The organism is Kitasatospora sp. NPDC087271 (assembly GCF_044744605.1).
GTDB lineage: Bacteria > Actinomycetota > Actinomycetes > Streptomycetales > Streptomycetaceae > Kitasatospora.
Window position 1 is genome coordinate 33,205 of the sequence record NZ_JBIUYQ010000016.1, and the last position, 55,006, is coordinate 88,210.

A 55,006-nucleotide genomic window follows, 5' to 3' on the forward strand; every position below is an offset into this window, starting at 1 on the left:
CGCGGGGGTCCTGCCCTGGGGCGTAAGGCCCCGGGCCCTCTGTTCCCCCTCGTCGGGGCGCGGGGGGCGCCCCGCCCGGCGGGTGTTGGCCCCCCCCCCCCCCGCGGCGGGGGGGGGGCCCCCCCCCGCCCCCCCCCGACGGCCTTCGTGCTGTTCGCAGTGGAAGAATGGGGCCATGAGCGAGTTCCAGATCCCAGGGCGCCACGCGCGGCTGCTGGCCTACGCGCAGAGCCTGACGCCTCCGGCCGGGTGGAAGATCGAGATCTCCGGCGACGAGATCATCATGATGGCCGGCCCATCGGTGATCCACCAGCGCAACCTGCTGCTCGTCCGCGAGCAGTTCGACGCGCGCCGCCCGTCCGACCTGATGCCGAGCGAGAACACCGATCTGGCGTCGCCGAACGTGGGCAAGCTGCGCAACCCCGACCTGACCTACATCCCGATCTCGGTCGTCGAACTGGGCGGCAACGAGGTGCCGGCCGAGGAGGCGGCGATCGCGGTGGAGATCGTCTCGCCGTCGAACCCGGAGAACGACCTGGTCGGCAAGGTGCGCGACTACCCGCAGATGCGGATCCCGCTGTACCTGCTGATCGATCCGCGCGAGGGCGACATCACCCTCTACTCCGAGCCCTCCGACGGCGCCTACCGCCAACGCTGGACCGGCAGCTTCGGCGACCGGGTGCCGGTCCCCGCCCCCTTCGGCTTCGAGCTCGCCACCGACGGTCTCATCCGTTACCCGGCCTGACCGATCAGGTCGCCCGGCGGCTGCCGCCGGGCGACCCGCACCGCCCGAGGCGGCACCGTCAGAACAGAAACACCCGGAACAGAAACGCCCGGAACGGCACCGCTCAGAACGGGAAGGCGGTGCGCCCGTGCTGGACGGAGATCCACTTCACGGTGGTGAACGCGTCCACCGTGGACTCCCCGTTGAGCCGCCCGATGCCGGAGTTCTTCTCCCCGCCGAACGGCACCGCCGGCTCGTCGGCGATGGTCCCGCCGTTGACGTGGATCATGCCGGTCTCGATCCGGTGCGCGACCCGGACGCCGCGCTCGACGTCGCCGGTGTGCACCGCGCCGCTGAGCCCGAAGGGGCTGTCGTTGGCGAGCCGGACGGCCTCGTCCTCGCCGTCGAAGGGCACCACGAGGACGACCGGGCCGAAGAGTTCGCGCTGGAGGATCGGCGCGTCCTCGGCCAGGCCGGTGAGGACGACGGGCTCCATCAGGCTGCCGACCGTGGTGCCGCGCAGCAGTGCGGTGGCGCCGGCGGCGATGGCCTGGTCGACCTGGGCGGTGATGGTGTCGGCCTGGACGGGGTTGATCAGCGGGCCGATCTGGGTGGCCGGGTCCTTGGGGTCGCCGACGGTGAGCGAGGAGACCTTCGCGACGAACTTGGCGGTGAACTCGGCCTCGACGGAGCGGTCGACGAGGATGCGGTTGGCGGCCATGCAGACCTGGCCCTGGTGGGCGAAGCGGCTGAACACGGCGGCGTCCACGGCGTAGTCGAGGTCGGCGTCGTCGAGCACGATCAGCGCGCTGTTGCCGCCGAGTTCGAGCACGGTGCGCTTGAAGTTGGCGGCGGCGACGGTGGCGACGTGCCGGCCGATCCGGTCGGAGCCGGTGAAGGCGATGACCTTGGGCACCGGGTGCTCGATGAAGGCGTCGCCGATCTCGGCGATGTCGGTGACCACGACGTTGAACAGCCCGGCCGGCAGGCCCGCCTCCTCGAAGAGCCGGGCGATCAGGGTGCCGCCGACGATCGGGGTCTCCTGGTGCGGCTTGAGCACCACGCCGTTGCCGAGTGCGAGGGCGGGGGCGACGGCCTTGATCGAGAGGTACAGCGGGAAGTTGAACGGGCTGATCACGCCGACGACGCCGACCGGCAGCCGGTAGAGGCGGTTCTCCTGGCCCTGCGTGATCGAGGGCAGCAGCCGGCCCTCCAGACCCAGGGACACCCGCAGGCAGTCCCGCAGCATGTCCTTGACCAGGGAGAGCTCGAAGGCGGCCTTGAGCGCGGTGCCGCCGAGCTCGGCCATGATGGCGCGGGTGATCTCCTCCTCGCGCTCCTCGACCAGGCGCAGCACGCGTTCGAAGACGAGCCGGCGGGCGTAGGGGGTGGTGGCGGCCCACTGCTTCTGGGCCCGTTCGGCGGCCCGGTAGGCCCGGTCGACCTCGGCGACGGTGGCGACGGTGATGGTGGCGAGCTTGTCGCCGGTGTAGGGGTCGACGTCGACGATGTCCCAGGAGCCGCTGCCGCTGCACCATTCGCCGTCGATGTACTGCAGCGCCAACTCGGAGAAGTACGACATCTGATCCCTCTCGTGCCGGTTCGGGGAACGTCGGCGGGCGAGCCGCTACGGCCCGGTCTGATTGGGCATCATCGTACTGACGTCTCAGAGCTCTTGGCGTACGGAGTACAGGAGCTGCCGGGTCTGTTCGGGGTCGAGGCTGTCGGCGAGCAGCCCTTCCATGGCGTGGCGGTACTCGGCGACCTCGGCCGGCTTGTCGAGGTAGAGCGCGGTGGTGAACTGTTCGACGTAGACGACGTCGGCGAGTTCGGGTTCGGCGAAGCCGAGCACGGTGAAGGCGCCGCTCTCGGCGCTCAGCCCGGTGCAGCCCAGCGGCAGCACCCGGAGCCGGACGTTGGGCAGTTCGCCGAGTTCGAGCAGCCGGTCGATCTGGTTGCGCATCAGCTCGGGGCCGCCCCAGGGGCGGCGCAGCGCGGCCTCGTCGAGGATCGCGAGCAAGCGGGGGCCGCTCTCGGCGGTGAGCAGGGCCTGGCGTTTGAGCCGGACCTCGACGCGGCGTTCGATCTCGCCGGGGTCGGTGACGTGGCCGCCGGCGGCGATGACGGCGCGGGCGTAGTCGGCGGTCTGGAGCAGCCCGTGGACGAACTGGACCTCGTAGCTGCGGATCTCGGCGACGGCTTCTTCCAGGCCGACGTAGTTCTGGAACCAGGCGGGCAGCACGTCGCCGTACTCGTGCCACCAGGAGGTGGCGTTGGCGTCCCGGACGAGTCCGAGGACGGTGGCGCGCTCCTGCTCGGCCTCGACGCCGTACAGGGTGAGCAGGTCGGCGACGTCGCGTTCCTTGAAGCCGACCCGGCCGAGTTCCATCCGGCTGATCTTGGACTCGGAGGCGCGGATCGAGTAGCCGGCCTCCTCGCGACTGACGCCCCTGGCCTCGCGGAGCTTGCGCAGCTGGGTGCCGAGCAGCAGTCGCCGTACCGTGGCGCCTCCGCTTGTCTGAGTCGTGCTCATCGCGTCAACCTCCGCACTCGCGCAGCAGCCCCCCGGCCGTCGGCGGCAGTCTGCCACCTGGTACCGACGAACAACAGTCCGTCCGGTCAGGCCCTCCCGCGCGGCGTCCGGAACGGGCCTACGGTAGACCCAAGTCCTGGGAAATGTCTGAGAGTTGACACGACCCTTGACTGGCCTGCCATCTTCGGGGTAAGGCGGCGGACCGCCCGGGGGAACGCGACGGCGCCCGCCCTCCAACTGGTCGGGGAAGAGGGCAGGCGCCAGGAGACCGCGTTGGCCCGGCGACGCTGGCGGGGGCAGCGGGTTGAGCTCCCGGCGATGCGGCACCGGGGGTTCAGGGGGCCGGTCGGCCCGTCAGACGACCAGCGGGCGGTCGGTGGGACGGATCGGGGCCGGCAGTGGGGTCTTGCCGCCGAGGTACTTGTCCACCGCGGCTGCGGCCGAGCGGCCTTCCGCGATGGCCCAGACGATCAGCGACTGACCGCGGCCGGCGTCTCCGCAGACGTACACGCCATCGACATTGGTGGCGAACCGGCCGTCGCGGCCAATGTTACCGCGCGCGTCCAGGTCCACGCCGAGCTGCTCGACCAGGCCGTTGCGGACGTCGGTGCCGGTGAAGCCCATGGCCAGGGTGACGAGCTGCGCCGGGATGGCCCGCTCGGTGCCGGGGACGGGCTCGAAGCGGCCGTCCTTGAACTCGACCTCGACGAGGTGCAGCTCCTGGACGTTGCCGACCGTCTGTCCCTCTTCGGGGGCGGAGCCGGTGAAGTGGGTGGTGTTCACGGAGTAGATCCGCTCGCCGCCCTCCTCGTGCGCGGAGGTGACCTTGTAGGTCATCGGCATGGTCGGCCAGGGCTGGTGGCCGGGGCGTTCCTCGGAGGGCCGCGGCATGATCTCCAGCTGGGTGACGGAGGCCGCGCCCTGGCGGTGGGCGGTGCCGACGCAGTCGGCGCCGGTGTCGCCGCCGCCGATGACGACGACGTGCTTGCCCTTGGCGCTGATCGGCGACTCGACGAAGTCGCCCTCCTGCACCTTGTTGGCCAGCGGCAGGTACTCCATGGCCTGGTGGACGCCCTTGAGCTCGCGCCCGGGCACCGCCAGGTCGCGCGCGGTGGTGGCGCCGGCGGCGACGACGACGGCGTCGAAGCGCTCGCGCAGCTGCTGGCCGGTGATGTCCTCGCCGACGTGCACGCCGGTGCGGAAGCGGGTGCCCTCCGCGCGCATCTGCTCGACGCGGCGGTTGATGTGGCGCTTCTCCATCTTGAACTCGGGGATGCCGTAGCGCAGCAGGCCGCCGACGCGGTCGGCGCGCTCGTACACGACGACGGTGTGCCCGGCCCGGGTGAGCTGCTGGGCGACGGCCAGGCCGGCCGGGCCGGAGCCGACGACGGCGACGGTCTTGCCGGACAGCCGCTCCGGGACCTGCGGCGTGACGCCGCCGCGGTCCCAGGCCTTGTCGATGATGGTGACCTCGACGTTCTTGATGGTCACCGCGTCCTGGTTGATGCCGAGCACGCAGGCCGACTCGCAGGGCGCCGGGCAGAGGCGGCCGGTGAACTCCGGGAAGTTGTTGGTCGCGTGCAGCCGCTCGATCGCGCCGACGAAGTCGTCCCGGTAGGCGAGGTCGTTCCACTCGGGGATGAGGTTCCCGAGCGGGCAGCCGTTGTGGCAGAACGGGATGCCGCAGTCCATGCAGCGGCCGGCCTGCTCGGTGATGATCGGCAGGAGGCTGCGCTCGACGTAGACCTCGTTCCAGTCCCGCAGGCGCACGTCGACGGGGCGCCGCTCGGCCAGCTGCTTGGGCGTGGTCAGGAAGCCCTTGGGGTCAGCCATTAGCCGCCTCCATCATCTTGCGAGTGGTCTCGGCCTCGGAGAGGCCATCGCGCTCAGCGGCGTCCTTGGCGGCGAGCACGGCCTTGTAGTCGGTCGGCATGATCGTGGAGAAGCGGGAGACCCCGCTGCCCCAGTCGGCCAGGAGTTCGGCGGCGACGGTGGAGCCGGTCTCCTCGTAGTGCTGCTGCACGGTCTCGCGCAGCCAGTCGCGGTCGGCGGCGGAGGGGGCCTCGATGCCCACCAGGCCGTCGTTGACGTTCGCGGGGCGCAGGTCCAGGACGTAGGCGATGCCGCCGGACATGCCGGCCGCCAGGTTGCGCCCGGTCTCGCCGAGGATGACGACCCGGCCGCCGGTCATGTACTCCAGGCCGTGGTCGCCCACGCCCTCGACGACCAGGGTGGCGCCGGAGTTGCGGACCGCGAAGCGCTCGCCGGCCTTGCCGCGCAGGTGGATCCGGCCGGAGGTGGCGCCGTAGCCGATGGTGTTGCCGGCGATGACGTGGTTCTGCGCGTCGTTGCCGATGGCCGCGGCGTCGCGGGCCGGGCGGACGATCACGACACCGCCGGAGAGGCCCTTGCCGACGTAGTCGTTGGCGTCGCCCTCCAGCCGCAGGATCACGCCGCGCGGCACGAAGGCGCCGAAGGACTGCCCGGCGGAGCCGGTGAAGGTGACGTCGATAGTGCCCTCGGGCAGGCCCTCGCCGCGGTAGCGCTTGGTCACCTCGTGGCCGAGCATGGTGCCGACGGTGCGGTTGACGTTGCGGATCGGCAGCTGGATGCGGACGGTCTCGCCGCGCTCCAGGGCGTCCTCGGCGAGCGTGATCAGCTGGTTGTCCAGGGCCTTGTCGAGCGCGTGGTCCTGGGAGGTGGTGCGGTGGCGGGCCGCGCCCTCGGGCAGCTGCGGGACGTGGAAGAGCGGGGCCAGGTCGAGCCCGGCGGCCTTCCAGTGGTCGACGGCGGCGGCCGCGTTAATGTGCTCGGCGTGGCCGACGGCCTCCTCGATCGTGCGGAAGCCCAGCTCGGCGAGGATCTCCCGGACCTCCTCGGCGATGAACTCGAAGAAGTTGACCACGAACTCGGGCTTGCCGGAGAAGCGCTCGCGCAGCACCGGGTTCTGGGTGGCGACGCCGACCGGGCAGGTGTCCAGGTGGCAGACGCGCATCATGATGCAACCGGAGACGACCAGCGGCGCGGTGGCGAAGCCGAACTCCTCGGCGCCGAGCAGCGCGGCGATGACGACGTCACGGCCGGTCTTGAGCTGGCCGTCGGTCTGCACGACGATGCGGTCGCGCAGGCCGTTGAGCAGCAGGGTCTGCTGGGTCTCGGCGAGGCCGAGCTCCCAGGGGCCGCCCGCGTGCTTCAGCGAGGTCAGCGGGGAGGCGCCGGTGCCGCCGTCGTGCCCGGAGACCAGCACCACGTCGGCGTGCGCCTTGGAGACGCCCGCGGCGACCGTGCCGACGCCGACCTCGGACACCAGCTTCACGTGGATGCGGGCGGCCGGGTTGGCGTTCTTGAGGTCGTGGATGAGCTGCGCCAGGTCCTCGATCGAGTAGATGTCGTGGTGCGGCGGCGGCGAGATCAGGCCGACACCCGGGGTGGAGTGCCGGGTCTTGGCGACCCACGGGTAGACCTTGTGGCCGGGCAGCTGGCCGCCCTCGCCGGGCTTGGCGCCCTGGGCCATCTTGATCTGGATGTCGTCGGCGTTGACCAGGTACTCGGAGGTGACGCCGAAGCGGCCGGAGGCGACCTGCTTGATGGCCGAGCGGCGCTGCGGGTCGTACAGGCGGTCCGGGTCCTCGCCGCCCTCGCCGGTGTTGGACTTGCCGCCGAGGCGGTTCATCGCGATGGCGAGGGTCTCGTGCGCCTCCAGGGAGATGGAGCCGTACGACATGGCGCCGGTGGAGAAGCGCTTGACGATCTCGGAGACCGGCTCGACCTCCTCGACCGGGATCGGGGTCCGGCCGAGGGCGTCCAGCTGGAACAGGCCGCGCAGCGTCATCAGGCGGGTGGACTGCTCGTTCACCCGGTCCGTGTACTGCTTGAAGATGTCGTACCGGCGGTTGCGGGTGGAGTGCTGGAGCCGGAAGACGGTGTCCGGGTCGAACAGGTGCGGCTCGCCCTCGCGGCGCCACTGGTACTCGCCGCCGATCTCCAGCGCGCGGTGCGCGGCCGGGATGCCGGAGGCCGGGTAGGCCTTGGCGTGGCGGGCGGCGGTCTCCTTGGCGATCTCCTCCAGGCCGATGCCGCCGAGCTTGGTGGTGGTGCCGGCGAAGTAGCCGTCGACCAGCTCCTGGGAGAGGCCGATGGCCTCGAAGACCTGGGCGCCGCGGTAGGAGGCGACGGTCGAGATGCCCATCTTGGACATGACCTTGAGCACGCCCTTGCCGAGCGCCTTGATCAGGTTCTTGATGGCCTTCTCGGGCTCGACGCCCTGGATGAACACCTTCTGGGCGACGAGGTCCTCGACGGACTCCATGGCCAGGTACGGGTTGACGGCGCCGGCGCCGTAGCCGATCAGCAGCGCGACGTGGTGCACCTCGCGGACGTCGCCGGCCTCGACCAGCAGCGACACCTGGGTGCGCTGCTTGGTGCGGATGAGGTGGTGGTGGATCGCGGAGGTGAGCAGCAGCGAGGGGATCGGGGCGTGCTCGGCGTCGGAGTGCCGGTCGGAGAGCACGACGATCCGGGCGCCGTCGGCGATCGCGGCGTCGGCCTCGGCGGCGATCTCGGCCAGCCGGGCGGCCAGGCCCTGGCCGCCGGCGGCGACCTTGTAGAGGCCGGAGAGCGTGACGGCCTTGAGGCCGGGCTGGTCGCCGTCGTGGTTGATGTGGACGAGCTTGGCCAGCTCGTCGTTGTCGATCACCGGGAAGGTGATGCCGACCGAGCGGCAGGCGGCGGCCTCGGCGGCCAGCAGGTTGCCCTCGGGGCCGAGGTTGCTGAGCAGCGAGGTGACGAGCTCCTCGCGGATGGCGTCCAGCGGCGGGTTGGTGACCTGCGCGAAGAGCTGGACGAAGTAGTCGAAGAGCAGGCGCGGCTTCTCGCTGAGCGCGGCGATCGGCGAGTCGGTGCCCATCGAGCCGAGCGCCTCGCCGCCGGTCTTGGCCATCGGCGCGAGGATGACCCGCAGCTCCTCCTCGGTGTAGCCGAAGGTCTGCTGGCGGCGGGTGACCGAGGCGTGGGTGTGGAAGATGTGCTCGCGCTCGGGCAGCTTGGCGAGCTGGATCTGCCCGGCGGCGACCCACTCCGCGTAGGGGTGCTCGGCGGCGAGGGAGGACTTGATCTCCTCGTCCCCGACGATGCGGCCCTCGGCGGTGTCGACGAGGAACATCCGGCCGGGCTGGAGGCGGCCCTTCTTGGCGACCTTCTCCTGGTCGATGTCGAGCACGCCGACCTCGGAGGAGAGGACGACGAGGCCGTCCTCGGTGATCCAGTAGCGGGCCGGGCGCAGGCCGTTGCGGTCGAGCACGGCGCCGATCTGGGTGCCGTCGGTGAAGGTGACGCAGGCCGGGCCGTCCCAGGGCTCCATCAGGTTGGAGTGGTACTGGTAGAAGGCCCGGCGGGCCGGGTCCATGGTGGCGTGGTTCTCCCACGCCTCCGGGATCATCATCAGCACCGAGTGCGGCAGCGAGCGGCCGCCGAGGTGGAGCAGCTCCAGGACCTCGTCGAAGGACGCGGAGTCGGAGTGCTCCGGGGTGCAGACCGGGAAGATCCGCTCCAGGCCCCGGCCGTTGCGGTCGGCGGGGATGAGGTCGGTGGCGAGCTGGGACTCGCGGGCGCTCATCCAGTTGCGGTTGCCCTTGACCGTGTTGATCTCGCCGTTGTGGGCGACGAACCGGTACGGGTGGGCGAGCGGCCAGCTCGGGAAGGTGTTGGTGGAGAAGCGCGAGTGCACCAGGCCGACGGCGGAGGCGTAGGAGCGGTCCGACAGGTCGGGGAAGAAGGGCTCCAGCTGGCCGGTGGTCAGCATGCCCTTGTAGACGATGGTGCGCGCGGACAGCGACGGGAAGTAGACCCCGACCTCGCGCTCGGAGCGCTTGCGGACGACGAAGGCGGTCCGGTCGAGCTCGATCCCGGCCAGGCCCTCCTTGGCGAGGAAGAGCTGCCGGAAGCGCGGCATGACGCCGCGGGCGGTGGCGCCGAGCAAGTCCGGGGTGACGGGGACGTCGCGCCAGCCGAGGACGGTGAGGTCCTCCTCGGCCGCGATGGCCTCGATCCGGGCGACGGCGTCCGCGTCGGCGGCGTCCGCGTCGGGCAGGAAGGCGATGCCGACCGCGTAGGAGCCGGCGGCGGGGAGCTCGAAGTCGACCTTGCCGCGCAGGAAGGCGTCCGGGATCTGGGTGAGGATGCCGGCGCCGTCACCGGAGTCCGGCTCGGCGCCGGTGGCGCCGCGGTGCTCCAGGTTGCGCAGGACGGTCAGCGCCTGTTCGACGATGGTGTGGTCGGCGATGCCGGTCAGCGTGGCGACGAAACCGACGCCGCAGGCGTCGTGCTCGTTTCGCGGGTCGTACAGGCCCTGAGCGGTAGGTCGCGCATCCGGAACGAGCGCGTACGGCTGGCGGGCTGCGCCGGCCTGGGGCTCGTTGGCGGAGTGCATGGATGCAGGCAGCATCGGCTCTCCCGTCGTCGTCTTTCGGCTGTGTGGTGCAAGGAGGGACGACGTTGGCCCTGATGCGATTTCGTGCAAGTTACATGATGCCCAAGATCCCGGGAAGTGGAATATCTCGTCCACATGGCGGACTGATCCGCAGGTCAAGGGGGGAATGAGAGGACGCGCCACAATGCGCGTCCCCTCGATTGTGCCCGGCGGTCGGCCGCCTGAAACAGGGGCGAAACCCGATCGCCACACGGGACGATCAAGGACGCCTGTGAATCGATCCCGAGGGGTCACCCACGGATGCGAATCCTCGGCCCCGAGGCCCGAATGGTGAGACTAGGCCAGGCGCCACCCGGCAGCCGTGTGCGGAACGTCACGCACTGCCCGGCATAGTCATGCACTCCTCCGGGTCGTCACACACGCCGGCCGACGGCCCAGGCGCCCCGGTGCCTAGCCGACGTGCCCGCCGATCAGCCACCCCAGCAGGTACGTCACCCCGGCCGCCGCCCCGCCCAGCACCAGCTGCCGCAGCCCGCTGAACCACCAGCTGCGCGCCGTCACCCGCGCCACCACCGCGCCGCACAGGAACAGCCCCACCACCGACAGCAGCAGCGCCGGCACCAGCGAGGTCGCCCCCAGCAGGTACGGCAGCAGCGGCAGCAGCGCGCCCACCGCGAAGCAGACGAAGGACGACCCGGCGGCCACCCACGGTGACGGCAGGTCGTTCGGGTCGATGCCCAGCTCCTCCCGGGCGTGGATCTCCAGGGCCTGGTCCGGATTGGCGGACAGCTGCCGGGCCACCTCGTGGGCGAGGTCCGGCTCCACCCCGCGGGCGATGTACAGCTGCGCCAGCTCGGCCAGCTCGCCGTGCGGGTTGCGGCTCAGCTCCAGCCGCTCGGCCTCGATCTCGGCCTGCACCAGCTCGGCCTGCGAGGCCACCGAGGTGTACTCCCCCGCCGCCATCGAGCAGGCGCCGGCCGCCAGCCCGGCGAGCCCGGTCAGCACCACCGTGCCGCTGGACACCGAGCCGCCGACCACGCCGGTCATCAGCGCGAAGTTGGAGACCAGGCCGTCCATCGCCCCGAACACGGCGGGCCGCAGCCAGCCTCCGTTCACGTCCCGGTGGTGCCCGGCAGCGGGTATGCGGGGGTGGTGCCCGGCCTCGGGCTCCAGGGTGGTCGCGCTCACGGCAGTTCCCCTCCGTTCGATTCGTCTGCCCCGACCGTAGACCGTCTGACCTGCGCATTTCCAGCAAAGTAAGGCTGTCCGAACAGCGCTTCGGCCGCCCTGCGCGAGCATCGCGCGGGCGGCCGAAGCGGGGGGAACTCCCAGGTCAGGTCAGGTTCTTGGCATTCGTGTCGGCGCTCTCGACGGCTTCGGAGGCTGCCTCCGCGTCCGCCTTCTCGTCCGTGGACTGAGACAGTTCGGCGGTCTCGCCGGCCCCGGCGACCTTCTCGGACGGCGCGGGCTTCCCGGCGGCCTTCTCCGCCGAAGCCGCCTTGCCGGCCTTCTCGGCCTTCTCGGCCCTGCCCGACTTCTCGGACACCGCGGCCTTGCCGGACACCGCGGCCTTCTCGGACGCCGCCGCCTTGTCGGACGGGCCCCGCGCCTCGCCCTCCTCGTCGGCCAGCGGGTCGATGCTCGCCGGGTCCTCCCGGCCGGGCCGCTTCTTGCCGACGACCACCAGGTAGACCACGGCGCCGATGAACACCACGATCGACGTCCAGTCGTTCAGCCGCAGGCCGAAGTAGACGTGCGCCTCGTCGATCCGCAGCCACTCGGTCCAGAACCGGCCCACCGTGTACGCGGCCACGTACAGCGCGAAGGCCCGGCCGTGCCCCAGCTTGAAGCGGCGGTCGGCCCAGATGACCAGCAGCGCGACCCCGACGCACCAGATCGACTCGTACAGGAAGGTCGGGTGGTAGACGCCCTTGACGACCTCGCCGCCCGGCAGCGTCTTGTCGATCTCCAGGCCCCACGGCAGCGTGGTCGGCCGGCCGTACAGCTCCTGGTTGAAGTAGTTGCCCCAGCGGCCCATCGCCTGCGCGAGCGCGATGCCCGGCGCGATGGCGTCCGCGTACGCGGGCAGCGGCACGCCCCGGCGGCGGCAGCCGATCCAGGCCCCGACCGCGCCGAGCGCGACGGCGCCCCAGATGCCGAGGCCGCCCTCCCAGATCTTGAAGGCGTTCCAGGGGTTCTTGCCGGCCCCGAAGTACAGCTGGTGGTCGGTGATCACGTGGTACAGCCGGCCGCCGACCAGGCCGAAGGGCACGGCCCAGACGGCGATGTCGCCGACCGTGTGCTTGGCACCGCCCCGGGCGACCCAGCGCTTGCTGCCGAGCCAGACGGCCACGACGACACCGAGGATGATGCAGAAGGCGTAGGCGCGCAGCGGGACCGGTCCGAGGTGCAGGACGCCCCGCGACGGGCTGGGAATGTAGGCGATATCCATGGCGGTTCCGACGCTACAGGGTCTGCGGCCCCTGCTGGGCACCCCCGGGGTCACAGATACCGAACAACGGGCACCGGGAACGACGCCGCCGCCCCCTCCGGACGGGGAGGAGGCGGCGGCGGTCACCCGGCGGTGTGCGGGGCTCAGCCCGCGGTCGGCGACGGGTTGTTGGCCTCCGAGGCGGTGCTGGTGGGCGCCGGGGTCTGCCCGTTGGAGCCCGCGGTGCCCAGCTGCTTGCCCTGGTTGGCGGCGTCGACCCACTTCACCAGGTTCGCCGGGGTGATCTCCTCGGCGCCGTTCTTGGGGTAGATCGGCTGGCCGTTGAGCAGCACGGTCGGGGTGGACTTGTAGCTGGACTTGTCGAAGTCCTGCTGCACGGACGACACCCATCCGCCGTACTTGTTGTCGTTGACGCAGGCCTGGAAGGCGGGCGTGTCGAGACCGTTGACCTGCTTGGCGAGGTTGATCAGGACGGCCTTGTCGCCGAAGGCGTCGCTGGTCTCGTCCGGCTGGTTGCGGTACAGCACGTCGTGGAAGTCCCGGAAGTGCCCGGCGTCCTGGGCGCAGGCCAGCGCGTTGGCGCCGGCCTTGGAGCCCTTGCCCGGGACGGCCCGGTCGATGAACGACACGATGTGGTAGTTGGTGTAGATCTTGCCGGCGTCTTCCAGCTGGTCGACGGTCGAGGAGAACTCGCGCTCGAAGATCCCGCAGGCCGGGCAGCGCGGGTCCTCGTAGACGGTGAGGACGGCCGGGGCGTTGGCCGAGCCGGCCGGGATGACCAGGTTCTTGTCGCCGATCGTCCCGGCGGGGGCGGCGACCGGGGTCTCCGGCTTGGAGCGCTGGTTCTGCACCACGACGCCGGTGACCACGGCGGCGGCGATCACCACGAGCACCGCGCCGCCCACCAACAGCTTCTTCCTGCGCCTGGACGTGGCCTCGTCGGCCGCCCGCTGCTCCAGCATCCGCTCGCGGGCGGTGCGCTTGCCTTCTCGGTTCTTCTCGCTCATTGCCTTGACATCCACAATCGGGGAGGGCCTTCGTGGGGTGGGGTGGGGGTGCGGCGGGGCCGGCCGGTCAGCTCGCCAGCCAGCCGTCCGCCGAGAACCTGGTGCGGGGCCGCCACAGCAGCCACCCGGCCAGCAGGAGGAACCCGGTGTCGCGCAGGATCTCCTGGAGGTACTCGGTCTGCGAGGCGTCGACGTGCCCGCCGCCGCCGAAGCAGCCGCAGTCGATCGAGATGCCGCGCGCCCAGGCGGCGGCGATCCCGGCGATGAAGGTGAGCAGCAGCAGCGCGGAGACGCCGGCGACGATCCGGACGCCGAGGCCGATCACCAGCAGCAGGGCGAGCGCCAGCTCCAGGAAGGGCAGGGCGTAGCCGACCGGCTTGACCAGGCCCTCGGGCAGGATCTCGTAGGCGCGGACCGCCTGGGCGGCCTCCGCCGGGTCGGCGATCTTGGCCAGGCCGGCCCAGCCCCAGACCACCGCGAGGCCGAGCCGGACGACGGTGCCCAGCCACGGACTCCAGGCCGGCACCGGCCTCCGGGCGGGCGGCGCGGGCGCCGTGTCACCGGGCTGCGCTGCCGGGCCGGCCATCAGGGAACCCCCCTCGGGAAACTCGTTCACTTCCTGATGAACCGTAAGGGATGAAGGGCGGTTCCTCCATATTCAGGAATTAAGCCGGATGGGTGACGTCTGGTGATGGTGTGTCCGAATCCGGCGAACGTCCGTTCAGGAGCCGGTGACCGGGCGGGAGGCCGGGCGGGCGCCCCGGGCCGAACAGGTCGGCGCGGCCCTCAGGAGCGGCAGCCGGGCGGGCGACCGGGGTCGAACAGGTCGGCGCGGCCCTCGTGGTGCGGGTGGGCTGCCCGTTCGGCGGCGTCCCAGCGGGCCGCCTCGGCGCAGGCGTACGCGTCCCGCACGGCCCGCTCGGCACCGCGCTTGGCCAGCGCCTGCCCCACCTCGGTGTGCGCTCCGACGGCGGCGCCGAGCGCCAGCGCGGCGGCGGCCGCCCGCAGCAGAACGGCCCGATGGAGACCCGGCACCGGCTCACTCCTTCGCTCGCTCGGCAACCCCCGTACACCTCGTTCGTGCACTCGTCCCTCCACTCAACGCCGGTCAACCCCGCCTGATGCGTGTGCCCGTAGCTGTTCACCCGTTCGGGGCCGCGCGAGCGCCGCCGCCCGGCGAGCCGGGCGCACGCAAGCGCGACGGCCCGCCGCCCCCGGAAGGAGCGACGGGCCGTCAGGTGGTACGAGGGTCAGCGCCGGCGGACGCCCGCCGCCAGCTCGCCGGCCAGGGCGCGCACCGCGTCCAGCGCGGCCGCCTCGTCGTCGCCGGCCTCCAGGATCCGCTTCACGAACGCGGAGCCCACGATCACGCCGTCGGCGAAGCCCGCCACCTCGGCGGCCTGCTCGGGGGTGGAGACGCCGAGGCCGACGCAGACCGGCAGGTCGGTGGTGGCCCGGGTGCGGGCGACCAGGTCCTCGGCGAGCGAGCCGACCTGGGCGCGGGTCCCGGTCACGCCCATCACGGCGGCCGCGTAGACGAAGCCGCTGCCGGCCGCGGTGACCTCGGCCAGGCGCGGGTCCTTGCTGCTGGGGGCGACCACGAACACGGTGTCCAGCCCGTGCTCGTCCGCCGCCTTGCGCCACTCCTCGGACTCCTCCACCGGCAGGTCCGGCAGGATGCAGCCGGCGCCGCCCGCGGCCGCGAGGTCGGCGGCGAAGCGCGCGGTGCCGTAGCGGTCGACCGGGTTCCAGTACGTCATCACCAGCACCGCCGCCTCGGGGTGGGCGGTGGCGACCTCCTGGACGGTGCGCAGCACGTCCTTGATCCGCACGCCGCCGCGCAGCGCGATGTCGTCGGCGGTCTGGATGACGGCGCCGTCCAGCACCGGGTCGGAGTGCGGCAGGCCGACCTCGACGATGTCGCAGCCGCCCTCGATCAGCGCGTTGATCGCCCGGATGCCGCCGTCGACGGTCGGGAAGCCGCCCGGCAGGTAGCCGATCAGCGCGGCGCGGTCCTCGGCCTTGGCGGCCGCCAGGATGCCACTGAGCTTCGATGCCATGGTCACTTACCCCCGTGGGCCGCGTCGTGGGCCGAACCGCCGGCCGGCTCGTCGTACAGGCCGAAGTACTCGGCCGCGGTGTGCATGTCCTTGTCGCCGCGCCCGGAGAGCGAGACCAGGATGGTGGCCTCGGGCCCGAGCTCGCGGCCCAGCTCCAGGGCGCCGGCCAGCGCGTGGGCGCTCTCGATGGCCGGGATGATGCCCTCGGTGCGGGACAGCAGCCGCAGCGCCTGCATGGCGGCGTCGTCGGTGACGGGGCGGTACTCGGCCCGTCCGGTGTCCTTCAGCCAGGCGTGCTCCGGGCCGACGCCCGGGTAGTCGAGGCCGGCGGAGATGGAGTGCGACTCGATGGTCTGGCCGTCCTCGTCCTGGAGGACGTAGGTGCGCGAGCCGTGCAGCACGCCGGGGTCGCCCTTGGTGAGGGTGGCGGCGTGCTTGGGGGTGTCGGCGCCCTCGCCGGCGGCCTCGCAGCCGATCAGGCGCACGCCGGCGTCGGGGATGAACTCGTGGAAGATGCCCATCGCGTTGGAGCCGCCGCCGACGCAGGCGACGACGGCGTCGGGCAGCCGCCCGGTGCGGTCGAGCACCTGCTGGCGGGCCTCGACGCCGATGACCCGGTGGAAGTCGCGGACCATCATCGGGAAGGGGTGCGGGCCGGCCACGGTGCCGAACAGGTAGTGGGTGGAGTCCACGTTGGCGACCCAGTCGCGGAACGCCTCGTTGATGGCGTCCTTGAGGGTGCGGCTGCCGGAGGTGACGGACACCACCTCGGCGCCGAGCATCCGCATCCGGGCCACGTTCAGCGCCTGGCGCTGGGTGTCGACCTCGCCCATGTAGATGGTGCAGTCGAAGCCGAACAGGGCGCAGGCGGTGGCGGTGGCCACGCCGTGCTGGCCGGCACCGGTCTCGGCGATGATCCGGGTCTTGCCCATCCGCCGGGTGAGCAGGGCCTGGCCCAGCACGTTGTTGATCTTGTGCGAGCCGGTGTGGTTGAGGTCCTCGCGCTTGAGCAGGACGCGCGCGCCGCCCGCCTCGGCGGAGAAGCGGTGCACGTCGGTCAGCGGGCTCGGGCGGCCGGTGTAGTCCTTGAGCAGGCCGTCGAGTTCGGCGGCGAAGGCCGGGTCGGCCTTGGCCTTCTCGTACTCCTCGGCGACCTGCTCGACGGCGGCGACCAGCGCCTCGGGGATGAAGCGGCCGCCGTAGGCACCGAAGTAGCCTCGGGCGTCCGGCACCTGGGCGCCGGGCAGGTAGTCCTTCGCGGACTTGTCGGACATGGTGGAGTCCTTTGGGAGATGACGACAGGGACGTCTCGTGGCTGGGCTCAGCCGGATGTCCGTCGCCATCGGCGGCCCGGCACCTGCCCGGGCTCGCAGCCGATCACGTAGCGCACCCGCCGCCCCAGCACCCGGCGTGCGGGCGCGCGGCAGCCGCGCGGGCGGCAACCGGGGGCGAGGCGGCTGGCGATCTTCATGTCGGCGGGTCAGTCCTTGTGCCGGACGGCGGGGTGGGCGCCGGCCGCGACCAGGTCGGCGACCGCGGCGCGCGGGTCCTTGCCGGTCACCAGGGACTCGCCGACCAGGACGGCGTCGGCGCCCAGGTTGGCGTAGGAGATCACGTCCAGCGGGCCGCGCACGCCGGACTCGGCGATCTTGACGACGCTGTCCGGGATGGCGTGGACGACGTTGCCGAAGGTGTTGCGGTCCACCTCAAGGGTCTTGAGGTTGCGGGCGTTGACGCCGATGATCCGCGCCCCGGCGTCCACCGCGCGCTTGATCTCCTCCTCGTCGTGCACCTCGACCAGCGGGGTGAGGCCGATCGACTCGGCCCGCTCGATCAGCGACACCAGGGCCGACTGGTCGAGGGCGGCGACGATCAGCAGCGCGAGGTCGGCGCCGTGCGCGCGGGCCTCCCACAGCTGGTAGGCGGTGACGATGAAGTCCTTGCGCAGCAGCGGGGTGTCCACCGCCGCGCGGACGGCGTCCAGGTCGGCCAGCGAGCCGCCGAAGCGGCGCTGCTCGGTGAGCACGCTGATCGCGGCGGCGCCGCCGGCCGCGTAGTCGCCCGCCAGGGCGGCCGGGTCGGCGATCGCGGCCAGCGCGCCCTTGGACGGGCTGGAGCGCTTCACCTCGCAGATCACCCGGACCCCGTCGCCCTTGAGCGCGGCGACGCCGTCCTTGGCCTCGGGGGCCTTGGCGGCGAGTTCCTTCAGCTGGTCCAGGGAGACCCGGGCCTGCCGTTCGGCGAGGTCCTCACGGACCCCCTCGATGATCGTGTCGAGCACACTCATGCGCACACCTCGCTTCGCTCAGCAGGCGCTGCGCGCAACACGCACCTGTCAATGGTTCGCTCGCTCACGCGAAGTGCCCCCCAACATTTCTGTTCGTTCGCCGGCGACGAGCCGTCCGGGCGGTGGCCCGGCGGCACTTCGATGGTATCGGCACCCGGGGGCGCGGGGCGCATCCGCCCGGTGTGCGTCTCGCGTGCCGGACGCCCCCCTGGGCGGCTCCCAACTGCGGTTTCACCGGTTCTCCGGCACCGCCCGGACGTGCGGTGCGGACCAAGTGGACCGATGTACGGGCCCCGCTGTGGACCGGTGCGCCAGCCCGCGCGGGTCGCTACCCGTCGGCGCGGGCGATCAAACCAGCAGGGGCGCCAGCCCCGCCCCGACGGGCAGGTTGCGCACCACCGTGAACACCAGCAACAGCAGGAGGACCAGCACCCAGCGCCGGGCCCCGAGCGGGGCCCTGGGCCGCGGCCCGCCGCCGGTCAGCGCGGCCCAGGCCCAGCGCAGCCACAGCAGCGCCAGGACGCCGAACAGCAGGACGGCCGCGGCGTTGTCGTGCAGCGCGCCGGTGAAGTCCCCGTGGGCCAGCCCGTGGACGCAGCGCAGCCCCCCACAGCCGGGGCACCACCAGCCGGTGGCGGCCAGGAAGGGGCAGTCGGGGTAGTGCCCGGGGGTGTTCGGGTCCACCGCGGCGACGTAGACGGCGGGGACGGCCACCGCCGCCAGCGCGGCCAGCGGCGGACCCAGCCGGCGCAGGACGGGCGGCAGGGCGGAGGTGGTGGAGGCGGAGGTCACGCCCCGATTCTGCCCGGGCCGGGCCCGGACAGAACGAAACGGCGGGCGTGGCGCGCCCGCCGTTCGGTACTGCTACGAAGTCGGTACTGCCGCGAGTCGTACTCCTGCGAGTCGTACTGCTGCGAGGAGTCCGTCGTCAGGCGGCGACGGCGGCCCGGGCCGCGCGCTGCTCCTCGTGCGAGGTGTACACGTTGGCGCTCGGCTGCTTGCCCATGCCCGCCATCGACATGGCCTTGCCGACCACACCGCCGGCCAGGATGACCGCGATGCCGGCCCAGACCAGCATCACCGACGGGAGGATCATCGCGACCCCCGCGATCCCGAAACCGATGAACGTGATGGTCACGCCGGTCCAGGCGGCGGTGGTGTGACCGTGTGCTGCTGCTGCCATCTGAGTGGTGCTCCTAGCCTCTCGGGGCCCGGCCGGGCCTGCGGGGCCGCCGGCGGGTTGACGGGTTCCATTGTGCCGGGCCACACACCGGCGGCCCAAAGCGGGTGGCGGGTCTATCGCGTCACACCGGCGCCGGGGCCCGTTGAGGGCTGCTGAGGCCCGCTGGGGCCCGAAGCCCGGGCCCGCCCGGGCCCGGCGCTCAAGGCCGGCGCTCAGACTCCGCGCTCAGACCGTGGTCGGGTCCTCGCCCCGGTCCAGCGCCTTCCACAGGTCGGCCGGGGTGTCGCTCTTCGCCGGGGCCTTGCGGGTGGGCGCCTCGTAGCGGCTGCCCATGGCCGGCCAGCTCCGGCCGTAGCGGAGGGTGAGCAGCCCGGCGACGGCCAGCAGCAGCCCGCCGGCCAGCGCCACCCAGGGCCAGCCGGTGTGGCCGACCTCGGTGGCCGCCGAGCCGGACAGCGCCAACTTGCGGGCCGCCTCGGCGTCCAGCGCGGCGGTGTCCCCGGCGCCCGCGGCCGAGGCGGCGGCCGCGCCGAGGCCCGCCAGCAGGGTCAGCGCGCCGACCGCGAGCCGGCCCGCGCCGCGCACCGCGAACACCGCGACGGCCGCCGCGAGCCCCACCAGGGCGAGCCCGCCAGGGAGTTCGGAGATCGCGCCGCCGGAGACGGACACCGCCAGGGTGCCGGCCCGGCCCTCGGCCCAGACCCGGCCGACGGCCGTGAGCACCAGCACGGCGCTCAGCACGGTCAGCAGGAGCATCACGCCGAGCGTCCGGCGGCCCGACGCGGGGGCCGGCGGGGCGGGTACGGGGGTCTGGTCAGGTGCGCTCACCCGTCCACTATCCCCCGCCCGGCGTCCGGCCCCGCACCCGGGGTGGGCGGCCCGGCCGGGAACTCGTCCGTCCGCAGCACCAGCGTCCGCCCGGCGAGCGGCAGGAAGAGATCGTTGCCGAACGGAACCCGCTCCGCCTCCCGGTACCCGTCGTCGACGGACGGCGCGGTGTGCACGGTGCAGGCCGCCGCCGCCGGGTCGACCACCACGTACAGCGGGATCCCGCTGCACGCGTACGCCAGCGCCGCCGCGGCCAGGTGCGACCGGGCCACCTCCAGGACGGCCTCGACGGCGCCCTGGGGGTACCGGCCCCGGCCGTCGGGCTCCGCCCCCGGGGCGGTCACCGTCAGGTCGGGGATCAGGTCGGGGGCCCCGGCCGGGGCGTCGATCACGGCGCCGGACAGCACCCGGCCGTGCCCGCCCAACTGGTCCTCGATCTGGGCGGCCGCATCGAGCACCACCACCCGCCGCAGTTCGTCGGGCGACACCTCGGACATCCCGGCCGCCTCCCTTGACGACTGACGACACTGACGACACTGACGACGTACGACTGACGACTTACGACAGTTCCGGCGTCCGCAGCGTATTGGCGGTGGCGACGGCCCGCAGCACGGCGGCCGCCTTGTTGCGGCACTCGGTGTCCTCCCCGTGCGGGTCGGAGTCCGCGACCACGCCCGCGCCGGCCTGCACGAAGGCGGTGCCGTCGCGCAGCACGGCGGTGCGGATCGCGATCGCGGTGTCGGAGTCCCCGGCGAAGTCCAGGTAGCCGACGCAGCCGCCGTACAGGCCGCGGCGGGTGGGCTCCAGCTCCTCGATGATCCGCATCGCGCGGGGCTTGGGCGCGCCGGACAGGGTGCCGGCCGGGAAGCAGGCGGTCAGCACGTCGAAGGCGGTCCGCCCGGGCGCCACCCGGCCGGTGACGGTGGAGACGATGTGCATCACGTGGCTGTAGCGCTCGATGTGCATGAAGTCGACCACCTCCACGCTGCCCGGCTCGCAGACCCGGCCCAGGTCGTTGCGGCCCAGGTCGACCAGCATCAGGTGCTCGGCCCGCTCCTTGGGGTCGGCGAGCAGCTCGGCGGCCAGCGCCGCGTCCTCGTGCGGGGTGGCGCCGCGGTGCCTCGTCCCGGCGATCGGGTGCACCATCGCCTCGCCGCCGGTCACCTTGACCAGCGCCTCCGGGCTGGAGCCGACCACGTCGAAGCCGCCCTCGGCGGTGCCGTCCGGCCCCGGGAAGCGGAACAGGTACATGTACGGGCTGGGGTTGGTCGTGCGCAGCACCCGGTAGACGTCCAGCGCCGAGGCCGGGCAGGGCGCCTCGAAGCGCTGCGAAGGGACGACCTGGAAGGCCTCGCCGGCCCGGATCCGCTCCTTGACCACCTCCACCGCCGCCCGGTACGGCGCGCCGCCGAACGGGGAGCGGGCCTCGCCCGGCCCGGCCGGGGTGAAGGTGGCCAGGCCCGGGTCGACCGGCTTGAGCAGGTCGGCCTCCATGGCGTCCAGCCGGGCCACCGCGTCCGCGTAGGCCTCGTCCACGCCGCTGGCGAGGTCGTTGTGGTTGACGGCGTTGGCGATCAGCAGCACCGTGCCGTCGACGTGGTCGAGCACGGCGAGGTCGGTGGCGAGCAGCATGGTCAGCTCGGGCAGCCGCAGGTCGTCCGGGTTGAGGTCGGGCAGCTTCTCCAGCCGGCGGACGACGTCGTAGCCCAGGTAGCCGACCAGGCCGCCGGTGAGCGGCGGCAGGCCGTCGTCGTCGCGGCGCGGGGTGTGCAGCGCCTCCAGCGCGGCGCGCAGCACCTGCAAGGGGTCGCCGCCGGTCGGGATGCCGACCGGCGGGGTGCCCAGCCAGCGGGCCTCGCCGTCCTCCCCGACGGTGAGGACGGCGGCGCTGCGGACGCCGACGAAGGAGTAGCGCGACCAGCTGCGGCCCTGCTCGGCGGACTCCAGCAGGAAGGTGCCGGGCCGCTCCTCGGCGAGGCTGCGGTACAGGCCGATCGGGGTGAGACCGTCCGCGAGGAGCCTGCGGGTGACCGGGATGACCCGGGTGTCGACGGCGAGCTTGCGGAAGGCTTCGAGATCCATGGCGAGCGGCACCTTCTGGAGTTCCGGCAGGAGGAGTGGGCGGAGGGGTCAGGCGAGCGGGAGCACGTCGGCGTCGAAGCAGGTGCGGTCGCCGGTGTGGCAGGCGGCACCGGTCTGGTCGACCTTCACCAGCAGGGTGTCGCCGTCGCAGTCCAGCGCCACCGACTTGACCGCCTGGGCGTGGCCGGAGGTGTCGCCCTTCACCCAGTACTCGCGGCGGCTGCGGCTCCAGTAGGTGCAGCGGCCGGTGGTGAGCGTGCGGTGCAGCGCCTCGTCGTCCATCCAGCCCAGCATCAGCACCTCGCCGGTGTCGTACTGCTGCGCGATCGCCGGGAGCAGGCCGTCCTCGGTGCGCTTGAGGCGCGCGGCGATCTCGGGGGCCAGGGCAGTGGTGCCGGGGGTGGCGGGTGTGGTGGACATGGGGCCATTGTTGCAGTCCGGCCCGCCGCCCCGGCGCGGCCTGTGCCCCTGTGCGGTGTGCCCCTACTCGGTGCGCTCACAACCGCCGGGCCGGATCCGTACCGCGGGAAGCCTGGCCCGGGAGCCTGTCCGGCCCCACCCCGAACATCGCCGTAAAGGGGTGATTTCGGCCAACCGCCTGCCGGGCGGGCCCCGCGTGGGCCATCCTCATGGCCATGACCTCCGAGCAGCAGCCGCCCGCAGCCGCCGACTCCCGCCCGTCCCGGGGCCTGGTCCTCGCCGTCGTGGCCGTCCTGGCCGTGCTGCTCGCGGTGGTGGCCACCGTCCTGCTCTGGCCGGAGGAGCGCAAGCCCGCCGCCGCGCCGCCCCCGCCGACCCCCACGGCCACCCCGACCCCGACGCCCACGCCGACACCCACCCCGACCAAGGCCCCGCCGTACGCCTTCTTCCCGGTCGGCGCCTGCTTCGACCACCCGCAGCTCAGCCCGGTGATCACCAAGGCCGAGGAGCGCCCCTGCACCGGCGAGCACGACGGCCAGGTGATCGCCGACCTGAAACTGGCCGACGGCCTGACCGGCGAGATCCCGATCGCGCTCGCCATGCGCGAGGGCTGCAAGGAGGCCGAGGCCGCCGCCAAGGCCCGCCAGAACGACGGGAAGACGTACTACGGCCGCCAGTTCGGCCCTGCCCAGGCCAACTACCAGCAGGGCTGGCGGGACTACACCTGCACCCTGACCGCCGGCAACAAGCAGGGCGGCCCCAAGCTCACCGGCAACCTGCGCTGACAGCCTCTATCGTGGCGCCATGTCGAACCACGCCCTCGCCGAACGCCACCGCCTCGCCGCACTCCTGGCCGCCGCCGGGCCGGACGCCCCCACCCTCTGCGCCGGGTGGACCACCCGCGACCTCGCCGCCCACCTGGTGGTCCGCGAGCACCGCCCGGACGCGGCGGCCGGACTGCTGATCGGCGCCCTCGCCGACCGGGCCCGCCGGGTGCAGTCCGCGTACGCCGAGCGCCCGTACGAGGAGCTGCTGAAGCTCTTCCGCTCCGGCCCGCCGGTGCTCTCCCCGTTCGCCCTGCCCGGCGCCGACGAGGCCGCGAACACCGTCGAGTACTACGTGCACGCCGAGGACGTCCTGCGGGCCGCCGACGACTGGACCCCCGCCCCGGTCCCCGCCGGCCGCGCCGAAGCCCTGTGGCGCCGACTGCCCCTGCTGGCCCGCCTGGAAGCCGGCCGCCGCTCCCCCGTCCGACTGGTGCTGAGCCGCCCCGACGGCCAGTCCCTCACCGTCGGCCCCACCGGCTCCCCCACCGTCCAACTCACCGGCGAACCGGGCGAACTGATCCTCTTCACCTACGGCCGCGGCACCCACACCACCCTCACCGTCGACGGCCCCCCGGACGCCCTCGAAGCCCTCCGCCACGTCCTGCCACTGCCTTAAAGAGAGAAAAATGATGCGCTGCCCCTCGGAATACCGAGGGGCAGCGCTCGACGACCCAAGACCAAGAGGATTGGGAGGAGGTCGGAAACTCCCCGCTGGCTATCGGCTCCGCCACGAATCGAGAGAGACGCTCGGTCCATTGGTCAGATAATTGATCAGGGCCTCCCTGGTAGTGGAGACGAATTCCTCCGGTACAGCCCCGACGCCGATCCACGCAACGTCCGAGTGCTTGGCAGGTTCCCCGTTCGCGAGCTCACCGGACCACCGGTGTGCCGCGAAAACGACGGTCAGGAAGCCGTTGGGAGCCTCGACGCCGCGAGCACCGTGGATGACGTGGGCAAGTTGCAAATCCTCAGGAGCGACGACGAGCCCGGTCTCCTCCCTGAGCTCGCGAACCGCCGTCCCCGTGATCGGCTCGCCTGGTTCGTTCTTGCCGACCGGCAGATCCCACAGGCCTTGCGCGAACTTGGCCTTGGGCCCCCGCCGGAGAAGAACGACACGTTGAGCTTCAAGGTCATGGACGATGACGGCGGCGACCAGCAGGGTCATCGACTCCGTGGCGGGCTTGAGAGCAGTCGTCTGATCGGCGGTCGGCTGGTCCACTCGGTCGAGTCCTTCCTGCGTTACAGCTGTCATGTCAGTGCCTCACGTGTTCGGCGTTCCAGATCTACGGCTCCAGGAACACCACGTCTACGGTAGATCGCCAAGCAAGGGCGGATTGAGGAAATCGCCTTTCTCGTCCGATCCGAGGTCATGCCGGCCATGAGGTCGAGCGCACGTCCCCAGGCTGCGACCGCCTCGTCCGCTCGGGCTTGAACAGCCAAGCTGTCACCCAGGTCTGCGTAGGTGAGGGCGTGAACCCGCTTGTACTTCTCGGCATCCCAACGAATCAGCGCGGCACGGTGCTGCTGTTCGGTTACTGCGTGGTCCCCGAGGTCGGTGAGGGTTCGGGCAGTGTGGCTGGCGACAGTACCGACCGCAGGGCCGCTGACGAATGAGAAACTGGGCTGCGGGTCGCCGTCTCGGACGAGGGCGTTCTCTGCGGCGAGGAGTGCCTTGGCTGCGGCGGGCTTGTCCCGGGTGGCGGCGAAAGCACGAGCGTGAGTGATGTGAAGAAGCGCCTCGGTCTTTCCATCCACCCGACCAACGCTCCGAGCGAGTGCATTCTCGATCAGCGCCGCACAGTGGTGGGGCTGCTTGAGACTGAGCGCCTGATGAGCCAGGGTGCGCATCATCCATCCGGCGTGACCATGCGGATCCGACTCCACAGCGAGTTGGTAACCGACCTGGTAGTAACGCTGGGCGGCGCCTTCTTGGCCGAGGTCGTGGTGTTTCCATCCAGCAAGGTAGGCAAGTTCGGCCACGGCTCCGAAGGCGTGCCGCCGCACACTTTCGTTGGGGAAGCGGCCGTTGAGCATCGGGGCTGCCGTGTCGGCCAGGTAGGCGGTCACGGTGGTCAGCCCATGCCCGCCGCCGAGTCGTTCGTCTGCCGCGCTGAACGCGGCAGTGATCTGCCGAACGACCTCAACTTCTTCAACACCGATGCGAGCCAAGCCGGTCCGGGCCCTCATCAGACGCGAGATGGGCTCAGGATCGTAGAGCAGCGGCATGGCTACACCGGCAGTTGTGAATGCGGCGACAGCCAGAAAGGTGCGGCGCTCGACATCTGCACGGCCGAGATCGGCAACCGCCTCGACCGGATCACTACTCACCGCCAAGGACTCTTCCGGGGTGGCGAAGCCGAGTTCGGCAAGGGTGACCCGACGCCCGGACCGGCGGGAGAGCGCCTCTGCGATGTAGTGGCCGACTTGCCCGGCCGGCTGCGCGCCGTTGATCCAGTGGGCCACGGCGGACTTGTTGGTGAGGAGCATCTCTCCGTTCTCCGCACCGATGCACCGCACAGCACGGGCTAACGCCTCATAGGTCCATCCGCCCGCTGAAATCGTCTCCCTGAGGCGGTGATTGGGTTCCCTGCGTGTGGCCACGATCGATCCCCTGAGGTCGAGCTGTAAACCGCGTAAACCACTCTACGTGTCGACATGCATACCGATCGTGCTGTTGGGCCGGTTCACTGGATTCGAGCCTGCCAGGGCCATTGAGTCCTGTCGCTCCGAAGGTCGAACCACCGTGCGGCTGCTCATCGCCGCGCCGATCAACGCCCCAGTCCGGGAGGGCTGATGAACACCGACGACTGCGCTGTACTCCCGATGCCGAAGTCCCAAGAGGTGCAACCGACCACGGCTGCGGTGAAATTCGCCCGGCTCTGGGTGGTGCATGTGGCTCGGTCCTGGCCGGAACTCCTCTCCGAGAAGTCGCTGCGGGACATGGAGTTGTGCGCCGACGAGCTGCTGGCCAACGCCGTTGAGCACACCGGAAAGCGCTGCCGCGTCACGGTCCGGTGGACCGGAGTCCGCCTCCGGGTCGAGGTCGCGGACAGGAGTCCGCAGCCGCCGGTGAGGAGCACGGCGGACGACATGGCCACCGGCGGCCGTGGCCTGCTCCTGGTGGAGGCGCTGGCCTACTCCTGGGGCTGGTACCCGGCGGAGGAGGGCAAGGTGGTCTGGTTCGAGGCGGCGCCCGACCAACTCGCGACGGGGGACTCGCGGCTCGCCGTACCAGCCCTTCCGGCTCATGTTCACGCCCGGACGGAAGTCGCGATGACCGCTCCTTCCGCCTCGTCTCGTTACGAGATCCGCCTGATCGACTCCCGAAGCCCCCACTTCTTCCTGCTGGAGTGCTGGGGGATCTACGACCGCGAACAGCACGAGTACCTGCGCGCTCCGGGTTCCTCGGACCGGATCAGGCGCTTCTACACCGTGTCGGCCGCTGACGCGTACCTGCGCCGCTCCGACACCTGACGACCTGACGACCTGACGACCTGACTGCCAGGCAAACAGCTTTGGCTGGCTTCCGCCCTGGTGAGGCCAGCCAGGGCATCCCCGAGGGCTCAGGCGCCCTCGGGGAACCGCCGCCACTCGCGGCGCTTCTCCGAATTGCTCAGCAGAGGAGGGAAAGTGCACAGCCTCATCGCCAGTCCATTCTTGGACGAGTACCTGTTGGTGCGCCCCGGTAGCTGATGGTCGACGCCCTCAGCCGGCTCGGCCGTACCCCGTGTCCCCCGATCGAGCTACGCCGGGCCGAGCAGCGATGGGCCGCCTACGTGGACGACCCCGAGGTGCTGTCCCGGTTCGCCGGTAGTTCCCTGTTGCACACCGATCTGAACAACGAGAACGTGTTGATTCCCGGGGGCCATGCGCTGCTGGTCGACTGGGCGTGGGCCACCCGGGGAGCGCCCTGGATCGAATCGGCCCTGTGGGTGATCTGGTTGATCGCTGCGGGCGGTCACAGCCCGGCTGGGGCGGAAGCGTGGGCCGCCAGGGTCCCTGCGTGGCGGGCCGGCGATCCGGCGGTGGTGGACGTCTTCGCGCAGGCTCAGGCCCGGATGTGGGCCGAGATCGCCGGAGACGATCCGGACCCGTGGACCGATGGCCTGAACCGGGCAGCTCAGCTGTGGGCCCGTTTCCGGGGGCGCGGCTGAGGGCTCCCGGCCGCGCTCCCCGGCTGCGGATGTCAGTGGGCGGGTGCAGACTCGCAGAGGGCCGGGGAGGGTGCGTGCGCGCGCCCGACGGAACCGGCCTGGTCACGTCTTCCGTCGAAGGGGCACCACCTCATGCTCACCACCGACTTTCCGGCCGGCGCGCCCTGCTGGATCGACCTCGGCAGCCCGGACATCCCCGCCACGGCCGAGTTCTACGGCAAGGTCTTCGGCTGGACGTTCCGGTCCGGCGGCCCGGAGGCGGGCGGCTACGGCTTCTTCCAGTTGAACGGCAGGACGGTCGGCGCCGTCGGCCCGCTCGACGAGGGTGACCAGCCGACCTGGACGACGTACTTCCGTACGGCCGACGTGAACGCCACCGCGCAGGCCGCCGAGCAGGCGGGCGGTTCGGTCCTGGTCCCGCCGATGGACGTCATGGGCGAGGGGTGGTTCGCCCAGTTCGCCGACCCGCAGGGGGCCAGGTTCGCGGTCTGGCAGCCGGGCACGACCACCGGCCTGGACGTGGTGTCGGAGGACGGCGCGCTGGTCTGGTCCGAGCTGCACACTTCGGACCAGAGCGCCGGGTTCGGCTTCTACCAGGCGCTGTTCGGCTGGCGGGTGGAGAAGTTCGAGCCGGCTCCGGGCATGGACTACCGGGTGATCTCGACCTCCGAGGGCGACCAACAGGCCACGGCCTTCGGCGGCATCGCCCCGACCATGTCCCCGCAGGAGCCCTCCGCCTGGACGCCGTACTTCGCCGCCGGCGACGTGGACGCGCTGATCGCGAAGGCGAAGGCGGCCGGCGGCACGGTGGTGATGGGGCCCGAGGACGTGCCGAACGTCGGCCGGATCGCCTGGATCGTGGACCCGCACGGCACGCCGTTCGCGCTGATCAAGGGCGAGCCCCGCGAACAGTCCTGAGCACGCGAGAGGGCCCGCTGCGCCGGTGCGCAGCGGGCCCTCTCGCGGCAGTACGGACGGTCACCGCACCGGGTGCCCGGCCTCCCGCAGCGCGTCCTTGACCTGCCCGATCCGCAGGTCCCCGAAGTGGAAGACGCTCGCGGCGAGCACCGCGTCCGCACCCGCTTCGACGGCCGGCGCGAAGTCCGCGAGCTTGCCGGCGCCGCCGGAGGCGATGACGGGCACGGAGACGGCCTTGCGGACGGCCCGGATCATCTCCAGGTCGTACCCGTCCTTGGTGCCGTCGGCGTCCATCGAGTTGAGCAGGATCTCGCCGGCGCCGAGTTCGGCCGCGCGCCCGGCCCATTCGACGGCGTCGAGGCCGGTGCCCTTGCGCCCGCCGTGGGTGGTCACCTCGTAGCCGGACGCGGTCTCGGTGCCGGGAGCGCAGCGCCGGGCGTCCACGGACAGCACCAGGACCTGCCGCCCGAACCGCTGGGCGATCTCGCGGACCAGTTCCGGCCGGGCGATGGCGGCGGTGTTGACGCCGACCTTGTCGGCGCCGGCCCGCAGCAGCTTGTCGACGTCCTCGACGGCGCGGATGCCGCCGCCGACGGTGAGCGGGATGAAGACCTGTTCGGCGGTGCGGCGGACCACGTCGTAGGTGGTTTCCCGGTCGCCGGAGGAGGCGGTGATATCGAGGAAGGTCAACTCGTCGGCGCCCTCGGCATCGTAGAGCTTGGCCATCTCGACCGGGTCTCCGGCGTCGCGCAGGTTCTGGAAGTTGACGCCCTTGACCACCCGCCCGGCGTCGACGTCCAGGCAGGGGATGACACGTACGGCGAGGGTCACGGCTGGTTGCCTTCCAGGGTCTTTGCCAGCCCGGCACGATAGGCGTCGAGCTCGACCTCGACCATCATCCGGGAGTCGATCAGCCCGTCGACCACCACCATGGTGGCCACCGGGCGGGCGGCGTCGAAGAGTTGGTGGTGGGCGCGGCCCACCTCGTCGGCGTCGCGGGCGTGGGTGATGTACATCCGGGTGCGGACCACGTCGTCCGCCGTCAGACCGTACGCGGCGAGGGCGTTGAGCCCGACGCCGAACGCGGCGAGGGTCTGCCGGTAGGGGTCTCCCTCGTGCTCGATCCGGCCGTTCACCCAGGCGGTGGAGCCGGCCACGTGCACGTGGTCTCCCGCGGCGACCGCCCGCGAGTAGCCGAACTGGTCCTCCCAGGGGGAGAATCCGCCGACCCTGCCACGCACGATCCGACGTTCCGTCATCCTGAAACCGCCTCCAGGGCCTCTTCGAGGGTGAACTTCTGCTCGTAGAGTGCCTTGCCCACGATGGCGCCCTCGACACCCTCACCGACCAGGCCGGCGATGGCGCGCAGGTCGTCGAGCGAGGAGACGCCGCCGGAGGCGACGACGGGGCGGTCGGTGGCGGCGCAGACGTCGCGCAGCAGCTGCAGGTTGGGGCCGGTCAGGGTGCCGTCCCGGTTGACGTCGGTGACGACGTAGCGGGCGCAGCCCTCCTGGTTGAGCCGCTCCAGCACCTCGAAGAGCTGGCCGCCGTCGCGGGTCCAGCCGCGGCCGCGCAGGGTGGTGCCGACGACGTCCAGGCCGACGGCGATCTTGTCGCCGTGCTCGGCGATGGCCTTGGCGACCCACTCGGGGGCTTCCAGGGCGGCGGTGCCGAGGTTGACCCGGGTGCAGCCGGTGGCGAGCGCGTTGGCGAGCGACTCGTCGTCGCGGATGCCGCCGGACAGCTCGACCTTGATGTCGAGGCGGCCGGTGACCTCGCGCAGCAGCTCGTAGTTGGTGCCGGTGCCGAAGGCGGCGTCGAGGTCGACCAGGTGCAGCCACTCGGCGCCGGCGTTCTGCCAGGCGAGGGCGGCGGCGAGGGGTTCGCCGAAGGAGGTCTCGGTGCCGGACGCGCCCTTGACCAGGCGGACTGCCTGGCCGTCCCGGACGTCGACGGCGGGAAGCAGTTCGAGGCGGCTCATAGTCACAACTCTTCCAAGCTCAGAGGGTGTTGACCCAGTTGGTCAGGAGGGCGGCGCCGGCGTCGCCGGACTTCTCGGGGTGGAACTGGGTGGCCCAGAGCGGGCCGTTCTCGATGGCGGCGACGAAGGGCTGCCCGTGGGTGGCCCAGGTGACGAGCGGGGCGTGGATCCGTGCGCTGTGGGTCTCCAGCTCCCAGTGCCGCACGCCGTAGGAGTGCACGAAGTAGAAGCGGCTCTGCGGGTCGAGGCCGGCGAACATCCGGCTGCCCTCGGGCACGTCCACGGTGTTCCAGCCCATGTGCGGGATGACGGGGGCGTCCAGCGGCTCGACGACGCCGGGCCACTCGTCGCAGCCGGCCGTCTCCACGCCGTGCTCGACCCCCTTCTCGAAGAGGATCTGCATGCCGACGCAGATGCCCATGACGGGGCGGCCTCCGGCGAGCCGGCGGCCGATGATCCAGTCGCCCCGGACGGACTTCAGGCCGCGCATGCAGGCCTCGAAGGCGCCGACGCCGGGGACGAGCAGGCCGTCCGCGTTCATCGCGGTGTCGTAGTCGGAGGTGACGGTGACGTCCGCCCCGGTCCGTTCGAGCGCGCGCTGCGCGGAGCGGAGGTTGCCCGACCCGTAGTCGAGGACGACGACGTTCTTGCCCATGTTCAGGTGTCCAGTCTCTCTACTGCGGGTCTAGAGGCGCATGATGCCGGAGGCCAGGCACATGACCGAGCCGAACGCGAGCACCAGGATGACGCCCTTGGGCAGCTTCTGCTTCCAGAACGAGATCACGCCGCCGGCCAGGAAGAGGCCGACGAAGATGAGGGCGAGGGCCGCCTTGCTCACAGTGCACCCTTGGTCGAGGGGAGGATTCCGGCCGCGCGCGGGTCGCGCTCGGCGGCGTAGCGCAGGGCTCGGGCCAGCGCCTTGAACTGGCATTCCACGATGTGGTGGGCGTTGCGCCCGTACGGCACGTGGACGTGCAGGGCGACCTGCGCCTGGGCCACGAAGGACTCCAGGATGTGCCGGGTCATCGTGGTGTCGTACGAGCCGATCATCGGCGCCATGTGCTCGGGCTCGGTGTGCACCAGGTACGGCCGGCCGGAGAGGTCCACGGTGACCTGGGCGAGCGACTCGTCCAGCGGCACCGTGCAGTTGCCGAAGCGGTAGATGCCGACCTTGTCGCCGAGCGCCTGCTTGAAGGCGGCGCCGAGCGCGAGGGCGGTGTCCTCGATGGTGTGGTGGGTGTCGATGTGCAGGTCGCCGTCGGTCTTGACGGTGAGGTCGAAGAGACCGTGGCGGCCGAGCTGGTCGAGCATGTGGTCGTAGAACCCGACGCCCGTGGAGATGTCGGTCTTCCCGGTGCCGTCGAGGTCGATCTCGACCAGGACCGCGGTCTCCTTGGTGGTGCGTTCGACGCGTCCGATGCGGGACATACGGGTTACAGCTCCTTGATCACTGTGCGGACGGCGTCCAGGAAGGCGTCGTTCTCTGCGGGCGTGCCGGCGGTGACGCGCAGCCACCCGGGGACGCCGTTGTCACGGACCAGGACGCCCTGGTCGAGGATGGCCTGCCAGACGGCGTGGGTGTCGGCGAAGCGGCCGAACTGGACGAAGTTGGCGTCCGAGTCGGTGACCTCCAGGCCGAGCCCGCGCAGCGCGTCGACCAGCCGGTCGCGCTCCTCCTTGAGCCGGCCGACGTACCCGAGCAGGGTGTCGGTGTGCTCCAGGCAGGCCAGCGCGGTGGCCTGGGTGACGGACGACAGGTGGTACGGCAGGCGGACCAGCTGCACCGCGTCCACCACGGCCGGGTCGGCGGCCAGGTAGCCCAGGCGCAGCCCGGCCGCGCCGAAGGCCTTGGACATGGTGCGGGAGACCACCAGGTTGGGGCGGCCCTCGATGAGCGGCAGCAGCGAGGCCCGGTGCGAGAACTCGACGTAGGCCTCGTCGACGACGACCAGGCTGGGCCCGGCGGCCTGCGCGGCCTCGTAGAGCCGCAGCACGGTGTCGGCGGCGACGGCGGTGCCGGTCGGGTTGTTCGGCGAGCAGATGAAGACCACGTTCGGCCGGTGCTCGGCGATCGCGCCGAGGGCGGCGTCCAGGTCGATGGTGAAGTCGTCGCGCCGCGGGCCGGAGATCCACTCGGTGCCGGTGCCCCGGGAGATCAGCGCGTGCATCGAGTAGGAGGGCTCGAAGCCGAGCGCGCTGCGGCCGGGGCCGCCGAAGGTCTGCAGCAGCTGCTGGAGCACCTCGTTGGAGCCGTTGGCGGCCCAGACCTGCTGCCGGGTGACGGCGAAGCCGGTGGTCCGGCCGAGGTAGGCGGCGAGGCCTTCGCGCAGTTCGACGGCGTCCCGGTCGGGGTAGCGGTTGAGGTTGCGGGCGGCCTCGGCGACGCGCTCGGCGATCCGGGCGACCAGCTCCTCGGGGAGCGGGTACGGGTTCTCGTTGGTGTTCAGCTGGACGGGCACGTCCAGCTGCGGCGCGCCGTACGGGGACTGGCCGCGCAGCTCGTCGCGGATGGGGAGGTCGTCGATCCGGGTCACCCGAGTCGCACCAGCCACCGGAGTCGCACCAGCCTCAGAAGTAACAGGAGTCACAGGATTCACAGCAGTCACGATCCCGGCACCGTCCAGTCGAAGCGCGCCTTGATCGCGTCGCCGTGCCCGGGCAGGTCCTCCGCGTTGGCGAGGTTGACCACGTGCGCGGCGACGTCCGCGAGCGCGTCCCGGTCGTACTCGACGACCTGGACGCCGCGCAGGAAGGTCTGCACGGACAGGCCGGAGGAGTGGCAGGCGCAGCCGCCGGTGGGCAGCACGTGGTTGGAGCCGGCCGCGTAGTCGCCCAGCGAGACCGGCGTCCAGCGGCCGATGAAGACGGCGCCCGCGTTGACGACCTTGGCGGCCGCCGCGTGCGGGTCCCGGGTCTGGATCTCCAGGTGCTCGGCCGCGTAGGCGTTGACCACGGCGAGGCCCTGCTCCAGGTCGTCGACCAGGATGATCCCGGACTGCCGGCCGCCCAGCGCCTCGGCGACCCGCTCGCTGTGCTTGGTCCTGGCGACCTGGACGGCGAGTTCCGCCTCGACCGCGTCGGCCAGCGCCGGCGAGTCGGTGACGAGCACCGAGCCGGAGGTCGGTCCGTGCTCGGCCTGGCTGATCAGGTCGGCGGCCACGTCGGAGGGCAGCGCGCTGTCGTCGGCGAGGACGGCGATCTCGGTCGGACCGGCCTCCGAGTCGATGCCGATCCGGCCGGCGAAGAAGCGCTTGGCAGCGGCCACGTAGATGTTGCCGGGGCCGGTGACCATGTTGACCGGCGCGCACTCCTCGGTGCCCAGCGCGAACATCGCCACGGCCTGGGCGCCCCCGACGGAGTACACCTCGTCCACGCCGAGCAGCGCGCAGGCCGCCAGGATGGTCGGGTGGACGCGGCCGTCGAACTCCTTCTGCGGCGGCGAGGTGACGGCGATGCCCTGGACGCCCGCCTCCTGGGCCGGCACCACGTTCATCACCACGGAGGACGGGTAGACCGCCAGCCCGCCCGGCACGTACAGGCCGACGCGCTCCACGGGCACCCAGCGCTGGGTGACGGTGCCGCCCGGCACCACCCGGGTGGTGTGCTCGGTGCGGCGCTGGTCGGCGTGCACGGCGCGGGCCCGGCGGATCGACTCCTCCAGCGCGGCCCGCACCTTCGGGTCCAGCGTCTCCAGGGCCTCGGTCAGCTGCTCGGCCGGGACGCGGGTCGACTCCAGCCGGACGCCGTCGAAGCGCTCGGTGATCTCGATCACGGCCGCGACCCCGCGATGGCGTACGTCCTCGGCGATCGGCCGCACCTTCTCCAGGGCGGCCGCCACGTCGAACTCGGCACGGGGCAGCAGGTCACGCGGGTCGTCCAGCGAGCCGCGGAGGTCGATTCGAGAGATCACGCCACCCAGTGTAAGGAGTGGCCGGAACCCCTGGTCCCGCATTTCAGTCCGTGATACGAAAGGCGAGACGACCGGGGGGACGGGGAAAACCATGCTGGAGCACGCCCCGGAGGGCTGGACCGACACGGAGCGTGAGCTCTGGGAGGCCTTCCGTCGCGGCAACGTCTTCGACCGGCGCAGTGGCGACGCCGCCTCCGACGACCCCTTCGGGGACGCCGTCTGGGGCCCCGGGCGGACCGTCCGGGCCCGGGTCCTCGCCCATCTGCTGCTGGCCGGCCCGGCCGCCACCACCGGGCGGGTCGCCTCGCTGCGGCTCAACGGCGTGCTGGTCACCGGCGCGCTCAACCTGGCCGGCGGCGCCATCGGCCACTACGTCGAGCTCCGCGAGTGCCGTTTCGAGCGCAAGATCCTCATCTCGGAGGCCTCGGCCTCGACGCTGCGCTTCGTCACCTGCCTGATCCCCCGCCTGGAGGCCTCCCGGCTCACCACCACCGGCGACCTCCACCTGGCCCGCTGCCGGATACCCGAGGGCGTACGGCTCACCGACGCCAAGGTCGGCACCGACCTGCTGCTCAACCAGACCGTCCTGGGCGGCGACCGCTACGGCCGCGCGCTGTCCGCCGACGGCCTGGCCGTCCACCAGGACTTCGAGGCCGAACGCGTGGACGTGGAGGGCGAGTTGAGCCTCCGTACGGCCCGGATAGGCGGGCGGCTGTCGCTGCGCGGCGCCCAGCTGCGCGCCGTCCCGCAGAACCGCACCTGCCTCAACGCCGTCCGGCTCACCGTCGGCCACACCCTCTACCTGACCAGCTCCGCCGACGGCGGCTGGTTCGGCTCCCGCAGCTACTACGGCTCCGGCTACGGCCAGAACCCGCCGCCCGGCGCCCCCAGCACCCCGTTCCGCGCCTTCGGCCGGGTCCGGCTCTCCGACGCCCGCTTCGAGAGCGCCTGCCTGATCTCCGGCGAGTTCCACCTGGAGGGTGACGACGAGCTCTCGCTGCGCCGCATCCACACCCCCGAGCTGCGGTTCACCTGCCGGGTCCGCCCCACCGGCACCGTCTCGCTCTCCCGCGCCCGGGTCGGCAACCTCGTCGACAGCCCGGACGCCTGGCCGCGCGGCCGCCACCTGGGCCTGACCGGCTTCGTCTACGAGGTGCTGCGCCCGGTCGGGCCCTTCAGCGTCCAGCAGCGGATCGCCTGGCTGGAGGGCTCCTCGGTGGACTTCCAGCCCGAGTCCTACGAGCAGCTCGCCGCCGCCCTGCGCCGCGACGGCGCCGACGACGACGCCCGCGAGGTGCTGTACGCCAAGCAGCGCCGCCGCCACCGGATCCTCCCGCTGCCCGCCCGGATCTGGGGCCGGGTCCAGGACGCCACCGTCGGCTACGGCTACCGCCCCGGCCGGGCCGGCCTGTGGCTGCTGCTCGCCTGGGCCCTGGGGAGCGTGTGGTTCGCCACCCACCCGCTGGAGCCGCTGAAGGCCGACGAGCACCCGCACTGGAACCCGGTGCTGTACACGTTCAGCCAGCTCGTCCCGGTCGTCGAGCTCGGCCAGCAGGGATGGAACCCCGGGGGCCTCAGCCAGTACGTCTCCGCCGGGCTGGTGATCGTCGGCTGGCTGCTCGCCACCACCGTCGTGGCCGGCGCCACCCGCATGCTGCAACGGGGCTGACCGCCCCCAGGGCCGCCCCGAGGACCGTCCTGGGGCCCGCCCTCGGGCACAACCCCGACGCGCCGCGACCGCGCGGGGAACTACGCTGTCCGCCGTGACAGAACGGCTGCCGCTCTTCCCGCTGAACAACGTGCTCTACCCGGGCCTCGTGCTGCCCCTGAACGTCTTCGAGGAGCGTTACCGCCGTCTCGTCGCCGACCTGCTCCAACTACCGGCCGACACACCGCGCCGCTTCGGCGTGCTCGCCATCAAGGACGGCCGCGAGGTCTCCCCGGTCCGCCCCGACGAGGGCCCGGCCGGGCCGCTCGACGGCCTCGGCACCGCCACCGGGGACCCGCTGGAGGCGATGTTCCACATCGGCTGCGTCGCCGACGTCGCCTCCGTCCAGGAGCAGCCCGACGGCCGCTACGAGCTGCTGGTCACCGGCACCACGCGGTTCCGGCTCCGCTCGGCGGACGTCTCCGGCCCGTACCTGACCGGCGAGGCCGAACTCGTCGAGGAACAGCCCGGCGAGGGCTCCGGCGCCCTCGCCGCCGAGGTCGAGCGGGCCTTCCGGGTCTACCAGAAGCGCCTCGCCGGGGCCCGCGAGGCCAGCACCGTCGGGCGCCAGGAGCTCCCGGACGACCCGCAGGTGCTCTCCTACCTGGTCGCCGCCGCCTCGGTGTTCGAGACCCCGGTCAAGCAGCAGCTGCTGGCCTGCCCCGACACCGCCCAGCGGCTGCGCACCGAACTCGACCTGCTGCGCCGCGAGAGCTCCGTGCTCAGCTGGCTGCCGTCGCTGCCCGCCGTCGACCTCACCCGCCAGTCGTTCAGCCCCAACTGATCCGGAAAACCCGCACGTAGTCCGGGACACCCGCACGTAAGTCCGGGGGAACCCGCACGGCGAAGAAGGAGCCCCACATGGCGAAGAAGCCGAAGAAGGGCGGGCAGGGCACCCCCGCTACCGTCGCCCTGGAGACCGCCGCCGTCCCGTTCACCGTGCACGCCTACGAGCACGACCCGGCCGCCGCCTCCTACGGCGGCGAGGCCGCCGAGGTCCTGGGCGTCGCCGCCGAGCGGGTCTTCAAGACCCTGGTCGCCGACGTGGACGGCGTGCTCACCGTCGGCGTGGTCCCGGTCGCCGGGCAGCTCGACCTCAAGGCCCTCGCCGCCGCCGTCGGCGGCAAGCGCGCCGCCATGGCCGACCCGGCCGCCGCCGAGCGCAGCAGCGGCTACGTCCTCGGCGGCATCTCCCCGCTCGGCCAGCGCCGCCCGCTGCGGACCGTGGTCGACGCCAGCGCGCTCACCCACCCCACCGTCTACGTCTCCGGCGGGCGCCGCGGCCTGGAGGTCGAACTCGCCCCGGCCGACCTGGTCACCCTGACCGGTGCCCGCACCGCACCGATCGCCCGCTGACCCCGGCTGACCCCCGCCGCCCCGGCCGACGGGCCCACCCGCGGGTGGGCCCGGGCCCACGCGGTCAGCCCTGCCCGCGCTCCCCCGGCCGCGCGGCGTCCTCCGGCCGAGCGCCGTCGTTCGGCCGCGCAGCGCCGTCCGGCCGAGCGCCGTCGTCCGCCCGCACGGCGTCCTGCGGCCGCGCAGCGCCGTCCGCAGGGGCCTGCGGCACGGCCGCCCCGTACGGCCCGGCCCAGTACGGCGGCGGGTCCTCCTCGCGCTTGCCGAACGCCGCCGACAGCGCCAGCAGCACCACCATCGCCGCCATCGGCCACACCAGCAGCGCCCCCAGCGCACCGAGGTCGATGCTCGCGTCGAAGTGCCCGCCGTTGCCGACCCGCCGGGCTTCGGCGATCAGGTCGTTGCTGGGGCCGAGCCACCGCCCGAGCCGCCAGGCACCGACCGAGCCGAGCAGTCCGCCGACCACCAGTCCGAGCGCGACCGCGATGCCGCCGCCGCGCTGCCGGGTGGCCAGGAAGGCCCCGAGCGCGGTCAGCAGGCCGGCGCCGAGCGCGATCAGGGCGAAGACCGCGTCGGCCCCCGCCCGCTGCTCGCCCTCGGGGTCGGCGTAGAGGATGCGGTCGCCGTCGACGACCAGCGGCACCTTGGGCGCGAGCCAGACCCACAGTCCCGCCATCACCAGTCCGACCGCAATGCAGGCCAGTACCGTGCCCGCGCCGAGCCGCAGCTCGGGCAGCAGCCGCTCCTTGAGCGTGGGGCCCGGCGACTGCGCGACCGCCAGGCCGTCCGGCGGCGGGGTCCCGGCGTCGGGGGCGGGCGGCGGCGCGTACGGATCGGGGGTGATGTCCGGCACCGCGTCCGCGGCGGCGCGGGTGGGGTCCGGAGGCGTGTTCGGTACGGTCACGGACCCCATCGTTTCACGATCGCGGCCGGGACGAGCCGTCGCCCGTACCTGGCGGAACCTGAACCCCGCACCTCGCGGAGCCCGAGCCCCGCACCTCGCGGAGCCGGACCCCGGGACACGCCGGGACACCCCCTACCGGGAGACGGCCCGCCGGTAGGCCCAGGTGGCGATCGCCAGCGACACCACGCCGACGCCCGCGCAGACGGCGAGGTCGCCCGCGATCAGCGCCCAGTCCGGGTCGGGTTCGAAGGTCCGGGCGAAGGCCTCGACGCCGTACGTGGAGGGCAGCAGGTCGCGCAGCCACAGGGCGGGCTGCGGGAGGTGGTCGACGGGCAGCACGCCGAGCAGCAGGGCCGCCGACATGCCGAGCTGCCCGAGCATGGTGGCGATCTCCTGGCGGGGCGCGAGCAGCCCGCAGGCGGCCCCGAGCCCGGACAGGGCGGCTCCGGCGAGCGGGACGACGGCCAGCAGCACCCACAGCTGCCCGAGCGGCAGCCCGAACATCACGGCGCCGAAGGCCGCGGTGAGGACCGTCCCGGGCAGCGTGAACGAGGCGTAGGCGCCGGCCGCGCCGAGCACCACGGAGGCGGCGGGTACGGGCAGCGTCGCGTAGTGGTCGAGTCCGCCGGTGGCCCGCAGCTTCCCGAAGTACTGGGCGAGCAGGTTGAGGGCGACGAACGCCACCACCAGCACGCTGGACCCGGCGACCACGGACCGCGCGGCCGAGGTCTGCCCGGCGTCCACCACGCCCCGCATCATCACGAGGATGCCGACGGACTGGAAGGTGGCGACGAACAGCAGCGGGATCCGCGCCACCCGGGCCCGGGCGAGCTGGGCCCGGTAGACGGCGGCGAGGGCGGGCAGCAGCCGGGCCGCGGGGGCGAGCGGGGCGGGGGTGCCGCCGGTCGCGGGGGCGGCGGCCTGCGGCGGCACCGAGAGCAGCGTCACTTGGCCAGTCCTCCGTGGCGGCCCCCGAGCTTGAGGTAGGCGTCCTCAAGGCTCGGGGTGGCGAGGGTGAAGTCGTCGAGGGCGGCGAAGGCCGGGCCGGTGGTGACGGCGGCGACCAGTTCGCGGGCCTGTTCGGGGGTGGTGCGGACGGTCCAGCGGCGGCCGGTGCGTTCGGCCCGTTCGGCGAGTTCGGCGACGGCGGGGACGGCGAGCGGCGCCTCGTCCCGCCAGACCAGGTCGAGCCGGACGTCGCCGTCGACGAGTGCCTTGAGTCCGCCGGGGGTGTCGCAGGCGATGACCCGCCCGTCGTCGATGACGGCGACCCGGTCGAGCACGGTCTCGGCCTCGATGACGTTGTGGGTGACCAGCAGGACGGTGGCGCCGCGTTCGGTGCGGCGCCGGTCGACGGCGGTCCAGACGGCCCGCCGGGCGACGGGGTCCATGCCGGTGGTGGGTTCGTCGAGGACGAGCAGCGGCCGTTCCCCGACGAGGGCGGCGGCGACGCAGGCGAGCCGGCGCTGACCGCCGGAGAGCTTGGCGAGCGGCCGCTGGGCGAGGGGTTCGAGCCCGAGTTCGGCGAGGACGTCGGCGGCTTCGGCGCGGGCCCGGGCCCGGGTGAGGCCGCGCAGCCGTCCGGTGGTCTCGGCGGCGAGCGCGACGGTCAGCTCGTCGAGGGCGCTGGATTCCTGGCCGAGGTAGCCGAGCAGCCGGGCGGCCCGTTCGGGGTGGCGGACGATGTCGTGGCCGAGGAGTTCGACGGATCCGGAGTCCGGCCGCAGCAGGCCGGTGAGCTGGCGGACGAGGGTGGACTTGCCGGCCCCGTTGGGTCCGAGCAGTCCGAAGATCTCGCCCTGGCGGACGGTGAGGCTGATTCCGTCGTTGGCCCGGATCTCGGTGGCGCCGGCTCCGCGCCCGGTGCGATAGGTCCTCACGAGGTCGCGCACGGCGACGCACGGCGGGGTGTTCTGGGGTGCTCGCCCTGCCGACTCGTTCACGACCGAAGACTTTACGCGTTCGCACGGGCGAACCGGACAAGGGGGCCTGATCACCGAAAACCGGCGCGCGGCCCGCCGGGTCCCACCGGGTCCGACCCGGGCCGTGCGCCCGTCAGTCGTCCACGACCACCATCGATCCGCCGGGCACCCGCACCGCCAGTTCCTTCCAGAATCCGGCCCGGATGGCGTAGCGGTCGTGTTCGTCGATCTGGTCGTCCTTGTGCGCGAGCAGTCCGAAGCGGGCGGCGTAGCGGAGGAGTTCGCCGTCGACCCGGTGCGGGATGCGGGGGTAGTCGGGCCAGAGCACGGTGAGCCGTTCGACGTCGCCCAGCCGTTCGCTCCAGCGGCGGGCGAAGACCTGGCCGACTTCGTGGGCGTCGCCGCCGATGGAGGTGATGTCCTCCTCGCGGTCGGCCCAGCGCTGTTCGGCGGTGGTGAGGTGGGCGAGGGTGGGGAGGCTGTCGCCGGCGGTGACGGCGGGTTCGGGGGCGGGGCGGTCGACCCAGCCGCGGTCGGAGGACCAGCGCAGGACGGGGCCGGCCTGTCCGGCGGCGCCCGTCGAGCCGACGGCCTGTCCGTTGGTGCCGTGCCCGTTCGCCTGCCCGTTCAGGAGCCCGTTGGCGCTCTGTCCGTTGGTGCCCTGTCCGTTGGTGCCGTGCCCGTTGGCGCCGTGCCCGTTGACGAGCCCGGTGCCGCCGTGGCCGTTCGCGAGTCCGGTGCCGCCGTGCCCGTTGACGGCCGAGGCGACGGCGGGGGTGCGCCCGGCGAGGTCCTTGGGGGTGGGGACGACCTTGAGCGCGGCGGCCGGCTGGGGCCGCCCCGCCGCTGGAACCGCCCCTGGAACGGCCCCTGGGGCGGCGCCCGGGACGGCCCCGACGGCGGAGGCCCCGACGGCAGCGGGCACGGCGGCCGGGGCGACGGCGGCCGGCTGGACGACCGGGGGCGCCACGACCGGCGCCGCGGCGGGTGCCGCCACGGGCGGGCCGACGGGCGGGGCGGCGAGGATCTTGGCGATCTCCTGGCGGGCGCCGGGCGCGGGGAAGACGCTGGCGTTCTCCCGGAGGCTGAAGGAGCCCTCGATCCACTCGCGGTCGAGCACTCTTCGCTCGTCGGCCTCGCCGACCAGGTCCTCGGACTGGTTGAAGTCGCCGTCGGCGGCCTGGAGCGCCCACAGGTGGACGGCCACGCCGTGTTCCTTGGCGGTCATCATGCCGGGCAGCAGGTCGCCGTCGCCGGTGATCAGGACGACGTCGGCGCAGGCCCGGTTGCGGGCGAGTTCGGAGAGTTCGGCGTGCATGGCGGCGTCGACGCCCTTCTGCACCCAGCGCCCTTCGGCGCGGGTGAGGGCGCCGAGCCGCACGGTGACGCGGGGCAGGACGCGCAGCCGGCGGTGTTCGGGCATCGGGCGCCGGTCGGGGGCGGCGTCGAACCAGTAGATGCGCAGCAGCGGCAGTCCGGTCTCGGCCTCGGCGCGTTCGCGCAGCGCGGTGATCAGCGCGGTGTGGTCGACGGTGACTCTGGAACGGGACGGGTCACCGGCGAGCAGGCTGGCGGCGGCGCCCAGCAGGTATCCGGCATCCACCAGGACGACACAGCGGTCCATCGCGCACCTCTTTCCACTCGCCCTCGTGTGGGGGTCGGGCCGGGTGGGCGCGGATCCGCCCGTCGTCCGGGCGTGGTGGGGTGAGGGGCCCCCGTGGCCGCCCGATCGTTGGGTCACCTTTTCCCCCTGGTTCGCGCGCCGAACCTCGACGGATGTCGCGGTACCGCAACGGCAAGCCCAACGGAACGCAAAGGCGGGCCCCGTTCAACGACGGGGCCCGCCCTTGGTCACGCCGGGGAGTGCGAGCGGGCGCTCGCCGCGGGGTGCGAGCGCCCGCGGCCCGGCGGGGCCGGGTGTCAGCCCTTGAGCTCGGCGGCGACCAGCTCGGCCAGCTGGACGGCGTTGAGCGCGGCGCCCTTGCGCAGGTTGTCGTTGGACACGAACAGCGACAGTCCGTGCTCGACGGTCTCGTCGGCCCGGATGCGGCCGACGTAGCTCGGGTCCCGGCCGGCGGCCTGGAGCGGGGTGGGGATGTCGGACAGCTCGACGCCGGGGGCGGCGGCGAGCAGTTCGGCGGCGCGCTCGGGGCTGATCGGGCGCTCGAAGCGGGCGTTGATCTGGAGCGAGTGGCCGGAGAAGACCGGGACGCGCACGCAGGTGCCGGCGACCTTGAGGTCCGGGATGCCGAGGATCTTGCGGCTCTCGTGGCGGAGCTTCTGCTCCTCGTCGGTCTCGTTGGAGCCGTCCTCGACGATGGAGCCGGCCAGCGGCACCACGTTGAAGGCGATCGGGCGCTGGTAGACCTTGGGCTCGGGGAACTCGACGGCGGAGCCGTCGTGGGCGAGCGCGGCGGCGCCGTCGACGACCTTGGCGGCCTGGTCCTGGAGTTCGGCCACGCCGGCCACGCCGCTGCCGGAGACGGCCTGGTAGGTGGAGACGACGAGCGCGGCGAGGCCGGCCTCCTCGTGCAGCGGGCGCAGCACGGGCATGGCGGCCATGGTGGTGCAGTTCGGGTTGGCGATGATGCCCTTGGGCCGGTCGGCGATGGCGCCGGGGTTGACCTCGGAGACGACCAGCGGGACGTCGGGGTCGCGGCGCCAGGCGGAGGAGTTGTCGATGACGACGGCGCCGGCCGCGGCGGCCTTGGGGGCGAGGGCCTTGGAGGTGGAGCCGCCGGCCGAGAAGATCACGATGTCCAGGCCCGTGTAGTCGGCCGTGGCCGCGTCCTCGACGGTGACCTCGGTGCCCTGCCACGGCAGGGTGCGTCCGGCCGAGCGGGCCGAGGCGAACAGCCGCAGCTGCTCGACCGGGCCCAGTCCGCCTTCACGACCAGCGCGCTCCGCCAGGATCTCGCGGACCACTCCGCCGACCTGGCCGGTGGCCCCGACAATGCCGATCTTCATTCCGACTACTCCTCTGGATGGTGCTGTCTACAGCCGCACTCTGCCCATCATGCCTTGTCACGCGGGTGCGGCGGCCTGGTGTTCCACGGTGTGAGAGAGCGCTAGTGGTCCAGACCACTCACCAGCTTCAGCGCGGCCTCGACCTCCGCCTCCCCGGCCGGCAGCAGCGGCAGCCGGACGTCCGGGGTGGGGATCCGGCCCTGGGCGTGCAGCACGCCCTTGATCACCGTCGGGTTCGGCGCGGCGAAGGCGGCCAGCGCCAGCCCGGTGAGCCGGTGCCCGAGCGCCCGGGCCCGGGCGGCGTCCCCGGCCCGCCAGGCCCGCGTCAGCTCGACGAACCGGGCGGTGGCCAGATGGGCGGAGGCGAGGATGCCGCCGGCCGCGCCAAGCGCCAGCAGCGGCGACAGGAAGGCGTCCTCCCCGGTCAGCACCGCGAAGTCGGCGGGGGCGGCGGCGAGCAGTTCCACCGCCGTCCGGTCCACTCCCCCGGTCGCGTACTTGACGCCCGCCACGCCGTCCAGCGCGGCGAGTTCGAGCAGCGCGGCGGCGGACAGCTGCTGCCCGGTGCGGTACGGGATGTGGTAGACGACCAGCGGCAGCGGGCTGCTCCCGGCGAGCGCCCGGAAGTGCGCGACCGTCCCGGCCTCGCCCGGCCGCAGGAACGCCGGGACGGTGACCAGCGCGGCCGCGGCCTGCGGCACCCGCTTGCCGAGCGCGGCCAGCGACTCGGCGGTGGAGCGGGTGTCGCCGCCGTGCGCGCCGACGGTCAGGAGGGCCCCGCGGGCGGCGCAGGCGGCCGCGGCGGTCTCGACCACGGCCCAGCGCTCGTCCTCGCTCAGCGCGGCGGGCTCGCCGGTGGTCCCGAGGGCGACCAGCCCGGCCGCGCCGGCCTCCAGCAGTTCGGCGGCGAGCACGGCGAGGGCGTCCAGCGCGACCGTGCCGTCCGCGGCGAAGGGCGTGATCAGGGGGACGTGGATGCCGGTGAGTTCCATGGCCACGATCCTGCGGCCCGCCGATCACCCAGGTCCAGTTCACATTCGTGATGCTTCTCGTAAGCTGAGCCGATGCTCGACGTCCGACGCCTGCGCCTGCTGCGCGAACTCGCCCACCTCGGCACCATCGCCGCCGTCGCCGAAGCGCTCTCCTTCAGCCCTTCGGCGGTGTCCCAGCAGCTGTCCGTCCTGGAGAAGGAGGCGGGCGTCCCGCTGCTGGAGCGCACCGGGCGGCGGGTCGCGCTCACTCCGGCCGGGCGCAACCTCGTCCGGCACGCCGAGGCGGTGCTCGCCCTGCTGGAGCAGGCGGGCGCCGAACTCGCCCACGCCCGGCGGGGCTTGGCCGGCCCGCTGCGGATCGGCACCTATCCGTCGGCGGCCCGCGCGATCATCCCGGCGGTGCTGGGCGAGCTGGCCGCCTGGCATCCGGGCCTGGAGCCGATGGTGACCGAGGTGGATCCGGCGGGCGTCGCGGCGGCACTGCGCGCGGGCGAGCTGGACGTCGCGCTGGTCCACGAGTACGACCTGGTCCCGGCCGATCCGGAGCCGGGCCTGGCGGTGACCCGTCCGGTGTTCACCGAGCCGATGTACCTGGCGGCCCGCGCCCCGGGCACCGTCGCCGAGCAGCGCGGCGCGCCGTGGATCATGGCCCCGCCGGGCACGCTCTGCCACAGCATGGCCGTCCGGGCCTGCGAGTCCGCCGGGTTCGCGCCCCGGATCCGGCACCAGATCGACGACTTCGCGACCGTCCTGGCCCTGGTGGCGGCCGGCCAGGGCGTGGCCCTGGTCCCGCAGCTGGGCGCCGCGCAGCCCCCGCCCGGCGTGGTCCTCACCCGGCTGCCGATGTACCGCCGCACCCGGGCCGCCTTCCGCGCGGGCGCCGGCTCGCACCCGGCCATCTCGGCCTTCGTCTCCGCCCTGCACACGGCCGTCCCCCCGGGCCTGGGCGGGCACGGCTGATCCCCCGGGGGCGCACCCCCGGGGGATCGGTCACCGGCTCAGCCCGCCAGGCAGCTCGGCCCGAGCAGCTGCTTGAGGTCCCCGAACAGCGCCGGGTCCGACTTCACCCGGTGCCGGTCCAGCCGCAGCACGGTCGTCTTGTTCCGGCCCTCCAGCCGCACCCGGACCTCCGTGGTGCCCCGGTGGCTGCCCAGCACCTCGCCGAGCCGGGCGATCAGCGGCGGGGTGATCTTCACGCTCGGGATGTTGATGACGATCGGCGCCTCGGCGTGCGCGTTCGACAGGTCCGGGACGGACAGCTCCATCCCCATCAGTCGCGGCACGTCCTCCCGCTTGTCCAGCTTGCCGCGCACGAACACCACGGCGTCCTCGACGAGTTGGGCCGAGACCAGCTGGTAGCTGGCGGGGAAGAACATGCAGTCGATCGAGCCCGCGAGGTCCTCGACGGTCGCGATCGCCCAGGCGTTGCCCTGCTTGGTCATCTTGCGCTGGAGGCCCGAGATGATGCCGCCGATGGTGACGATGGTGCCGTCGGGCCGTTCGGCGAGGTCGGCCACCGCGCAGTCCGCCTTGTCGGCGAGCACGTGCTCGATGCCGTGCAGCGGGTGCGAGGAGACGTACAGGCCGAGCATCTCGCGCTCCTGGGTGAGCAGGAAGGACTTCTCCCACTCCTCCTCGGAGAAGACGACGTCGAGGCCGAAGCTGGGCTCGTCGGAGACGGCGTCCCCGCCGAACAGGTCGAACTGGCCCTCGGCCTCCTTGCGCTTGACCCCGACGACGTTGTCGATCATCGGCTCGAACTGCGCGCTGAGGCCCTTGCGGGTGTGCCCGAGCGAGTCGAAGGAGCCCGCCTTGATCAGCGATTCGACGGTCCGCTTGTTGCAGACCACCGACTCCACCTTGTCGAGGAAGTCCGGGAAGGAGCTGAACTTCCCCTTCGACTTGCGGGTGCGGATCATCGACTCGACGACGGGGCCGCCGACGTTGCGGATCGCGGTGAGGCCGAACCGGACGAGCGTGTCACCGTGCGGGGTGAAGTCCGAGTCCGACTCGTTGACGTCCGGCGGCAGCACCTGGATGCCCATCTTGCGGCACTCGTTGAGGTAGATCGCCGACTTGTCCTTGTCGTCCTTGACGGACGTCAGCAGGCCGGACATGTACTCGGCCGGGTAGTTCGCCTTGAGGTAGGCCGTCCAGTACGAGACCAGCCCGTACCCGGCGGTGTGCGCCTTGTTGAACGCGTAGCCGGAGAAGGGGACCAGGACGTCCCACACCGCCTGGATCGCCGCGTCCGAGTAGCCGTGGTCCCGGCAGCCCTTCTGGAAGGGCACGAACTCGGCCTCCAGGATCTCCTTCTTCTTCTTGCCCATGGCCCGGCGCAGCAGGTCGGCCTGGCCGAGCGAGTAGCCGGCGAGGATCTGGGCGGCCTTCTGCACCTGCTCCTGGTAGACGATCAGGCCGTACGTCGGCTTGAGGATCTCCTCCAGGGGCTTCTCCAGCTCCGGGTGGATCGGGGTGATCTCCTGCTGGCCGTTCTTGCGCAGCGCGTAGTTGGTGTGCGAGTTGACGCCCATCGGGCCCGGTCGGTACAGCGCGAGGACGGCGGAGATGTCCTCGAAGTTGTCGGGCTTCATCAGCCGCAGCAGCGAGCGCATGGGGCCGCCGTCGAGCTGGAAGACGCCGAGCGTGTCGCCGCGCGCCAGCAGTTCGTAGGTCGGCTTGTCGTCCAGGGGCAGATCAAGCAGGTTGATCTTGATGCCCTTGTTCTTCTCGATCGCCTTGACGGCGTCGTCCATGATCGTCAGGTTGCGCAGGCCGAGGAAGTCCATCTTGAGAAGGCCGAGGCCCTCGCAGGTGGGGTAGTCGAACTGCGTGATGGTGACGCCGTCGGTGTGCCGGGTCCAGACCGGGATGTGGTCGGTCAGCGGCTCGGCGGACATGATGACGCCGGCCGCGTGCACGCCGGGCTGGCGGATCAGGCCCTCGATGCCACGCGCGGTGTCGATGACCTTCTTCACGTCCGGGTCGGTCTCGTACAGCCCCCGGATCTCGCCGGCCTCGCTGTAGCGCGGGTGGCTGCTGTCCGTGATGCCGGACAGCGGGATGCCCTTGCCCATCACGTCCGGCGGCATCGCCTTGGTGATCCGGTCGCCCATCGCGTACGGGTAGCCGAGGACGCGCGAGGAGTCCTTGATGGCGGCCTTCGCCTTGATGGTGCCGTACGTGACGATCATGGCGACCTTGTCGGATCCCCACTTCTCGGTCACGTACCGGATCACGTCACCGCGCCGGCGCTCGTCGAAGTCGATGTCGACATCGGGCATGGAGATGCGCTCGGGGTTGAGGAAGCGCTCGAAGATCAGGCCGTGCGGGATGGGGTCGAGGTCGGTGATGCCCATCGCGTACGCGACCAGCGAGCCGGCCGCCGAACCACGGCCGGGGCCCACCGCGATGCCCTGCTGCTTGGCCCACATGATGAAGTCGGCGACCACGAGGAAGTACGCCGGGAACCCCATCTGGATGATGGTGTCCATCTCGTACTCGGCGAGCTTCTTGTGCTCCTCGTCGTACCCGCCCGGGAAGCGCCAGTCCATGCCCTTCCACACCTGGGACTTGAAGAAGTCCGCCTCGGACTCGAAGCCCTCCGGGATCGGGAAGCGCGGCATGAGGTTGCGGAACTTGAACATGCCCTCGGTGTCGACCCGGGAGGCGACGAGGAGCTGGCTGTTGCGGCAGCCCTCCTGCCAGGCGTCCGAGGAGTCCAGGGCGTACATCTCGGCGGCCGACTTGATGTAGTAGCCGGTGCCGTCGAAGCGGAAGCGGTCCGGGTCGGAGAGGTTCTTGCCGGTCTGCACGCAGAGCAGCAGGTCGTGCGCCCCGGCGTCGGCCTCGGTGGTGTAGTGCGAGTCGTTGGTGACGACCGGGGGGATGTTCAGCTTCTTGCTGATCTCCAGCAGCCCGTCGCGGACCCGCTTCTCGATGTCGAGGCCGTGGTCCATCAGCTCCAGGAAGTAGTTCTCCTTGCCGAAGATGTCCTGGTAGTCGGCGGCCGACTTCACCGCCTCGTCGAACTGGCCCAGGCGCAGCCGGGTCTGCACCTCGCCGGACGGGCAGCCGGTGGTGGCCATCAGGCCGCCGGACAGGTCGGAGATCAGCTCCTTGTCCATCCGGGGCCACTTCACCAGCCAGCCCTCGGCGTAGGAGCGCGAGGTCAGCTTGAAGAGGTTGTGCAGGCCCTCCTTGTTGCGGGCCCAGATGGTCTTGTGGGTGTAGGCGCCGGAGGCGGAGACGTCGTCCCGCTTCTGGTGCGGCTGGCCCCACAGGATGCGCTTGGTGTTGGAGCGGGACTCCGGCGCGACGTACGCCTCGATGCCGATCACCGGGGTGATCCCGGCGGCGGTCGCCTGCTTGTGGAACTCGGCGGCGCCGTACATGTTCCCGTGGTCGGTCATCGCGACGTGGGTCTGGCCCAGCCGCTCGACCTCCTTGAACATCTGCTTCAGCCGGGCGGCACCGTCCAGCATCGAGTACTCGGTGTGGACGTGCAGATGCGCGAACGGCTGATCGCTCAAGGCGGGGCCTCCGGAGGCGAGTGCGGGTCTGGTGGGCCGGCGAACGCGCAGGTCACAGGGGGTGCCTGGAAACAGATGTGGCCCGAACCACCTCACGGGGTCCGGACCATCACTCACGCGTTCACGCGTCTACTCTAGCTCCCCTTCGGAGGCGGCTCCCTCCCGCTCGGAGCCTCCCGAGCTCAGCCCGGCGAGTCGCGCCCCGGCGGCCTCGCGGACCTCCGGTACCTCCATCGGGTCGTCCCGCAGGTGGGCGAGGCGTTCCCGGACGTGGGGGCGGTCGGGGGCGTGCGCGACGGCCAGGAGGCGGGCGTCGGCCTCGCAGTCCCAGAGGCACTCGGTGTACACCTCGGCCAGCCCGGCGGGGGCGACGGCGGCCAGTGCCTCCAGGTAGGCGGGGCGCTCGGAGGAGTGCGGCGTCCACAGCCAGAAGCGGCGCAGCAGCGACGCGGCCCCGGAGGCGTCGGGGCCGAACCGGGCCAGGCCCCGGGCGGTGTGCATCGGGCCGCACCACTCCTGGGCCGCCCACTGCCGCTCCAGCTCGCCCGTCGCCATGGACGGATCACTCGCGCCGCCGCCGTGCTCCGGCAGCAGGGCGGGCGGGCTCGCGCTGTCCCGCTCGGGGGCCGGGTCCGTCGAACCGCGGGGGCCGCGGGGGCCACGCCGCCGGCGTACGTCCTGCCCGTCACGGACGTCCTGCCCGGCCGCCAGGTCCTCCCACCACTGGGGCGGCCAGACCACGGCCACCGACTCCAGAACGGCCACCCGGTGCTCGCCCTCGCGGACGTGGGTGCGGAGTGCGTCCCGGGCCTCGGCGGAGCCGCCGAGCGCCAGCAGCTCCAGGACTCCGGTGGCCCGCAGGCAGGTGTCCTCGTCCCCGGTCAGCAGTTCGACGATCGGTCCGACCGGCAGTTCCAGGTCCCGGACGAGCCGCGCCAGGTAGAGGTGCCGGTCGTCCACCTGCCGGTCCCAGCGCCAGTCCCAGCGGATGCACCCGTAGACCAGGTCGGCGGCTGCCGCCGGGTCCTCCGCCGCCATCTGCGCGCCCAGGCCCCGGCCGCGCTGCAACAGCCCGGGCAGGGTGCCTGCCGGGGCGTACTCGTATCTCCGCTGTGCCACGTGCCCAATCGTCCCTCAGCCCCCGACGGCTGGGCGGCGGGGGCTGGGGGTGGGGGTGGGGGTGGGGGTTAGGTGTCCTCGTCGGGCGGGGTCGCGCGGAGGGCGGTGATGACGCCCAGGACGACGGTGGCGATCGCCAGGGCGAGGAGGACGGCGAAGGCGGTGGCGATCAGGAAACGCACGAGTCGTCGCCTCGTTCGGCGGCGAGGAGGAGGGAGAGGAGGTTGAGGAGAGTGGAGGCGGGGGCGGCGTTGAAGCGGACGAGGATGCGGCCGTCGATGGTCTTGTCGGTGGTGGCCGAGGGCCAGATCAGGCCGAACCTCCGGCCACGCTCCTGGACTTCGGCGAGGAGCGTGTGGATGTGGTCGTCGGTGTAGTGCCGGATCCGGGGGTCGGTCGGCAGCATGGGGCGACGGCGCAGGAGGGGGAAGGACATCAGGCGGCGTCCAGCTCGAACCACACCATTTTGCCGCGTTCCTGGGGGTCCACGCCCCAGCGGTGGGTGAGGCCTTCGATGAGTTGGAGGCCCCGACCGGACTGGGCGAGGGGCGCCGGCTCCTGCTTCTTGGGGAGGTCCGGGCTCTCGTCGCTGACGGACACCCGGAGGGTGGGGCCGACAGCGAGGATGAGGACGAGCGGCGCGGGGGTGCCGCCGTGCCGCCAGGCGTTCACGAGCATTTCGACGAGCGCGAGTTCGGCGTCCGCAGTGGCCGAGGGCGAGTACCCGCAACGACCCATCGCGTCCCGGAGGGACTGGCGGGCGATGGCGAGGGAGGGCGTGTTGAGGTGACGCATGGGAGTTCTCCCGAGGCGTGATGGTGAAGGAGAGGAAACGGCGGACACGCTGGCCAGCGAGCACCACTGACGGTCCGTCGGATCGCTGTGACATTGACCATAGCGCAGCTGAGTATCCAAATTTCTACCCTCTCGGGAAGTTCCCCCTATGGTGGTAACTGGTGGACCGGCGCTCGACGAGCGCGGCACACTTGGCCGGACTGCACCTTCGGAAGGAACCCATGCCTCCACGCTCCAACCCGACACTCCGCCAGCGCAGGCTTGGCACCGAGCTACGGAGGATGCGCGAGCAGGCTGGCTACGGCGGCTCAGAACTCGGCCGTATCGTCGGCATGAGTCCAGCCCAGGTAACCCAGATGGAATCTGGACGGATCGGCATCAGTGTCGACCGCCTCAGCATCATCGCCGCAGCCTGCAACTGCGCCAACCGCCCGCTGATCGACGCCCTCGCCGAAATAATCGCGGAGCGCGGGAGAGGCTGGTGGGAGGAGTACCGCGAGGTCCTGACAACGGACTTTATCGAGGTCGCGGAGATCGAAGGCTACTCGACAGCACTCGCCACCTGTACGACCACCTACATCCCCGGCTTGTTGCAGACCGGCGCCTACGCCTCCGCAGTCTTCACACGGGTCTATCCCCCGCTGTCCCGCCCGGACATCGACGTCCGAACCGCGTTCCGGGTGCAACGACAGCAGATCGTCCGCTCGGGCAAGACTCCACTTCAGGCATTCATCCACGAAGCCGCGCTGCGAATGCAGTTCGGCGGACCCAAGGTGCTCTCCGAGCAGTTGGACGCGCTCGTCGAAGACTCCGAGCACAGCGGGATCTCAATCCGCGTAGTGCCCTTCGCTGTCGCCACCTTCCCTGGAGCCTCCGAGAACCTCACGTTCGCGAAGGGTCCCATTCCCGAGTTGGATACCGTCCAGATGGATGTCGCCCAAGGCGTCCTGTTCTTCGAGTCCCCAGCAGACCTGGCCAAACATCGGGCGATCTTCGCTCGCATGGACTCCCTTGCGCTCTCCGAGGAGAAGTCGCGGGACCTCATCCGATCAGTCAAGAAAGAAGTGGAAGACAGCTATGCCTGAGTCGAAGTGGCAGAAGTCCAGCTACAGCGGCGCGACCAATGAGTGTGTCGAGGTCCGCACCATCGACGGCTTGGTCGAACTCCGCGAGTCCGACGAGGGCCACCTCACCATCCCCACCACCCCCGCCCACTTCGCCGCCTTCCTCCAGGCCGCCAAATCCGGCGAGTTCGACCACCACGCCTAGACACCCCACCAGCCCCTCGCGCACCTCTGCGCGAGGGGCCGCAACTCCCCACCGCCCAAACAATGGAGGCCAACATGACCAACACCGAGTGGCAGAAGTCGTCCTTCAGCGGCAACGTCGAGAACTGTGTGGAGGTCCGAACGGCCAACGGGCTGGTCGAACTCCGCGAGTCCGACGAGGACCACCTCACCCTCCCCACCACCCCCGCCCACTTCGCCGCCTTCCTCCAGGCCGCCAAAGCCGGCGAGTTCGACCACCACGCCTAGGGCTGTGACAGCGTAGGTTCGCCGCTGGGACCGGCGCCCCTCGACGCCGCAGCCTGACCGACCGCGAACCGCAGCCCCGGAGTGCCGAAAGGGACAGGTTCACGAGAAGGACAGCGGCAGAAGGACGGCTCAGGAGGCGGACGGCTCGATCTCCCCCGCGAAGACGATGACCTGGTCGATGAGGCTCCGCCGCAGATGGACGACGTCCGTTCCCGCCAGACGGGGGCCTCCATCCGGCGTGGTGAAGACCCACTGGTACCGGGCCCACTCGCCAGGCATGTCCACCGCCGAGCAGCGCGCCATCGTGCCGGCCCCCGCCGGGTGGCGCCGGATGTCCAGCACGAACTGCTCGACCGCCGCGATTCCTTCGCTGCGACCCAACGGCCCCCAGAAGACCACGTCTGAGGTCAGGGCCTGGGAGAGCAGGGCAGTCACATAGCTGTCGTCCGAGGCGTTGAACGCGGAGATGAACGTGTCGATCGCGGAGCGTGCCGTCTCTTCCTGCATGCCCCAGTAATACCAGCCGTTGCACGTGCGCTCGCCCCGCGAGCCGCCTTCCGATCACGTCGGACCATCCCGGTCACAGCACTGGACACACCACAGCGCAGGAAGTCGGCCAGCCCGACTTCCTGCGCCGAACAACCAACGGGGCCCAGACGACCGGCACCAACTGGCAGAAATCCAGCTACAGCGCCGCGAACAACGAGTGCGTGGAGATCCGCACCACCGACGGCCAGGTCGAACTCCGCGAGTCCGACCAGGGCCACCTCACCCTCCCCACCACCCCACCGACTTCGCCGCCTTCCTCCAGGCCGCCAAAGCCGGCGAGTTCGACCACCACGCCTGAAGACAGCCCAACCGGGTCAGCGGCTGTTGAACGTGATGCTGTACAGCACGCTGTTGGAGCTCGGCTGGTTGGACTCCTGGCCGGCCGTGATCGAAGGGGCGAACCACTGGCCGGTCACGGTGTCGTGCCAGCTCACGGTGAGCCTGTACTGCCCGGCCCTGACGGTGTTGTACCAGTCATTGACGAGGAGGTAGCTGCCCGCGCTCGTCCCGCCCTGCACTCCGTCCCAGGTGAAGCACTGGGCGCTGGCCCCACGAACGATCCGCATGCTGTTCGAGTTGCAGCCCTCCGCCGTGACCTTGGCGGATGCCGAAGATGCTGCGGCGAGGCTGGTACCGACGACGCCGGCCATGAGTGCCGCCAAAACGGTCATTCGTCCCATGCGCATGAAATCCGTCCCCTTTTCTCTGCATTCCGAAATGCATGACCGGAGAGCCCGGTGCCACCGCCGACCGGTTACTGGTGAGTCTAGAGACGGGCAAGGTGCCCCAGTAGAGACCAATTCCGGCCAGCCGACCGGTAGTTCGACCCTGTCTACGAACAGGTACCGATCTCCGGAGTACCGGAACGGCTCCGCGTCGGCGGAACCGGAGACGAGCGTGCGGGCGAGGCGGCCTCACCCCGACGGGTGAAGCCGCCGTACGCATCACCAGGGCACTACGCCGGCGTCCTCGAAGAACTGGCCGGTCGGGCCGTCGTCGGGCAGGGTCGCGAGCTTGATCGCGATCGCCGCGCCCTGTTCGGGGGTGCGCACGCCGCGGAAGCCGTTGAGGTCGGTCGCGACGTAGCCGGGGCAGCCGACGTTGATCAGGATGTTCGTGCCGCTCAACTCCCGGGCGTACTGGAGGGTGACGGCGTTCAGGAACGTCTTCGACGGCGCGTACGCCACGGCCACCGGACCCGCCGTCTGCTCGGCAGCGGCTCCTGACTGGCGGGTGAGGGAGCCGACGCTGCTGGACATGTTCACGATCCGCGGTGAGGCGGAGCGGCGCAGCAGCGGCATCATCGCGTTGGTGACGCGGATGACGCCGATCACGTTGGTCTCCACGACCGTCCGGATGGTGGCGGGATCGACCCGGGTGGGCTCCTGGGGCACGCCGCCGGTGATGGCGGCGTTGTTGACGAGCACGTCGAGGCGCCCGGCCCGTTCCTCGATCAGCCGGGCGGCGGCGGTCGCGCTCGCGTCGTCGGTCACGTCCAGCGGTACGCCGAACGCGTCGACGCCGGCGGCGCACAGCCTCTCCACCGCGGCCTCGCGGCGCTGGTCGTCGCGGGCGCCGACGCCGACGCTCCAGCCGAGCGCGCCCAGGCCCGCGGCGATCTCGTAGCCGATTCCCTTGTTCGCGCCGGTGACCAGCGCAGTCGTTCGTTCGCTCATGGGGCCATGCTGCCGTCGGCCCCCGGTCGGGGTCCAAGACCGATCGGGTCGACACCGATACCGTCCGGGTATTGATCCGGAGTACCGTGGCCGGATGGAGACCCGGGAACTGCGCTACTTCGTCGCCGTCGCCGAAGAGCTGCACTTCGGGCGCGCCGCGCAGCGCCTCGGGATCGCGCAACCGCCGCTGTCACGGGCGATCCAGCAGCTCGAACGACGGCTCGGGGCAGCGCTGCTGGATCGGACCAGCCGTACCGTCACGCTGACGGAGGCCGGCTCGGTCCTGCTGGTCGAGGGCCGGGCGGCCCTGGAGGCGGTCGACGCCGCCGAGCGTCGGACCCGCCGCGCCGCCGCTTCCCCCACCGGCCGCCCCGGCCTGGTCCTGGTCACGAAAGCCAGCGCGTCCAGCGAACTGCTGGCGGAACTCCTCGACGCGTACGCCGCCGAACCCGGCGCGGTCCCCGTCGACGTCATCCTGTGCGGCCCGGCCGAGCAGGCACGATTTCTGCTCGAAGGCCGGGCCGACGTGGCGCTGCTGCACCGGCCGTTCGACTCGACGGCCAGGCTCCACACCGAAGAACTCGGCACGGAGGGCCAGGTGGTGGTCCTGCCGGCCGGGCATCCGCTCACCGCCCGAGACCACGTGCACATGGCCGACATCACGGGGCTGCCGGGCCTGCCCCTGCCACGCTGGCCCAACCCCGACGGCACCTACCCACCCGGCCCCGGCCCCCAGGTCCGCGACCACGCGCAGCTGTTGCAGCTCGTCGCGCTCGGCCGGGCTTGCGCGGTCTCACCGGAGTCGTGCCGAGCCCGACTGCACGGTGACCTCGTGGCCGTGCCCGTGCTGGACGCGCCGAAGGTCACCACCGTGATCGCCTGGCCACCTCACAGCCGGTCCAGGGCCGTCGCCGACTTCGTCCGGACGGCGACACGTCTCCGGTAGTTCCGACCTGCCCGGCCGGGTTCCACCTGTCGTGGCCCGGCTCGACCGTCACCGGACATCGCCGTCACGACCAGCGGAAGTCCCAGCCGGTGGGACTCCCGTGCGGCCGTGGGCGATCGCCGAGGACCAGGGGTGAAGGCAGCCGCCTCCGCGACGCCTGTCGAAGTTGCGTTTTCCCCGCCCAAGTGGCCTCTTGCGCCGGCCATTGCGGG

At 72.0% G+C, this 55,006-nt stretch carries 56 protein-coding genes; 14 read left to right on the forward strand and 42 right to left on the reverse strand.

Features of this window, described 5'->3' with window-relative positions:
- The first annotated feature begins 175 nt into the window (after positions 1-175).
- The gene (locus ACIO9K_RS24900; protein ID WP_400333230.1) at positions 176-745 is read left to right on the forward strand and encodes a Uma2 family endonuclease; all 570 of its coding nucleotides are present in this window, start codon (positions 176-178) and stop codon (positions 743-745) included.
- 103 nt (positions 746-848) lie between these two features.
- On the opposite strand, the gene ACIO9K_RS24905 is transcribed toward ACIO9K_RS24900, so the two are convergent.
- The 19 genes from ACIO9K_RS24905 to hisI all read right to left on the reverse strand — a co-directional run bounded on the left by ACIO9K_RS24905 (position 849) and on the right by hisI (position 22,003).
- On the reverse strand, positions 849-2,306 hold the full coding sequence (locus ACIO9K_RS24905) for an aldehyde dehydrogenase family protein (RefSeq protein ID WP_363618936.1): 1,458 nt from the start codon (positions 2,304-2,306) through the stop codon (positions 849-851).
- A gap of 84 nt (positions 2,307-2,390) precedes the next feature.
- Positions 2,391-3,257: a helix-turn-helix transcriptional regulator gene (locus tag ACIO9K_RS24910; RefSeq protein WP_363618935.1), complete on the reverse strand. Its 867-nt coding sequence runs from the start codon at positions 3,255-3,257 to the stop codon at positions 2,391-2,393.
- A 354-nt stretch (positions 3,258-3,611) separates the two neighbouring features.
- A complete protein-coding gene (locus ACIO9K_RS24915) occupies positions 3,612-5,090 on the reverse strand; it encodes a glutamate synthase subunit beta (protein ID WP_363582788.1) in 1,479 nt (492 codons plus the stop codon).
- Entirely contained in the window at positions 5,083-9,684 is a 4,602-nt protein-coding gene (gltB, locus tag ACIO9K_RS24920) for a glutamate synthase large subunit (protein WP_400333444.1), read from the reverse strand. Before gltB ends, ACIO9K_RS24915 begins: the two co-directional genes overlap by 8 nt.
- Positions 9,685-10,134: 450 nt before the next feature.
- Positions 10,135-10,857, reverse strand: a complete 723-nt coding sequence (locus ACIO9K_RS24925) for a VIT1/CCC1 transporter family protein (protein ID WP_363583022.1) — start codon at positions 10,855-10,857, stop codon at positions 10,135-10,137.
- Between the two features lie 160 nt (positions 10,858-11,017).
- Positions 11,018-12,136: a prolipoprotein diacylglyceryl transferase gene (lgt, locus tag ACIO9K_RS24930; protein ID WP_400333235.1), complete on the reverse strand. Its 1,119-nt coding sequence runs from the start codon at positions 12,134-12,136 to the stop codon at positions 11,018-11,020.
- 143 nt (positions 12,137-12,279) lie between these two features.
- Positions 12,280-13,143 carry a thioredoxin domain-containing protein gene (locus tag ACIO9K_RS24935; protein ID WP_363582792.1) on the reverse strand — a complete coding sequence of 288 codons (864 nt, stop codon included), beginning with the start codon at positions 13,141-13,143 and terminating at the stop codon, positions 12,280-12,282.
- A gap of 67 nt (positions 13,144-13,210) precedes the next feature.
- On the reverse strand, positions 13,211-13,729 hold the full coding sequence (locus ACIO9K_RS24940) for a MauE/DoxX family redox-associated membrane protein (protein ID WP_363618934.1): 519 nt from the start codon (positions 13,727-13,729) through the stop codon (positions 13,211-13,213).
- A gap of 200 nt (positions 13,730-13,929) precedes the next feature.
- Complete coding sequence (locus ACIO9K_RS24945; protein ID WP_350885697.1) at positions 13,930-14,178, reverse strand: hypothetical protein; 249 nt, start codon at positions 14,176-14,178, stop codon at positions 13,930-13,932.
- A 215-nt stretch (positions 14,179-14,393) separates the two neighbouring features.
- Positions 14,394-15,203: a tryptophan synthase subunit alpha gene (gene trpA / locus ACIO9K_RS24950; RefSeq protein WP_363582796.1), complete on the reverse strand. Its 810-nt coding sequence runs from the start codon at positions 15,201-15,203 to the stop codon at positions 14,394-14,396.
- Positions 15,204-15,205: 2 nt separating this feature from the next.
- The gene (gene trpB / locus ACIO9K_RS24955; RefSeq protein ID WP_350885701.1) at positions 15,206-16,477 is read right to left on the reverse strand and encodes a tryptophan synthase subunit beta; all 1,272 of its coding nucleotides are present in this window, start codon (positions 16,475-16,477) and stop codon (positions 15,206-15,208) included.
- A 47-nt stretch (positions 16,478-16,524) separates the two neighbouring features.
- Positions 16,525-16,674 (reverse strand): tryptophan biosynthesis modulator TrpM, encoded by a 150-nt coding sequence (gene trpM / locus ACIO9K_RS24960; protein WP_400333239.1) that lies wholly within the window; start codon positions 16,672-16,674, stop codon positions 16,525-16,527.
- Positions 16,675-16,683: 9 nt separating this feature from the next.
- On the reverse strand, positions 16,684-17,490 hold the full coding sequence (trpC, locus tag ACIO9K_RS24965) for an indole-3-glycerol phosphate synthase TrpC (protein WP_363618933.1): 807 nt from the start codon (positions 17,488-17,490) through the stop codon (positions 16,684-16,686).
- A 348-nt stretch (positions 17,491-17,838) separates the two neighbouring features.
- Positions 17,839-18,282: a DUF2752 domain-containing protein gene (locus tag ACIO9K_RS24970; RefSeq protein ID WP_400333242.1), complete on the reverse strand. Its 444-nt coding sequence runs from the start codon at positions 18,280-18,282 to the stop codon at positions 17,839-17,841.
- A 136-nt stretch (positions 18,283-18,418) separates the two neighbouring features.
- Positions 18,419-18,673: an HGxxPAAW family protein gene (locus ACIO9K_RS24975; RefSeq protein ID WP_350885707.1), complete on the reverse strand. Its 255-nt coding sequence runs from the start codon at positions 18,671-18,673 to the stop codon at positions 18,419-18,421.
- Between the two features lie 225 nt (positions 18,674-18,898).
- Complete coding sequence (locus ACIO9K_RS24980; protein WP_371516596.1) at positions 18,899-19,501, reverse strand: TIGR02234 family membrane protein; 603 nt, start codon at positions 19,499-19,501, stop codon at positions 18,899-18,901.
- On the reverse strand, positions 19,498-19,998 hold the full coding sequence (locus ACIO9K_RS24985) for a Uma2 family endonuclease (protein ID WP_363618930.1): 501 nt from the start codon (positions 19,996-19,998) through the stop codon (positions 19,498-19,500). Before ACIO9K_RS24985 ends, ACIO9K_RS24980 begins: the two co-directional genes overlap by 4 nt.
- Before the next feature lie 61 nt (positions 19,999-20,059).
- Positions 20,060-21,583 carry an anthranilate synthase component I gene (locus ACIO9K_RS24990; protein ID WP_363582808.1) on the reverse strand — a complete coding sequence of 508 codons (1,524 nt, stop codon included), beginning with the start codon at positions 21,581-21,583 and terminating at the stop codon, positions 20,060-20,062.
- A gap of 48 nt (positions 21,584-21,631) precedes the next feature.
- Positions 21,632-22,003 carry a phosphoribosyl-AMP cyclohydrolase gene (hisI, locus tag ACIO9K_RS24995; protein WP_063347172.1) on the reverse strand — a complete coding sequence of 124 codons (372 nt, stop codon included), beginning with the start codon at positions 22,001-22,003 and terminating at the stop codon, positions 21,632-21,634.
- 215 nt (positions 22,004-22,218) lie between these two features.
- On the opposite strand from hisI, the gene ACIO9K_RS25000 reads away from it, so the two are divergent.
- Together ACIO9K_RS25000 and ACIO9K_RS25005 are read left to right on the forward strand one after the other, a co-directional pair.
- Positions 22,219-22,788 (forward strand): hypothetical protein, encoded by a 570-nt coding sequence (locus ACIO9K_RS25000; protein ID WP_400333247.1) that lies wholly within the window; start codon positions 22,219-22,221, stop codon positions 22,786-22,788.
- A gap of 19 nt (positions 22,789-22,807) precedes the next feature.
- Positions 22,808-23,446 carry a TIGR03085 family metal-binding protein gene (locus ACIO9K_RS25005; RefSeq protein WP_400333250.1) on the forward strand — a complete coding sequence of 213 codons (639 nt, stop codon included), beginning with the start codon at positions 22,808-22,810 and terminating at the stop codon, positions 23,444-23,446.
- 99 nt (positions 23,447-23,545) lie between these two features.
- On the opposite strand, the gene ACIO9K_RS25010 is transcribed toward ACIO9K_RS25005, so the two are convergent.
- Both ACIO9K_RS25010 and ACIO9K_RS25015 read right to left on the reverse strand, forming a co-directional pair.
- Positions 23,546-24,082, reverse strand: a complete 537-nt coding sequence (locus ACIO9K_RS25010; protein ID WP_400333253.1) for an NUDIX domain-containing protein — start codon at positions 24,080-24,082, stop codon at positions 23,546-23,548.
- Positions 24,079-25,431, reverse strand: a complete 1,353-nt coding sequence (locus ACIO9K_RS25015; RefSeq protein ID WP_400333256.1) for a tetratricopeptide repeat protein — start codon at positions 25,429-25,431, stop codon at positions 24,079-24,081. The genes ACIO9K_RS25010 and ACIO9K_RS25015 overlap by 4 nt, the downstream gene beginning before the upstream one ends.
- A gap of 192 nt (positions 25,432-25,623) precedes the next feature.
- On the opposite strand from ACIO9K_RS25015, the gene ACIO9K_RS25020 reads away from it, so the two are divergent.
- From ACIO9K_RS25020 to ACIO9K_RS25030, 3 genes are all read left to right on the forward strand, one after another.
- Positions 25,624-26,304: an ATP-binding protein gene (locus ACIO9K_RS25020; RefSeq protein WP_400333259.1), complete on the forward strand. Its 681-nt coding sequence runs from the start codon at positions 25,624-25,626 to the stop codon at positions 26,302-26,304.
- Positions 26,305-26,606: 302 nt separating this feature from the next.
- Entirely contained in the window at positions 26,607-26,984 is a 378-nt protein-coding gene (locus ACIO9K_RS25025; RefSeq protein WP_400333262.1) for a hypothetical protein, read from the forward strand.
- Between the two features lie 132 nt (positions 26,985-27,116).
- Positions 27,117-27,902 (forward strand): VOC family protein, encoded by a 786-nt coding sequence (locus tag ACIO9K_RS25030; protein WP_363582822.1) that lies wholly within the window; start codon positions 27,117-27,119, stop codon positions 27,900-27,902.
- 60 nt (positions 27,903-27,962) lie between these two features.
- On the opposite strand, the gene hisF is transcribed toward ACIO9K_RS25030, so the two are convergent.
- From hisF to hisD, 8 genes are all read right to left on the reverse strand, one after another.
- Positions 27,963-28,733 carry an imidazole glycerol phosphate synthase subunit HisF gene (gene hisF / locus ACIO9K_RS25035; RefSeq protein ID WP_400333266.1) on the reverse strand — a complete coding sequence of 257 codons (771 nt, stop codon included), beginning with the start codon at positions 28,731-28,733 and terminating at the stop codon, positions 27,963-27,965.
- Entirely contained in the window at positions 28,730-29,161 is a 432-nt protein-coding gene (locus ACIO9K_RS25040; protein WP_363618919.1) for a RidA family protein, read from the reverse strand. The genes hisF and ACIO9K_RS25040 overlap by 4 nt, the downstream gene beginning before the upstream one ends.
- Positions 29,158-29,883: a bifunctional 1-(5-phosphoribosyl)-5-((5-phosphoribosylamino)methylideneamino)imidazole-4-carboxamide isomerase/phosphoribosylanthranilate isomerase PriA gene (gene priA, locus ACIO9K_RS25045; protein WP_363368516.1), complete on the reverse strand. Its 726-nt coding sequence runs from the start codon at positions 29,881-29,883 to the stop codon at positions 29,158-29,160. Before priA ends, ACIO9K_RS25040 begins: the two co-directional genes overlap by 4 nt.
- 19 nt (positions 29,884-29,902) lie before the next feature.
- Positions 29,903-30,538, reverse strand: coding sequence for an imidazole glycerol phosphate synthase subunit HisH (gene hisH, locus ACIO9K_RS25050; RefSeq protein WP_063347181.1), 636 nt, complete (start codon positions 30,536-30,538; stop codon positions 29,903-29,905).
- A gap of 30 nt (positions 30,539-30,568) precedes the next feature.
- Complete coding sequence (locus ACIO9K_RS25055; protein WP_350885740.1) at positions 30,569-30,721, reverse strand: hypothetical protein; 153 nt, start codon at positions 30,719-30,721, stop codon at positions 30,569-30,571.
- On the reverse strand, positions 30,718-31,311 hold the full coding sequence (gene hisB, locus ACIO9K_RS25060; protein WP_063347182.1) for an imidazoleglycerol-phosphate dehydratase HisB: 594 nt from the start codon (positions 31,309-31,311) through the stop codon (positions 30,718-30,720). The genes ACIO9K_RS25055 and hisB overlap by 4 nt, the downstream gene beginning before the upstream one ends.
- 5 nt (positions 31,312-31,316) lie before the next feature.
- Entirely contained in the window at positions 31,317-32,417 is a 1,101-nt protein-coding gene (locus ACIO9K_RS25065) for a histidinol-phosphate transaminase (protein ID WP_350885744.1), read from the reverse strand.
- Positions 32,418-32,485: 68 nt separating this feature from the next.
- Positions 32,486-33,793 carry a histidinol dehydrogenase gene (gene hisD / locus ACIO9K_RS25070; protein WP_063347184.1) on the reverse strand — a complete coding sequence of 436 codons (1,308 nt, stop codon included), beginning with the start codon at positions 33,791-33,793 and terminating at the stop codon, positions 32,486-32,488.
- Between the two features lie 91 nt (positions 33,794-33,884).
- Between hisD and ACIO9K_RS25075 the strand changes: the two genes are divergently transcribed.
- The 3 genes from ACIO9K_RS25075 to ybaK all read left to right on the forward strand — a co-directional run bounded on the left by ACIO9K_RS25075 (position 33,885) and on the right by ybaK (position 36,857).
- Complete coding sequence (locus ACIO9K_RS25075; protein ID WP_400333272.1) at positions 33,885-35,462, forward strand: oxidoreductase; 1,578 nt, start codon at positions 33,885-33,887, stop codon at positions 35,460-35,462.
- Between the two features lie 94 nt (positions 35,463-35,556).
- The gene (locus ACIO9K_RS25080; RefSeq protein WP_380423259.1) at positions 35,557-36,285 is read left to right on the forward strand and encodes an LON peptidase substrate-binding domain-containing protein; all 729 of its coding nucleotides are present in this window, start codon (positions 35,557-35,559) and stop codon (positions 36,283-36,285) included.
- Positions 36,286-36,362: 77 nt separating this feature from the next.
- Entirely contained in the window at positions 36,363-36,857 is a 495-nt protein-coding gene (gene ybaK / locus ACIO9K_RS25085) for a Cys-tRNA(Pro) deacylase (protein WP_063347187.1), read from the forward strand.
- 64 nt (positions 36,858-36,921) lie between these two features.
- On the opposite strand, the gene ACIO9K_RS25090 is transcribed toward ybaK, so the two are convergent.
- The 6 genes from ACIO9K_RS25090 to ACIO9K_RS25115 form a co-directional block, all read right to left on the reverse strand.
- Positions 36,922-37,761 (reverse strand): hypothetical protein, encoded by an 840-nt coding sequence (locus ACIO9K_RS25090; protein ID WP_363618915.1) that lies wholly within the window; start codon positions 37,759-37,761, stop codon positions 36,922-36,924.
- A gap of 132 nt (positions 37,762-37,893) precedes the next feature.
- Positions 37,894-38,709, reverse strand: a complete 816-nt coding sequence (locus ACIO9K_RS25095; RefSeq protein WP_363618914.1) for an ABC transporter permease — start codon at positions 38,707-38,709, stop codon at positions 37,894-37,896.
- Positions 38,706-39,704, reverse strand: coding sequence for an ABC transporter ATP-binding protein (locus ACIO9K_RS25100; protein ID WP_400333276.1), 999 nt, complete (start codon positions 39,702-39,704; stop codon positions 38,706-38,708). The genes ACIO9K_RS25095 and ACIO9K_RS25100 overlap by 4 nt, the downstream gene beginning before the upstream one ends.
- Before the next feature lie 112 nt (positions 39,705-39,816).
- Positions 39,817-41,307: an NYN domain-containing protein gene (locus ACIO9K_RS25105; protein WP_400333279.1), complete on the reverse strand. Its 1,491-nt coding sequence runs from the start codon at positions 41,305-41,307 to the stop codon at positions 39,817-39,819.
- A 296-nt stretch (positions 41,308-41,603) separates the two neighbouring features.
- Positions 41,604-42,650: an aspartate-semialdehyde dehydrogenase gene (locus ACIO9K_RS25110; RefSeq protein WP_363582845.1), complete on the reverse strand. Its 1,047-nt coding sequence runs from the start codon at positions 42,648-42,650 to the stop codon at positions 41,604-41,606.
- Positions 42,651-42,751: 101 nt separating this feature from the next.
- Positions 42,752-43,642 carry a dihydrodipicolinate synthase family protein gene (locus tag ACIO9K_RS25115; RefSeq protein WP_400333284.1) on the reverse strand — a complete coding sequence of 297 codons (891 nt, stop codon included), beginning with the start codon at positions 43,640-43,642 and terminating at the stop codon, positions 42,752-42,754.
- A 72-nt stretch (positions 43,643-43,714) separates the two neighbouring features.
- Between ACIO9K_RS25115 and ACIO9K_RS25120 the strand changes: the two genes are divergently transcribed.
- Positions 43,715-44,602: a LysR family transcriptional regulator gene (locus ACIO9K_RS25120; RefSeq protein ID WP_350885762.1), complete on the forward strand. Its 888-nt coding sequence runs from the start codon at positions 43,715-43,717 to the stop codon at positions 44,600-44,602.
- A 38-nt stretch (positions 44,603-44,640) separates the two neighbouring features.
- On the opposite strand, the gene dnaE is transcribed toward ACIO9K_RS25120, so the two are convergent.
- The 4 genes from dnaE to ACIO9K_RS25140 form a co-directional block, all read right to left on the reverse strand.
- Positions 44,641-48,174 (reverse strand): DNA polymerase III subunit alpha, encoded by a 3,534-nt coding sequence (dnaE, locus tag ACIO9K_RS25125; RefSeq protein WP_363618910.1) that lies wholly within the window; start codon positions 48,172-48,174, stop codon positions 44,641-44,643.
- A 129-nt stretch (positions 48,175-48,303) separates the two neighbouring features.
- The gene (locus ACIO9K_RS25130) at positions 48,304-49,293 is read right to left on the reverse strand and encodes a hypothetical protein (protein ID WP_400333288.1); all 990 of its coding nucleotides are present in this window, start codon (positions 49,291-49,293) and stop codon (positions 48,304-48,306) included.
- A 169-nt stretch (positions 49,294-49,462) separates the two neighbouring features.
- A complete protein-coding gene (locus ACIO9K_RS25135) occupies positions 49,463-49,729 on the reverse strand; it encodes a hypothetical protein (protein WP_400333291.1) in 267 nt (88 codons plus the stop codon).
- A complete protein-coding gene (locus tag ACIO9K_RS25140; protein ID WP_363582853.1) occupies positions 49,729-50,088 on the reverse strand; it encodes an ATP-binding protein in 360 nt (119 codons plus the stop codon). The genes ACIO9K_RS25135 and ACIO9K_RS25140 overlap by 1 nt, the downstream gene beginning before the upstream one ends.
- 221 nt (positions 50,089-50,309) lie before the next feature.
- Between ACIO9K_RS25140 and ACIO9K_RS25145 the strand changes: the two genes are divergently transcribed.
- From ACIO9K_RS25145 to ACIO9K_RS25155, 3 genes are all read left to right on the forward strand, one after another.
- Positions 50,310-51,173 (forward strand): helix-turn-helix transcriptional regulator, encoded by an 864-nt coding sequence (locus tag ACIO9K_RS25145; RefSeq protein WP_363582855.1) that lies wholly within the window; start codon positions 50,310-50,312, stop codon positions 51,171-51,173.
- The gene (locus ACIO9K_RS25150) at positions 51,166-51,357 is read left to right on the forward strand and encodes a DUF397 domain-containing protein (protein WP_400333295.1); all 192 of its coding nucleotides are present in this window, start codon (positions 51,166-51,168) and stop codon (positions 51,355-51,357) included. The genes ACIO9K_RS25145 and ACIO9K_RS25150 overlap by 8 nt, the downstream gene beginning before the upstream one ends.
- 74 nt (positions 51,358-51,431) lie before the next feature.
- Positions 51,432-51,623 (forward strand): DUF397 domain-containing protein, encoded by a 192-nt coding sequence (locus tag ACIO9K_RS25155; RefSeq protein ID WP_400333298.1) that lies wholly within the window; start codon positions 51,432-51,434, stop codon positions 51,621-51,623.
- 129 nt (positions 51,624-51,752) lie between these two features.
- Here the strand turns inward: ACIO9K_RS25155 and ACIO9K_RS25160 are convergent, their stop codons facing one another.
- From ACIO9K_RS25160 to ACIO9K_RS25170, 3 genes are all read right to left on the reverse strand, one after another.
- Positions 51,753-52,130 (reverse strand): nuclear transport factor 2 family protein, encoded by a 378-nt coding sequence (locus tag ACIO9K_RS25160; protein ID WP_363582862.1) that lies wholly within the window; start codon positions 52,128-52,130, stop codon positions 51,753-51,755.
- Between the two features lie 356 nt (positions 52,131-52,486).
- Positions 52,487-52,843, reverse strand: coding sequence for a hypothetical protein (locus ACIO9K_RS25165; RefSeq protein WP_400333459.1), 357 nt, complete (start codon positions 52,841-52,843; stop codon positions 52,487-52,489).
- 273 nt (positions 52,844-53,116) lie between these two features.
- Positions 53,117-53,848, reverse strand: a complete 732-nt coding sequence (locus ACIO9K_RS25170) for an SDR family NAD(P)-dependent oxidoreductase (protein ID WP_400333301.1) — start codon at positions 53,846-53,848, stop codon at positions 53,117-53,119.
- A gap of 94 nt (positions 53,849-53,942) precedes the next feature.
- Here ACIO9K_RS25170 and ACIO9K_RS25175 point away from each other — a divergent pair, with 94 nt between their 5' ends.
- A complete protein-coding gene (locus ACIO9K_RS25175) occupies positions 53,943-54,794 on the forward strand; it encodes a LysR family transcriptional regulator (protein ID WP_400333304.1) in 852 nt (283 codons plus the stop codon).
- Positions 54,795-55,006: the final 212 nt, after the last annotated feature.

Bases quoted from the DNA above. Each gene is read 5' to 3' on its own strand.
- ACIO9K_RS25005 (WP_400333250.1), top strand. From the start codon at position 22,808: ATGTCGAACCACGCCCTCGCCGAACGCCACCGCCTCGCCGCACTCCTG.
- ACIO9K_RS25030 (WP_363582822.1), top strand. From the start codon at position 27,117: ATGCTCACCACCGACTTTCCGGCCGGCGCGCCCTGCTGGATCGACCTC.
- hisH (WP_063347181.1), bottom strand. From the start codon at position 30,538: ATGGGCAAGAACGTCGTCGTCCTCGACTACGGGTCGGGCAACCTCCGC.
- hisB (WP_063347182.1), bottom strand. From the start codon at position 31,311: ATGTCCCGCATCGGACGCGTCGAACGCACCACCAAGGAGACCGCGGTC.
- hisI (WP_063347172.1), bottom strand. From the start codon at position 22,003: ATGTCCACCACACCCGCCACCCCCGGCACCACTGCCCTGGCCCCCGAG.
- ACIO9K_RS25135 (WP_400333291.1), bottom strand. From the start codon at position 49,729: ATGTCCTTCCCCCTCCTGCGCCGTCGCCCCATGCTGCCGACCGACCCC.
- ACIO9K_RS25040 (WP_363618919.1), bottom strand. From the start codon at position 29,161: ATGACGGAACGTCGGATCGTGCGTGGCAGGGTCGGCGGATTCTCCCCC.
- ACIO9K_RS24900 (WP_400333230.1), top strand. From the start codon at position 176: ATGAGCGAGTTCCAGATCCCAGGGCGCCACGCGCGGCTGCTGGCCTAC.
- ACIO9K_RS24985 (WP_363618930.1), bottom strand. From the start codon at position 19,998: ATGTCCGAGGTGTCGCCCGACGAACTGCGGCGGGTGGTGGTGCTCGAT.
- ACIO9K_RS25150 (WP_400333295.1), top strand. From the start codon at position 51,166: ATGCCTGAGTCGAAGTGGCAGAAGTCCAGCTACAGCGGCGCGACCAAT.
- trpC (WP_363618933.1), bottom strand. From the start codon at position 17,490: ATGAGTGTGCTCGACACGATCATCGAGGGGGTCCGTGAGGACCTCGCC.
- lgt (WP_400333235.1), bottom strand. From the start codon at position 12,136: ATGGATATCGCCTACATTCCCAGCCCGTCGCGGGGCGTCCTGCACCTC.
- ACIO9K_RS25140 (WP_363582853.1), bottom strand. From the start codon at position 50,088: ATGCGTCACCTCAACACGCCCTCCCTCGCCATCGCCCGCCAGTCCCTC.
- ACIO9K_RS25115 (WP_400333284.1), bottom strand. From the start codon at position 43,642: ATGGAACTCACCGGCATCCACGTCCCCCTGATCACGCCCTTCGCCGCG.
- trpA (WP_363582796.1), bottom strand. From the start codon at position 15,203: ATGGCATCGAAGCTCAGTGGCATCCTGGCGGCCGCCAAGGCCGAGGAC.
- trpM (WP_400333239.1), bottom strand. From the start codon at position 16,674: ATGAAGATCGCCAGCCGCCTCGCCCCCGGTTGCCGCCCGCGCGGCTGC.
- ACIO9K_RS25175 (WP_400333304.1), top strand. From the start codon at position 53,943: ATGGAGACCCGGGAACTGCGCTACTTCGTCGCCGTCGCCGAAGAGCTG.
- ACIO9K_RS25170 (WP_400333301.1), bottom strand. From the start codon at position 53,848: ATGAGCGAACGAACGACTGCGCTGGTCACCGGCGCGAACAAGGGAATC.
- ACIO9K_RS24915 (WP_363582788.1), bottom strand. From the start codon at position 5,090: ATGGCTGACCCCAAGGGCTTCCTGACCACGCCCAAGCAGCTGGCCGAG.
- ACIO9K_RS24910 (WP_363618935.1), bottom strand. From the start codon at position 3,257: ATGAGCACGACTCAGACAAGCGGAGGCGCCACGGTACGGCGACTGCTG.
- ACIO9K_RS24935 (WP_363582792.1), bottom strand. From the start codon at position 13,143: ATGAGCGAGAAGAACCGAGAAGGCAAGCGCACCGCCCGCGAGCGGATG.
- ACIO9K_RS24975 (WP_350885707.1), bottom strand. From the start codon at position 18,673: ATGGCAGCAGCAGCACACGGTCACACCACCGCCGCCTGGACCGGCGTG.
- ACIO9K_RS25110 (WP_363582845.1), bottom strand. From the start codon at position 42,650: ATGAAGATCGGCATTGTCGGGGCCACCGGCCAGGTCGGCGGAGTGGTC.
- ACIO9K_RS24990 (WP_363582808.1), bottom strand. From the start codon at position 21,583: ATGGATCTCGAAGCCTTCCGCAAGCTCGCCGTCGACACCCGGGTCATC.
- ACIO9K_RS24905 (WP_363618936.1), bottom strand. From the start codon at position 2,306: ATGTCGTACTTCTCCGAGTTGGCGCTGCAGTACATCGACGGCGAATGG.
- ACIO9K_RS25010 (WP_400333253.1), bottom strand. From the start codon at position 24,082: ATGACAGCTGTAACGCAGGAAGGACTCGACCGAGTGGACCAGCCGACC.
- ACIO9K_RS25105 (WP_400333279.1), bottom strand. From the start codon at position 41,307: ATGGACCGCTGTGTCGTCCTGGTGGATGCCGGATACCTGCTGGGCGCC.
- ACIO9K_RS25075 (WP_400333272.1), top strand. From the start codon at position 33,885: ATGCTGGAGCACGCCCCGGAGGGCTGGACCGACACGGAGCGTGAGCTC.
- ACIO9K_RS25155 (WP_400333298.1), top strand. From the start codon at position 51,432: ATGACCAACACCGAGTGGCAGAAGTCGTCCTTCAGCGGCAACGTCGAG.
- ACIO9K_RS25020 (WP_400333259.1), top strand. From the start codon at position 25,624: ATGAACACCGACGACTGCGCTGTACTCCCGATGCCGAAGTCCCAAGAG.
- ybaK (WP_063347187.1), top strand. From the start codon at position 36,363: ATGGCGAAGAAGCCGAAGAAGGGCGGGCAGGGCACCCCCGCTACCGTC.
- ACIO9K_RS24940 (WP_363618934.1), bottom strand. From the start codon at position 13,729: ATGGCCGGCCCGGCAGCGCAGCCCGGTGACACGGCGCCCGCGCCGCCC.
- ACIO9K_RS25120 (WP_350885762.1), top strand. From the start codon at position 43,715: ATGCTCGACGTCCGACGCCTGCGCCTGCTGCGCGAACTCGCCCACCTC.
- ACIO9K_RS25165 (WP_400333459.1), bottom strand. From the start codon at position 52,843: ATGACCGTTTTGGCGGCACTCATGGCCGGCGTCGTCGGTACCAGCCTC.
- ACIO9K_RS25160 (WP_363582862.1), bottom strand. From the start codon at position 52,130: ATGCAGGAAGAGACGGCACGCTCCGCGATCGACACGTTCATCTCCGCG.
- gltB (WP_400333444.1), bottom strand. From the start codon at position 9,684: ATGCACTCCGCCAACGAGCCCCAGGCCGGCGCAGCCCGCCAGCCGTAC.
- ACIO9K_RS25145 (WP_363582855.1), top strand. From the start codon at position 50,310: ATGCCTCCACGCTCCAACCCGACACTCCGCCAGCGCAGGCTTGGCACC.
- priA (WP_363368516.1), bottom strand. From the start codon at position 29,883: ATGAGCCGCCTCGAACTGCTTCCCGCCGTCGACGTCCGGGACGGCCAG.
- trpB (WP_350885701.1), bottom strand. From the start codon at position 16,477: ATGTCCGACAAGTCCGCGAAGGACTACCTGCCCGGCGCCCAGGTGCCG.
- ACIO9K_RS25000 (WP_400333247.1), top strand. From the start codon at position 22,219: ATGACCTCCGAGCAGCAGCCGCCCGCAGCCGCCGACTCCCGCCCGTCC.